The organism is Methylomonas rosea (genome assembly GCF_024505055.1).
GTDB lineage: Bacteria > Pseudomonadota > Gammaproteobacteria > Methylococcales > Methylomonadaceae > Methylomonas > Methylomonas rosea.
Genome location: NZ_JANIBL010000035.1, coordinates 1 through 49,953 on the forward strand (window position 1 = coordinate 1; position 49,953 = coordinate 49,953).

At 50.0% G+C, this 49,953-nt stretch carries 46 protein-coding genes; 31 read left to right on the forward strand and 15 right to left on the reverse strand.

All coding sequences use genetic code 11. The annotated features are described in order from the left end of the window. Both NP589_RS12175 and NP589_RS12180 read left to right on the forward strand, forming a co-directional pair. Positions 1–1,160, forward strand: a 1,160-nt coding sequence (locus tag NP589_RS12175) for an efflux RND transporter permease subunit (RefSeq protein ID WP_256607238.1), incomplete at its 5' end; no start/stop codon positions are given. 338 nt (positions 1,161–1,498) lie between these two features. Beyond that, the gene (locus NP589_RS12180; protein ID WP_256607239.1) at positions 1,499–2,224 is read left to right on the forward strand and encodes a glutathione S-transferase family protein; all 726 of its coding nucleotides are present in this window, start codon (positions 1,499–1,501) and stop codon (positions 2,222–2,224) included. On the opposite strand, the gene NP589_RS12185 is transcribed toward NP589_RS12180, so the two are convergent. Next, positions 2,185–3,141 (reverse strand): LysR family transcriptional regulator, encoded by a 957-nt coding sequence (locus NP589_RS12185; RefSeq protein ID WP_256607240.1) that lies wholly within the window; start codon positions 3,139–3,141, stop codon positions 2,185–2,187. The two genes, NP589_RS12180 and NP589_RS12185, sit on opposite strands and share 40 nt — an antisense overlap. Before the next feature lie 303 nt (positions 3,142–3,444). On the opposite strand from NP589_RS12185, the gene NP589_RS12190 reads away from it, so the two are divergent. Continuing rightward, a complete protein-coding gene (locus NP589_RS12190) occupies positions 3,445–3,924 on the forward strand; it encodes a tautomerase family protein (protein WP_256607241.1) in 480 nt (159 codons plus the stop codon). 131 nt (positions 3,925–4,055) lie between these two features. Next, positions 4,056–5,462, forward strand: coding sequence for an NAD-dependent succinate-semialdehyde dehydrogenase (locus tag NP589_RS12195; RefSeq protein WP_256607242.1), 1,407 nt, complete (start codon positions 4,056–4,058; stop codon positions 5,460–5,462). A gap of 308 nt (positions 5,463–5,770) precedes the next feature. Here NP589_RS12195 and NP589_RS12200 read toward each other — a convergent pair whose 3' ends face one another. From NP589_RS12200 to NP589_RS12210, 3 genes are all read right to left on the reverse strand, one after another. Continuing rightward, on the reverse strand, positions 5,771–6,391 hold the full coding sequence (locus tag NP589_RS12200) for a hypothetical protein (RefSeq protein WP_256607243.1): 621 nt from the start codon (positions 6,389–6,391) through the stop codon (positions 5,771–5,773). A 54-nt stretch (positions 6,392–6,445) separates the two neighbouring features. After that, positions 6,446–7,906 carry a tetratricopeptide repeat protein gene (locus NP589_RS12205; protein WP_256607244.1) on the reverse strand — a complete coding sequence of 487 codons (1,461 nt, stop codon included), beginning with the start codon at positions 7,904–7,906 and terminating at the stop codon, positions 6,446–6,448. 704 nt (positions 7,907–8,610) lie between these two features. After that, positions 8,611–9,531 carry an NAD(P)-dependent methylenetetrahydromethanopterin dehydrogenase gene (locus NP589_RS12210; RefSeq protein WP_256607245.1) on the reverse strand — a complete coding sequence of 307 codons (921 nt, stop codon included), beginning with the start codon at positions 9,529–9,531 and terminating at the stop codon, positions 8,611–8,613. Between the two features lie 258 nt (positions 9,532–9,789). Between NP589_RS12210 and NP589_RS12215 the strand changes: the two genes are divergently transcribed. Then, positions 9,790–10,272: a cupin domain-containing protein gene (locus NP589_RS12215; RefSeq protein WP_256607246.1), complete on the forward strand. Its 483-nt coding sequence runs from the start codon at positions 9,790–9,792 to the stop codon at positions 10,270–10,272. A gap of 105 nt (positions 10,273–10,377) precedes the next feature. On the opposite strand, the gene NP589_RS12220 is transcribed toward NP589_RS12215, so the two are convergent. Together NP589_RS12220 and NP589_RS12225 are read right to left on the reverse strand one after the other, a co-directional pair. Beyond that, positions 10,378–12,099: a DUF885 domain-containing protein gene (locus NP589_RS12220; RefSeq protein ID WP_256607247.1), complete on the reverse strand. Its 1,722-nt coding sequence runs from the start codon at positions 12,097–12,099 to the stop codon at positions 10,378–10,380. Between the two features lie 279 nt (positions 12,100–12,378). Then, on the reverse strand, positions 12,379–12,588 hold the full coding sequence (locus tag NP589_RS12225; protein ID WP_256607248.1) for a hypothetical protein: 210 nt from the start codon (positions 12,586–12,588) through the stop codon (positions 12,379–12,381). 111 nt (positions 12,589–12,699) lie between these two features. Between NP589_RS12225 and NP589_RS12230 the strand changes: the two genes are divergently transcribed. From NP589_RS12230 to NP589_RS12285, 12 genes are all read left to right on the forward strand, one after another. After that, positions 12,700–13,356 carry a thiopurine S-methyltransferase gene (locus NP589_RS12230; RefSeq protein WP_256607249.1) on the forward strand — a complete coding sequence of 219 codons (657 nt, stop codon included), beginning with the start codon at positions 12,700–12,702 and terminating at the stop codon, positions 13,354–13,356. Between the two features lie 344 nt (positions 13,357–13,700). Next, positions 13,701–14,264 carry a cytochrome oxidase putative small subunit CydP gene (gene cydP, locus NP589_RS12235; RefSeq protein ID WP_256607250.1) on the forward strand — a complete coding sequence of 188 codons (564 nt, stop codon included), beginning with the start codon at positions 13,701–13,703 and terminating at the stop codon, positions 14,262–14,264. After that, positions 14,254–15,810: a cytochrome ubiquinol oxidase subunit I gene (locus tag NP589_RS12240; protein WP_256607251.1), complete on the forward strand. Its 1,557-nt coding sequence runs from the start codon at positions 14,254–14,256 to the stop codon at positions 15,808–15,810. Before cydP ends, NP589_RS12240 begins: the two co-directional genes overlap by 11 nt. A 24-nt stretch (positions 15,811–15,834) precedes the next feature. Continuing rightward, positions 15,835–16,974: a cytochrome d ubiquinol oxidase subunit II gene (cydB, locus tag NP589_RS12245; protein ID WP_256607252.1), complete on the forward strand. Its 1,140-nt coding sequence runs from the start codon at positions 15,835–15,837 to the stop codon at positions 16,972–16,974. 11 nt (positions 16,975–16,985) lie between these two features. Further along, entirely contained in the window at positions 16,986–17,141 is a 156-nt protein-coding gene (cydX, locus tag NP589_RS21760) for a cytochrome bd-I oxidase subunit CydX (RefSeq protein WP_020481307.1), read from the forward strand. Beyond that, the gene (locus NP589_RS12255; RefSeq protein WP_256607253.1) at positions 17,138–17,350 is read left to right on the forward strand and encodes a YgaP family membrane protein; all 213 of its coding nucleotides are present in this window, start codon (positions 17,138–17,140) and stop codon (positions 17,348–17,350) included. The genes cydX and NP589_RS12255 overlap by 4 nt, the downstream gene beginning before the upstream one ends. 41 nt (positions 17,351–17,391) lie before the next feature. Next, the gene (locus NP589_RS12260; protein WP_256607254.1) at positions 17,392–18,663 is read left to right on the forward strand and encodes an NAD(P)/FAD-dependent oxidoreductase; all 1,272 of its coding nucleotides are present in this window, start codon (positions 17,392–17,394) and stop codon (positions 18,661–18,663) included. Between the two features lie 122 nt (positions 18,664–18,785). Beyond that, complete coding sequence (locus NP589_RS12265) at positions 18,786–20,123, forward strand: TolC family protein (RefSeq protein ID WP_256607255.1); 1,338 nt, start codon at positions 18,786–18,788, stop codon at positions 20,121–20,123. 10 nt (positions 20,124–20,133) lie between these two features. Beyond that, the gene (locus tag NP589_RS12270) at positions 20,134–21,231 is read left to right on the forward strand and encodes an efflux RND transporter periplasmic adaptor subunit (protein ID WP_256607256.1); all 1,098 of its coding nucleotides are present in this window, start codon (positions 20,134–20,136) and stop codon (positions 21,229–21,231) included. Continuing rightward, positions 21,228–24,503, forward strand: coding sequence for an efflux RND transporter permease subunit (locus tag NP589_RS12275; protein WP_256607257.1), 3,276 nt, complete (start codon positions 21,228–21,230; stop codon positions 24,501–24,503). Before NP589_RS12270 ends, NP589_RS12275 begins: the two co-directional genes overlap by 4 nt. 92 nt (positions 24,504–24,595) lie before the next feature. Next, on the forward strand, positions 24,596–24,994 hold the full coding sequence (locus NP589_RS12280) for a cupin domain-containing protein (protein WP_256607258.1): 399 nt from the start codon (positions 24,596–24,598) through the stop codon (positions 24,992–24,994). 61 nt (positions 24,995–25,055) lie between these two features. Beyond that, the gene (locus NP589_RS12285; protein ID WP_256607259.1) at positions 25,056–25,724 is read left to right on the forward strand and encodes a Crp/Fnr family transcriptional regulator; all 669 of its coding nucleotides are present in this window, start codon (positions 25,056–25,058) and stop codon (positions 25,722–25,724) included. On the opposite strand, the gene NP589_RS12290 is transcribed toward NP589_RS12285, so the two are convergent. Then, positions 25,721–25,900 (reverse strand): hypothetical protein, encoded by a 180-nt coding sequence (locus NP589_RS12290; RefSeq protein WP_256607260.1) that lies wholly within the window; start codon positions 25,898–25,900, stop codon positions 25,721–25,723. The two genes, NP589_RS12285 and NP589_RS12290, sit on opposite strands and share 4 nt — an antisense overlap. A gap of 398 nt (positions 25,901–26,298) precedes the next feature. Continuing rightward, a complete protein-coding gene (locus NP589_RS12295) occupies positions 26,299–27,579 on the reverse strand; it encodes an NAD(P)/FAD-dependent oxidoreductase (protein WP_256607261.1) in 1,281 nt (426 codons plus the stop codon). 121 nt (positions 27,580–27,700) lie between these two features. On the opposite strand from NP589_RS12295, the gene NP589_RS12300 reads away from it, so the two are divergent. Beyond that, entirely contained in the window at positions 27,701–28,900 is a 1,200-nt protein-coding gene (locus NP589_RS12300; RefSeq protein WP_256607262.1) for a cation:proton antiporter, read from the forward strand. Between the two features lie 147 nt (positions 28,901–29,047). On the opposite strand, the gene NP589_RS12305 is transcribed toward NP589_RS12300, so the two are convergent. From NP589_RS12305 to NP589_RS12335, 7 genes are all read right to left on the reverse strand, one after another. Beyond that, on the reverse strand, positions 29,048–30,601 hold the full coding sequence (locus NP589_RS12305; protein ID WP_256607263.1) for a phytoene desaturase family protein: 1,554 nt from the start codon (positions 30,599–30,601) through the stop codon (positions 29,048–29,050). 269 nt (positions 30,602–30,870) lie between these two features. Continuing rightward, entirely contained in the window at positions 30,871–31,344 is a 474-nt protein-coding gene (locus NP589_RS12310) for a permease prefix domain 2-containing transporter (protein WP_256607264.1), read from the reverse strand. 1 nt (position 31,345) lies between these two features. Then, entirely contained in the window at positions 31,346–31,687 is a 342-nt protein-coding gene (locus NP589_RS12315; protein ID WP_256607265.1) for a PadR family transcriptional regulator, read from the reverse strand. Between the two features lie 452 nt (positions 31,688–32,139). Then, a complete protein-coding gene (locus NP589_RS12320) occupies positions 32,140–32,529 on the reverse strand; it encodes a type II toxin-antitoxin system PemK/MazF family toxin (protein ID WP_256607266.1) in 390 nt (129 codons plus the stop codon). Continuing rightward, entirely contained in the window at positions 32,523–32,777 is a 255-nt protein-coding gene (locus NP589_RS12325) for an AbrB/MazE/SpoVT family DNA-binding domain-containing protein (RefSeq protein ID WP_256607267.1), read from the reverse strand. The genes NP589_RS12320 and NP589_RS12325 overlap by 7 nt, the downstream gene beginning before the upstream one ends. Positions 32,778–32,957: 180 nt before the next feature. Beyond that, positions 32,958–34,235, reverse strand: a complete 1,278-nt coding sequence (locus tag NP589_RS12330) for a DUF2130 domain-containing protein (RefSeq protein ID WP_256607268.1) — start codon at positions 34,233–34,235, stop codon at positions 32,958–32,960. Positions 34,236–34,357: 122 nt separating this feature from the next. Then, a complete protein-coding gene (locus tag NP589_RS12335) occupies positions 34,358–35,950 on the reverse strand; it encodes a SulP family inorganic anion transporter (protein WP_256607269.1) in 1,593 nt (530 codons plus the stop codon). A 340-nt stretch (positions 35,951–36,290) separates the two neighbouring features. Between NP589_RS12335 and pgaB the strand changes: the two genes are divergently transcribed. From pgaB to NP589_RS12400, 13 genes are all read left to right on the forward strand, one after another. Next, positions 36,291–38,210 (forward strand): poly-beta-1,6-N-acetyl-D-glucosamine N-deacetylase PgaB, encoded by a 1,920-nt coding sequence (pgaB, locus tag NP589_RS12340; protein ID WP_256607270.1) that lies wholly within the window; start codon positions 36,291–36,293, stop codon positions 38,208–38,210. Between the two features lie 7 nt (positions 38,211–38,217). After that, a complete protein-coding gene (gene pgaC / locus NP589_RS12345; RefSeq protein WP_256607271.1) occupies positions 38,218–39,564 on the forward strand; it encodes a poly-beta-1,6-N-acetyl-D-glucosamine synthase in 1,347 nt (448 codons plus the stop codon). Further along, the gene (gene pgaD / locus NP589_RS12350; protein WP_256607272.1) at positions 39,561–39,998 is read left to right on the forward strand and encodes a poly-beta-1,6-N-acetyl-D-glucosamine biosynthesis protein PgaD; all 438 of its coding nucleotides are present in this window, start codon (positions 39,561–39,563) and stop codon (positions 39,996–39,998) included. The genes pgaC and pgaD overlap by 4 nt, the downstream gene beginning before the upstream one ends. 78 nt (positions 39,999–40,076) lie before the next feature. Next, positions 40,077–40,601 (forward strand): glycine cleavage system transcriptional repressor, encoded by a 525-nt coding sequence (locus NP589_RS12355; RefSeq protein WP_064038330.1) that lies wholly within the window; start codon positions 40,077–40,079, stop codon positions 40,599–40,601. 4 nt (positions 40,602–40,605) lie between these two features. Beyond that, positions 40,606–41,076, forward strand: coding sequence for a peroxiredoxin (locus NP589_RS12360; protein ID WP_256607273.1), 471 nt, complete (start codon positions 40,606–40,608; stop codon positions 41,074–41,076). A 190-nt stretch (positions 41,077–41,266) separates the two neighbouring features. Then, the gene (locus NP589_RS12365; RefSeq protein ID WP_256607274.1) at positions 41,267–41,506 is read left to right on the forward strand and encodes an OadG family protein; all 240 of its coding nucleotides are present in this window, start codon (positions 41,267–41,269) and stop codon (positions 41,504–41,506) included. A 53-nt stretch (positions 41,507–41,559) separates the two neighbouring features. After that, positions 41,560–43,365: a sodium-extruding oxaloacetate decarboxylase subunit alpha gene (gene oadA / locus NP589_RS12370; protein ID WP_256607275.1), complete on the forward strand. Its 1,806-nt coding sequence runs from the start codon at positions 41,560–41,562 to the stop codon at positions 43,363–43,365. A 143-nt stretch (positions 43,366–43,508) separates the two neighbouring features. Continuing rightward, positions 43,509–44,636 carry a sodium ion-translocating decarboxylase subunit beta gene (locus NP589_RS12375; RefSeq protein WP_064007527.1) on the forward strand — a complete coding sequence of 376 codons (1,128 nt, stop codon included), beginning with the start codon at positions 43,509–43,511 and terminating at the stop codon, positions 44,634–44,636. A 14-nt stretch (positions 44,637–44,650) separates the two neighbouring features. Then, on the forward strand, positions 44,651–45,892 hold the full coding sequence (locus NP589_RS12380) for a glycosyltransferase (protein WP_256607276.1): 1,242 nt from the start codon (positions 44,651–44,653) through the stop codon (positions 45,890–45,892). 29 nt (positions 45,893–45,921) lie between these two features. Further along, on the forward strand, positions 45,922–46,992 hold the full coding sequence (locus tag NP589_RS12385; protein WP_256607277.1) for a glycosyltransferase: 1,071 nt from the start codon (positions 45,922–45,924) through the stop codon (positions 46,990–46,992). Beyond that, positions 46,992–47,867: a glycosyltransferase family 2 protein gene (locus tag NP589_RS12390; RefSeq protein WP_256607278.1), complete on the forward strand. Its 876-nt coding sequence runs from the start codon at positions 46,992–46,994 to the stop codon at positions 47,865–47,867. Before NP589_RS12385 ends, NP589_RS12390 begins: the two co-directional genes overlap by 1 nt. 76 nt (positions 47,868–47,943) lie before the next feature. Then, positions 47,944–49,233 carry a lipopolysaccharide biosynthesis protein gene (locus tag NP589_RS12395; protein WP_256607279.1) on the forward strand — a complete coding sequence of 430 codons (1,290 nt, stop codon included), beginning with the start codon at positions 47,944–47,946 and terminating at the stop codon, positions 49,231–49,233. Then, positions 49,220–49,951 (forward strand): hypothetical protein, encoded by a 732-nt coding sequence (locus NP589_RS12400; protein WP_256607280.1) that lies wholly within the window; start codon positions 49,220–49,222, stop codon positions 49,949–49,951. Before NP589_RS12395 ends, NP589_RS12400 begins: the two co-directional genes overlap by 14 nt. Positions 49,952–49,953 lie beyond the last annotated feature (2 nt).

Below are 49,953 nucleotides of genomic sequence, written 5' to 3' on the forward strand. Positions count from 1 at the left end.
GTGCCGGCGGCAGCGGCGAGAAATTGCAACTGACCCTGGCGAGCGACGATCCGCAAGCCTTGCGCCGGGCCGCCGATGCGGTCGAGCTCGAGTTGCGCCAACTGCGCGGTCTCGGGAACATTACCTCCAGCGCCAGCCTGCAACGTCCGGAGATTCAGATCACCCCGGATTTCGGCAAGGCCGCTGAGTTGGGTGTTACGGTCGAGGCTTTGGCCGACGTGGTGAGGGTCGCCAGCTACGGCGATTACTCCAACGTCATGGCCAAGCTGAATCTGCCGCAACGGCAAATTCCCATTCGAGTCCGGCTGGCCGAATCCGTGCGCCACAGCTTGGACGAAATCGGCCAACTGCGGGTGACCGGACGCGGCGGCAGCGTCAGTTTGGCCACCCTCGCCGACATTCGCCTGGCCGGCGGCTTGCAGCAGATCGACCGGTTGGACCGGATGCGCAATACCACCTTCGACATCGAGTTGGGCGAGCGGGCGGTCGGCGACGTGTTGGCCGAGGCCATGCAATTACCGACCCTGCAAAACTTGCCGGCCGGCGTGCGCACGATAGAATCGGGCGATGCGCAACGGATGAACGAGTTGTTCGGCAGTTTCGGCGGGGCGATGGCGATTGGGGTGTTGTGCATTTACCTGGTGTTGGTGCTGTTGTTCGGCGATTTCAGCCAGCCGGTGACCATCCTCGGCGCGCTGCCCTTGTCGCTGGGCGGGGCCTTTCTGGCCTTGCTGATGACCGGCGGCAGTTTCGCGATGCCCAGCGTAATCGGGTTATTGATGTTGATGGGCGTAGTCACCAAAAACTCGATACTGCTGGTCGAGTACGCGATGATCGCCCGCCACGAGCGGGGCCTGAGCCGGCTGGACGCGGTGATCGACAGTTGCCGCAAGCGGGTGCAACCGATCTTGATGACGACCATCGCGATGGGTGCCGGCATGCTGCCGATTGCGATGGGGCTAGGCGCCGATCCGAGTTTCCGGGCTCCGATGGCGATTACGGTGATTGGCGGCTTGCTGACTTCGACCGCGCTGAGCCTGGTGGTGATTCCGGTGGCCTACACCGCTATCGACGACATTTTGAGTCTTGGCCGTCGTATCGTTGCTTGGGCTCGGCTTGGAAACAGCGGCGGCGCGTGGCAACACAGCCTGGGGGAATAGAGCCATCTCGGTGCGATGAAAGCCGGCAGTCTGGGTGGATGCGCACAGGCTTATCCACCCCGATCACCATTGCCGAATAGATACAAAAAATCTATGAAACAATTCTTGCGTTTGTTTAAACTCGCCCCACGAAGATGGACGAGGATATTTTGAACAAACTAAGGGGGCGGGAATAGGTTTGTCGTTGTCATGGTCAAATCTTGTTGCAAATCAGGCCCAGCAATTTAACGAGAAGTTTTTGCCATCTAGCGCTTGTGATCCTTGTTTGTGTTTCGAAAGAATGCTTTGATTCAAACATCCAAAATGCGGCACAAACTTGGCGATAGACGACATACCAGATGATTACCTTGCACCAATTTCCCAGAGCCTGGAATATTCCTAATCCCAGTCAATTTTGCGCAAAGCTGGAAACCTATCTGCGCATGGCCGGCATCGAATACCGGATTGCCGAAACGTTGCCTCTATACGCACCCTTCGGCAAGCTACCTTTCATAGAAGACAACGGCCAAAAGCTTGCCGATAGCCGGATGATTATTTGTTATTTGCAACAGCATTACGGCGATAGCCTGGATGGGCATCTGTCGGCTGAGCAAAGTGCGCAAGCGCTGGCCTGGCAACGCTTATTGGAAGAACATTTGTACTGGGTGTGCATGTACAGCCGCTGGCAATACGGACCGGAAAATTGGCAAATCAATAAGCAGGCGATCTTCCAAGGTTTACAGCAACCCTGGGCGGATCTGGTGGCCGCACTCTATTGGCTGCGGGTTCGGGGGCAACTGCGCGGCCAGGGCATTGGCCGGCTACCTGCCGCACATATTTTCGAATTGGGTCGACATGATGTGGCGGCTGTATCCGCCGCACTTCAGGACAAGATGTTTTTACTGGGTGATCGGCCCAGTAGCGTCGATGCCTCAGCCTTCGGCGTATTGATCAATCTATTGGCCTGCCCGGTCAGTTCGCCGGTCAAGGATTATGCCTTAACCCAATCCGCCTTAGTCGATTATTGTCGGCGCATTCAAGAACGCTATTTTCCCGAACTGGGCGAACCGAAGTTTGGCGATTGATGGTCCAGCGTGGCGCAAGCAGCGCGGATTTCTTCTCGCAGCCAGCGATTGGCAAACTCCTGGTCTTGCAGCGGATGCCAGACCATGACTGTGTCGTAATGCGGTAAATCCAGCGGCAAGGGCACCAATTGTAAAGGCAAGGTCTGAGCGAATTGCTCGGCCGTGCGTTTTGGAGAAGCCATGACCATGTCCGTTTGCGCCACAATCATCGACGCGGACAAAAAATGCGACACGGTCAGCGCCACGCGCCGCTCGCGGCCGTGTTCCGCCAACCAGTTGTCGACCTGCCCGGTACTGGCGCCGGTTCTGGACACCAGAATATGCGGCAGCTCTATATAGTCTTCCAGCGTCAATCTCGCATTCACCAGCGGGTGGCCGATGCGCGCCACACAGACAAAAAAATCGTCGAACAGGCGTTCGCAATGTAGATGCTTGGGGGGACTTAACATCACTTCAAAACCCAGTACCAGGTCTATCTCGCCTTGCTCCAGCGCATGCGAAGGAAAGTGGCTGCTGGTACGTTTGAAATGAATATCCACGCCCGGTGCCTGTTGGGCAATACGCGGCGCCAATATCGGCAGGAGCAGAGCTTCCACATAATCTGTCGCCGCAATGGTAAAAGAGCGCCGACAAGTGGCGGGATCGAACGGCGCCGGCGCCCGAATCAAACCTTCCACATCTTTGAGTACCGCCGCTACCGGAGCCACCAGGGACAACGCGCGTAACGTCGGCGTCATGCCCGCCGGGGTTTTCACCAGCAACGGATCTTCCAGTTGTTGCCGCAAGCGTTGCAGCACGTGGCTCATTGCCGACTGGCTAATGAACATTTTGTCCGCCGCCCGCGACACGTTGCGTTCCTTCATCAGCAGATCGAAAGCGATCAATAGATTCAAATCAAATGTTCTCAAGTTGGCCATAGCTGGGTTTCCGAAATATAAGCGCGGGCTATGTTACCGAAATGCCAGCGGCATTTAGCATCAATTATTTTCATAGGCGCATGAATACAAAGCATTTTACCGTCTGCCGTCTCGGGCATACATTTATCCCCGACGCAGCCGCCGACGCTTAGTTCCCCCCAAGGAATTTGCAGCTTAGCGCGGTGGGGCGTCACCTCACTCTCAATCATGCATCAAGCCTCAGTTTTTGGCGAAGAGCTGATTGAGTAAAACAAGGTGATTAATAGGATCATCAAAACATACTCATATATCAGGAGAATCATCATGCCTTTGTGGAAAGTCTATCATCCCAGCGGAGCCTTCAGCGGGGAAGACAAACAGGAACTGGCCGAACAAATCACTAACGTTTATGCGGGCGTACCCATCCCAAGATTTTACGCCGTCGTCATTTTTGAAGAAGTGTCCAAAGGTAATTGCTTCGTCGGTGGCGTGCGTAACGACAAATTTATTCGCTTCAAGGTCGAACAAATCGCCCGGACATTGCCGGGGCCTATCATACGAGAATGGTGGATGCGAACGCTTGACGAAGTCATTGCGCCTTTTGTGAAAGAACGCGGATTCGATTGGGAAATATCAATTGACGAAACCCCATTCGATCTTTGGTCGCTACAGGGCGAGTTGCCGCCACCCTTCGAATCGATAGCCGAAAAACGTTGGGTTGCGGAAAACAAGGCAAGTCCTTACACCTACCAAGAAAAACTACCCGCAGGCCACTTTTTACTGTCTCCAGGCGTTACGGGTTAATTCATACGAGTGACCGGTTCATTGTGACCCGGTCACTTTTTCCACAATCGTCGATACACGTTTCTGATCGCGCTATCGGTCTGGCTTTATGCCTCTTAGCAAGGCGATATCGACTAAAACGAGATAGAAATATGGCTTATCAATCCATCAATCCCTCATCCGGCGAATTACTAGCAGCTTATCCTGAACTATCCGATTCGGATCTTGAGCTTGCCATTGCGAAAGCCGATCAAGCCTATCGGCAGGCGTGGCGCCATTATTCCGTCGATGAACGCGCTAAGGTTATGACGAAAGCAGCATCGATCCTGCTGGAAAGGAAAGAAGAGTACGCGCAATATTTGACGTTAGAAATGGGTAAGCTCATTGGCGAAGCATACGCAGAAGTAGACATTACCGCAGGCATACTCCAGTACTACGCCAAAAATGCCAAAGAATATCTTGCACCGAAAGCCTTGCCTGAAGCACCGACCGCTCAAGTATCGATAGAACCGATAGGGGTGATTCTGGGCATAGAACCCTGGAATTTCCCTTATTACCAAGTTGCGCGTGTTGCTGGCCCGCAATTGATGGCCGGCAATGTATTATTGCTGAAACATGCGGAAAACGTCCCGCAGTCGGCACTGGCCTTAGCCAAGCTATTCGAAGACGCCGGCGCGCCGGCCGGTGTGTACACTAATCTATTCGCGACTATCGAACAAATCGGCCGCGTCATCGACGATCCGCGGGTGCGCGGCGTCACGATTACGGGTAGCGAAACGGCCGGTGCCGCGGTGGCGGGACGCGCCGGGCGAGCATTGAAAAAAGTTGTGGCGGAAATGGGCGGGAGCGACCCGCTGTTGGTATTGGAAGATGCTCCGCTAGAGTCCACTCTGGATAGCGCCTTGTTCGGGCGCATGTTCAACTGTGGCCAATGTTGCGTCGGCTCGAAACGCCTTATTGTGGTGGGGCAAGCGCGCGGCAAGGCGTTTCTGGAAGGTTTTGTCGAACGCATGTCGTCTTTGCGCGCCGGCGATCCGCTGAATCCGGCAACGACTTTGGCACCGCTATCTTCAGAAAAAGCGCTGAAGCTGCTGCTCGATCAGATTGCTCAAGCCCAGGCAGGCGGTGCCAACGTCGTACTCGGCGGCCAAAGAATCGAGCGGCCAGGCTATTTTCTTGAACCTACTGTCATCACCGAAATAGACGCAAATAATCCGATCTATCAACAAGAACTGTTTGGCCCGGTCGCCGCCATTTACGTCGTTGATAGCGAAGCGCAAGCCATTGCATTGGCCAACGCAACCTCGTTTGGACTCGGTGCATCCATTTTTACCGCCGATGTCGAACGCGGCCGTGACGTCGCGCCCCAAATTGAAAGCGGCATGGTTTTCATAAACCAGCCCGCCTGGACTGCCCCGGAACTGCCGTTTGGCGGCATCAAAAACTCGGGTTTTGGTCGTGAATTATCTGAGCGTGGCTTTTACGAGTTTGTAAACGAAAAATTAATTAATATTGCACCGCCCGGCGCGGCGCCCTGGGGCCCGGTCGCTCTCGGTTAGGGAAAAAGCGGCCGCGCTTGGTTCGGTGCGTAATTGCATTCACTTGCACACTCTTGTTGGTAATATGTACGTGTTCCGAAACAAACCCAACCAATTTGCGTGTGCCTGGATTCGGCCAAAAGCGGTCTGACGAAACCAAAAGACGAACGGCCAAAGCCCAGCCAAAAGCAGTCACAAGTGCTAGTGAGTTTAAGAAACGCACTTTTTCGCGAACGATGCGGTGCACGTTGTTTGTCGCATACTACTGCACTGATTTTTAACAAAAAAGACTAACTGCATTTCGCAAAAAATTGTCATATATCCGTAAATCAAAGTTTAATTAACCACCAATATATTCTAACATCAATGTTAAACTTTTTTCCTGCATCAATTACATCACAAATAAAATTTTTATCAAGAGTACTGCAATGTTGATCAATTATATTTTTAGCATCTTGTGAATAATCCACTCCTGATGCATTAAAAAAACGGTTTATATACCCAGAATACTTTATTATCTTATCAAAAGGCTGAATTATTACAGACTGAATATTGGGGTGTGTCGCCAAAAGTAATAAATATCTTTCAACGGCATTTTTGCTCTCAAATCCCTCTAACTTTTCCTTATCATAATTAAGTACATCTTTAAAAGACGTTTTTCGCTTCAAAAATGCCTCTAAGGTGTAAATCGCTTTAATTTCAATCAGAGAAGTTTCTTTCCCTTCACTATCAACAACTGCAATGTCTATCAACTTTTTCTTACTATTCAATATAAAACGCCATTCTCGTGCCACTATTGAAAAAGTTAAATTTTCTTGAAGATGAAAAGCAATTTTGTCTCTTATTGCATGCTCAATTTTTGAGGTCAACGCTAAATACGCTAATTCATTTTGTCTAAACCCTAATGAAATTGTCAGTAATGATTGTTCAATATTTGAGAGAATAGTCATATTATCTAATTTTTAATAAATATGAACAAATATTGACATTTTAATATAAATTATTTAATCGCATCCAAATTCTCTTGCGTGCCTTAAACCCTCCGATATGTCAGTGTTAAACTGTGCACTACTTGCGTAATTTGAATTCATGGAGGCCTGTCCTTCTAAAATTCTTAATACTTGTGCCATATGTCGGCAAGCAGGAGATGGATTATTTGATAGTTTTTGGATATACATCTGTAATGGGCTTGATGAGCTACGTATTGAGCTACTACGTATTGAGCCGCTGCGTACAGATTGATTTGTACTAGATTCTTCCTGAACTATTTCAGTGAAAAATTTAGATTGTGAAATATCCATTCTCATATTGCTAAGCGTAGATGAATCATTATCTATGAAACTATCAAAGTCCCCATTGCATATATACTGGAACAGAACTTTCTCGTTTCCATCGTGGTCGCGTACGTTTTTATTTGTACTAGAATCCTTTCTAAACATATATTTAAATTTGTCGTCAGAATAAAATTCTTGAACATTTTGATTTCCGGACTGACACTCCATTCTAACCCCCCATCCATTAAAGCTGGTTGCGCCATTATAAGGGCCGTTAAATGCCATTCCGGGATCGTTATTTCCGTAAAAAAACACGTAATTAATATTTCCATTACTATCTATTAATTTTTGTATTTTATCAGTATTTAAAAATAGAGAAGTTTCATCTGTGAATGCAGGTGATAGCAATTTGTTCGCTTTGATCCAAATATCTGCTCTAGCATCCTTAATTGACATGGCATTATCAAAGGCCAGCGATGGTAACGAATTGTTAATTTGGTTATTAATATTTAATAATTCCTTCGCTTGCGAAGTTTTTTCAATAGTGTTAGTTTCAGATGCCTTAATCAAATAGTCAGTATCGGATATTTTTTCTATTGTAATTGGTTTTATTCCCTCGTTTTTAATGGCTTGGTTTGTCGCCGAAACTAATATTTTATTTTCTTTATTATCTGTCAGAAGCTTTTGAAAATATAATTTTGTCTTGTCTTTATTTGTTGACAGTAAATATGCAATATTTAAAACTGCTGTAGCAGATTTAAGATCTCCTTTGTCAGCATATACTTCGCTCAAATTGGCCCATGCAGCAGCACGGTTTGGATTTAGCATAATTGAAGCACGAAAAGGAACTTCGGCTTGGCTTTTTTTTCCCGCTTTAACCATAGCATATCCAAGATTTGAAGCTATCTCTGTATCAGAACGATCTGTTTCAAATGCTGTGGTAAGTAAGGCGATTGCTGTATCATAATTACCAGAATTTATTTCCGCTAAACCCTTATCATTTAAATTACGTGCAACTGTTCTATTTCCCTTAGCGGGCTTCTGTAAAGATTCAATGCCAGACTTTGCTTCAAGAACTTTTGCTTCATTGCCAGCAATTGATGATGCAATCATTGCATCAATCTGGGAAGTGGGCTCCGCCTTCAAGTCTGTTAAAAATAAAACTGCTGTTATAAGAGCTATTTTTTTCATTATAAGGGCCTCTTAATTTTGTAAACTACAATATATTCTATATTTTCAACATTTCAACCAAGCAGAGCAGTCAGAATAAAAACATAGTTGAACTTTTTCCCCACACAAGCGCTCAGCAACTACACGCTTACTCAGGCAATAATCGCTATAAAGAGTTATGCCCTACAGTGCAGCCTTTAATACTTGTTCGATAGCATCACAACCCTATAGACGTAAGCCCAGAAGGTGTATAACTTGCTGCTGTTTATAGAAAATCTGTACCTGTTTTTGCAATACAACTCCGTTATCGTCATCGATAGGAACTTTAAGAGCAGACTGCTCGTATTTGTCGAGATTGATACAGGTAAACTGCCCTTTTTCGCCAAACGCCGATTAATGATGGATTGGTGCATTCGCCCGGATTTTGTCTGTAATAACTTCATTAGCAGCCAGATTAACGGGCGATTATGTGGCCGTTAAGGGTCGGTTTTTGCCGGACAACCACCATCATTTTACTCATGGTCTGCTTCTGTTTTTGGTAATTTCAATGAATATGAAAATCAGTGATTTCGTTGCGCAAAAAGAAAAACAATTAGTGCGTAATCCAAACAGTCCCAGGTGTGCAAGTGGCATGCTATTCCGCAGTTTGGCGGTATTTTGCACAGCTTTGCGACCGGCGAAGTTCTGCCGGTCAGGGTGAGCCGCCAAATAGTTGAACTGACGATTTAAATCGATTTTTCCGGCTTGATCGCTTGCTGTTTCAATACCGACAGCGCAAATTCATACGCTTCGGGAAAATCGATTAACGCCGCGGTACTGCTTTTTTGGATCTGCTCATACAAGCCAAATTGGGTTTTATATTTCAAATTACCGATAGCCATGGGGCCTATGCTCAAAAAACGGGCGCCGGATACCTCCGCGACAACGCCAAGGTCGTTAAGCCCGATGCCGGCTACACCGCTAGGTGGCACGGCATTGGTATCGGCGGCCAGGATCAGGTTGGCGGCATGCGCCAAGGAGTTCTCTAAAATGCGCACCCCGGCTCTGGCGGCGCTGATAATGATTTCGGCTTCCCGCACCACTAGTTCTTTTTCGTCATTAGTCTGTGCGGATACCCACTCGACTTGAGCGTTGTAACGCTCGCAAAAGCGTTGGGCCGATCTTTCGTCATCGTCGGCAACCAGTTGGCACAGCTTTACTGTTGCCCCCTGCTGCGTAGCCAATATAGCTGTGCATAGACCGACGGGCCCGGTGCCGAATATGGCTACTTTCTTTCCGGATAAGCCATTGCCTGTCTTGTCGTTCAGAACCTGTTCGATCAAGGCGACAATACTTGCGGACGTGGTATAAGCGCCATTCGGATCGGCGAATACGCCAACCTTGAAAGGTCCGACCATGGCATTTTTGGCATTCTGAAACATGTCGGTCGCCATATGCACATCGCGTCCGCCGATGAAAATGCCGGTGTCGTTAAAGCGGTTGGGTGGGCGACAAAAAATGGCGTCTTGAACCATAGCCGATACTTGTTTAGGTTCGACTTTGGTAAACGGCACCACCATGTCGAAGCCGGCATCAGCAGCAATGGTGACATCGAATGGGCTGATGTTGTCGCTTGGCGTTAAAAAGTACAGGATTCTTTTGGTCATGGTCGATTGGTCCGGGTTGAATTTAAGGGCCGTTTTAATATAGTAGATACCGGACTATTTACTGCGGGTTCTTAAAAACTTGTTCTTCGGAGCAAGTAAGGCGGACTCCTCCGCCAACCAAATCAGGGCCACGAGTGGATAAGCGAAGTGTCATCCGCTGGGACCGGCGTTTCGATAATTGATGCTATCGCTTATGCGCCGAGGATTGCGAATAGTCCATCATATCGACACACTAACGGCACAGAACACGGAGCCCAGATGAGAATTTATTTGATAGCTTTAATAATTGTTTCTTTCGCAAATTCTGTATTGGCTCAGGATAAAATCGATCGTATGCGTGCCGAGGCGATGGAGGAGTTTACGCCGGATACGGTTAAGTGGGCTGACGAGCCGATACTTCCCAAGGGTGCTCAAAGCGTAGTTCTGGTGGGTGACCCGAATAAAGCGGGAGTGTTTATCGCTTGGTTGAAATTTCCAGCTAATTATCCAATTCCACCACATGTACATCCTTTTACAGAAGTCATTACCGTCCTGCGTGGCAAGCTAGGAAACGGTATGGGCGAGAGCTTGGATACGAAGAAGGGAAAGATGTTTAAAACAGGTTCCAGCTTCGTGTTACCCGCCGGCCACACTCATTATGTCTGGACAACCGACGAGGAAACAATCGTCGAGCTCATTGCCACCGGACCATGGGGTATCACTTATACCAATCCCACCGATGACCCACGCAGGCAGAAATAGCGCTTGAGTAAATTGGCGAGGTAATTAATATTGCTAGCGCGATTATCGGCTGTTTTTATCCAAAAACGCCAGCATCGCGCTCCTTCCGCCGCTCTCGATAGCTTATTAAAGATCAGACCCTCTATCGTCTCCCAACATAGCCTTCCGAATCAACGGAATCGGCGGCGCGCCGTAAGACAGAAAGCCATCGTGGAAGGATTTCCACGCCGCCCGGCCGCCATGGCTGGCGCTCCAGTCCTCGCGCAGTTTGCGGATCATTAGTTTACCCAAGGTGTAATTCAGATAACCGGGATCGAAGGTACCGCGCGCGGCTTGTTGCTTGGCCGTACCTGGGTCGCGAAAGGCCTGTTCCCGGAACATTTTTTCCGACGCTTCCACGGTCATGCCTTGGGTGTGTAAGCCCAGCGCGGACAAAAACCGCACATTGCGGAGCAAGGCATTCAATAATTGGCCGATATGGGTTTGCGCATCGCCCGCGTTCAAGCCGGCTTCCCACATCAATTCCTCTGAGTAATGCGCCCAGCCTTCGGAGAACGCGTAACTGCTGAATAATTGTCCGAGCTTCGATGCCGTGCGGTCGGCATGCAAATGTTGCAGAAAATGGCCGGGCCAGACTTCGTGCGCGGAGATAAATAGCAGATTGGCCTTGCTGGGCACATAGGCGGCTTGCTCGGCGGCACTCCAGGCCGGATCGGGCGGTGCCACGTAGTAGATGGAGGGTAGGGCATGTTCAAAAGGGCCGGGGATGTCGATGTAAGCCGAATTCCAGCGTTTAAACGGCGGCGATTCGGCGACGGTTGCGTCCTCCTGGCTGGGAATCGACAGCAGGTTTTTTTCGGTTAAAAATGCCTTCAATTGCACCAGTTGCCGGTGTGCCTCGGCGACCGCGCCATCGGCAGGCTTTTGCGCTTCGACTTTGGCGACGCACTCCGGCACCGATGCACTCGGGGCATACTGTTTACATTCCTCTGTCAGCGCGGCGAGATTTCGTTCCAGATCGGCGCGGCCCATCTTCTCAAGTAATTCCAGCGGCACATCAACCCCTTCGCTGGCCTTCAGCATAGCCCGGAAGCGGCTTGCACCCAACGCAAAGTCGTCGTTGGCACTGCCGCGCTGTTGTTCCAACCAGTCGGCCAGTTCCCGCATCGCTTTGGCTGCGGCCGGCACCGCAGTATCGAACTGCCGCTGCAATTCCGGGTTGTCCACTACGGCACAGGTGGTCTTGGCATCGGTTTCATAGAAAGTCGCCAGGCCGGTGAATATAGTCTTGCCGACCTCGATATAGCTGCGCGGCAACGGCGGTTTTAGATTGGCGCGGATTTGCGCGGCGGCTTTGGGGATGTTGGTAGCGTAATTGATGAAGGCGTGCAGGCGCTGGTCGAGCGGCGCATACGGGCGGGTCACGTAGAAGTTAGGATCTAAGGCCTGCGAATAGAACAGCGGGTTTTTCGCGGGCGACTTGGCCGATTGCAGCCAGAACAATTCCTCATCGATTACCGTCAGTAAATGCTTTTGTTCGAAGCGTGCGCTTGGTTTAAGTGATGCATCGGGATATTGGGTGGCTAATTCGCGCTGCGCTGTCAGCCATTGGTTTTGCCTGGCCAACCCTTCCGGGCTCCAATCCGGTAATTTGCCGTCGAATTCATGCCGGCCGGCATTAGCGGCAAAAGCAGGATGGAGCTGGAAGTAATGTTCAATAAATTCACCGACAAACGCCTCCCAGTTTGGGGCTGATTTGCTGGCGGCAAGCGGTTGCCCGCCGAACAGCAGTAGCGCCAGGATGGCGACAATGGCGCGCGAGCCTTGGAAATTGATGGTGCGTAACATGGTAGCCCCCGTTTTCCGCATGATGACGGGCCATCATATAGCAAGGCAAGGGTCAGTCAACCAGTTTAAACCCGGATCTTGAGTTCATTGTGGCTGAGGTGTTATAGCAAATCCCCTGTGACAACCGGCGCCTGCCGGCGACGGAGCGGCGGTATTTGGGTCAGGGTCAATGGTGTCCAAGTAAGCGTTGTGCACGCTAAAACCGCTCGTCGGTGCCGCAAACTCCTGTGTCGGTAAAACCAAATCATTTGGCGGTGCCGCCGAGACGTTCAGCGGTGTTCACCAAGGTTTACAGCGTGCCGCCGAGCTACAGGTGAGTGCCGCCAAAGCAATGCCGGGCGCAGCTAAACCATACGGCGCAGCCGCTGCATGTTTGGCAGGCGTATACGCGTGGCTTGGGAATATCGCCAGGCAGTTTTTCGCACCGGTCTGAGCTTGAGTTGATGGGGCTAGTAAAATCGTCGGCACACCCGCAAGCGAGTAACTCATGACCAATAACCTCAATCACCTGCTCTAATTCTGTTGCTAACAATGCCGAGCAGTAAACCGACAAGTCAAATAGAATGGCTATTCGTTCAAAATCAAAAGAGAGGGCAGGCTATGGATCATGATTTCTGGCATCAGCGTTGGCAGCAGAACCAAATCGGTTTTCATAAGCATGAGTTCAATCCGATTTTACAAACCCATTGGCCGCGCTTGTCTATCCCCCAAAAAGCCCGGGTGTTTGTACCGCTGTGCGGGAAGAGTAAGGACTTGCTCTGGCTGTTGGCCATGGGCTATCAAGTGGTGGGTGTGGAATTAAGTCCGCTGGCTGTAGAGTCGTTTTTTGCGGATAACAATTTGCAGCCAACCGTGCGGCGCCAGGGCGATTTTTGGGTCAGCGAAGTGGAGGGCTTGCAGATTTTCTGCGGCGATTTTTTTGCATTACAAACTGCCGACGTCGGCGAGTTTGATGCGGTTTACGATAGGGCGGCGTTGGTGGCTTTGCCGCCGGATATGCGCATCGATTACGTGATGAAACTATCCTCTCTGTTGCCGACCAATGTGCAAATGTTGTTGATAGCATTCGATTATCCCCAGCACGAAATGCCGGGGCCGCCGTTTAGCGTGCAAGCCGACGAAGTTGAGCGTTTATATAGCCACTGGTGTGAAGTGGAATTACTAACCAGCGACGATGCCTTGGCGACCGAACTGCATTTTAAAGAGCGCGGCTTAACCAAAATGGTGGAGCAAACCTATAAACTTTTGGTTCGATAATCGACGAAGCAGACAGTTGCCAGTCGCTTATTAACCCGGCCCTTAAATTTCCTGGATTCGTCATTCCCGCGAAAGTTAAAGTCCTTAGACCGCGCAGCGAAGCGATTTAAGCGGCTGGGCTCTCGCCTTCATGGGAACAGGGACATGTAAGGGCCGGGTTAATATTCCGGGAGACTGTTGCGCAATCGGCGCGACATGTTTCACCTATGTTTCAAATTGCCTAATACTGTTTCAATGTTTCATTATGAAACGTCTTTTGCGCCGGCCGATAGTTGACCGGTCCTTGTCTACCTTGATTAATCGGAGAAATTACGCTTGGCACGCAAATTGATATAAAAATATTATTGATTAATTATATTTGTGAAGCGAGCATGTTTTCCGGTCAACTGTCAGAAAATAACACCCCGAGATACAAGCACTCGCCGCGAGGCGGTCGCCGCCAAGATACGAGGGCGATCACAAGCGGCGGCCCAGCGCATTTGACTTATATCTCGTTAGCGCGCGTATCGGATTCAAAACCAAACTACACTACAAAGAAAGCTGGGTTGCCGGGCGCTGTTAACCCTTATATCCGAGCTATCCAGCAGACACTGTTCCCTCGAAATAAGCCGCAGAAGGCCTATTTACCCGCAAGCATTTCCAACACTCTAAAGAAGGAGGCGGCTATGGCAGAGACTGCTGATCATTCGGTTCCAGCAAAATCCAGCTTGCTGCGATGGGAAATTGCCGTAGCGCTGTTGATAAAAGTCATCTTGCTCACCGGTCTCTGGTTTCTGATCTTCCGCTGGCAAGATCGCCCCGCGGTTAAACCGGACATCGCCGCTCACTTTGCCTTGCCTGCCGCGCCAGTCAAAATTAATCCCGATTTTTCTTCACAATCCACCCAGGAGTCTCGCCATGTTCGGTGACGATATAGTCATGCTGTCACGCATGCAGTTCGGGCTAACCGCGCTGTATCACTTTCTATTTGTGCCCTTGACCCTGGGCATGACTTTTATCCTCGGCATCATGGAGTCGGTCTACGTGATGACCGGCAAAGAGGTTTACAAGGACATGGTCAAGTTTTGGGGAAAATTGTTTGGGATCAACTTTGCCATGGGCGTCACCACCGGTTTGACGCTAGAGTTTCAGTTCGGCACCAACTGGGCTTACTACTCGCATTACGTCGGCGACATCTTCGGGCCTTTGCTGGCCGCGGAAGGCTGGATGGCATTCTTTCTGGAATCGACTTTTGTCGGTTTGTTCTTTTTCGGTTGGGATAGACTCAGCAGAGTCCAGCATCTTACTGTGACCTGGCTGCTGGCAGTCGGGACCAGTTTATCGGCTTTGTGGATCCTGATAGCCAACGGCTGGATGCAGTATCCCGTGGGCGCCGAATTTAACTACGAAACCCTGCGCATGGAGATGACCAGCTTTGCTGACGTGTTCTTCAATCCGGTGGCTCAGGTTAAGTTCGTGCATACCGTCGCAGCCGGTTATGTCACGGGTTCCATGTTCGTGCTCGGGATCAGTTCCTGGTACTTACTGAATAAGCGCGACATTGGTTTCGCCAGACGCTCGTTTTCCATCGCCTCGGCTTTTGGCTTGGCCTCCATCTTATCGGTCATCGTGTTGGGCGACGAAAGCGGCTATACCTCTGGTGAAACTCAAAAAATGAAGTTGGCTGCCATTGAAGCGGAATGGGATACCCACCCGGCGCCTGCTGGTTTCACCGTGTTTGGTTTGCCCGATCAGGACAATCAGAAAACCGACATGGCACTTAAAATCCCATACGTATTGGGCCTGATCGCCACCCGCTCCATAGACGAAGACGTCAAAGGTCTTAAAGACTTGCGCGAAGACAGCGTAGTGCGTATCGAAAGCGGCATGGTGGCCTACGACAATCTGCAAAAACTGCGCGCCGGCGACAATAGCCTCAGCGTCAAACAGCACTTTGCGGAGCACAAGGCCGACCTGGGTTACGGCTTATTATTGAAAAAATATACTGATAAGGTCATTGATGCCGACGCCGCGACCATCCAAAAAGCCGCCAATGACACCATTCCCAAAGTCGCACCGTTGTTCTGGACCTTCCGCATCATGGTGGCCTGCGGTTTCATCATGCTGTTCATATTTGCGATGACTTTCTACTACTGCGCCACCCGCGTTGCCGATCAAAAACGTTGGTTACTGCGCATGGCGGTATGGTGCATCCCACTGCCCTGGATAGCCGCCGAGACCGGTTGGTTCGTCGCCGAAGTCGGTCGCCAGCCCTGGACCATCTCCGGTGTATTGCCCACTCACATGAGCGTATCCAGCCTCAGTGCCGGGCAACTGTGGTTCAGCATCGGCGGCTTTGCTTTGTTCTACACGATATTGCTGATCATCGAGATGTATCTGATGTTGAAGTACGTCCGCCTCGGGCCCAGCAGCTTACATACCGGGCGCTATTGTCTCGAACAGCAACCCGCCTAAACCCTTTGTCAACAGGAGTTCATTATGTTTGATTATGAAACTATCCGCCTGATTTGGTGGGTCTTTATCGGTGTCGTCGGCATTGCATTCGCATTGACCGAAGGCTTTGATTTCGGGGTTGGCACCTTGCTGCCGTTTATCGGCAAAACCGACGTGGAGCGCCGGGTGATTATCAACACCGTCGGCGCCACCTGGGAAGGCAATCAGGTTTGGCTGGTGCTGTTGGGCGGCGCGATATTCGCGATTTGGCCGGCAGTGTATGCCACGCTGTTTTCCGGGCTGTATGCGGCGATGCTATTGGTGTTGTTTTCCCTGTTCTTTCGCCCGGCCGCTTTTGATTATCGCAGCAAGATCGAAGACCCGCGCTGGCGCAACAGTTGGGATTGGAGTCTGTTCATCGGCAGCAGCTTGCCGCCGGTTCTACTCGGCGTATTGGTGGGCAATTTGATTCTGGGCCTGCCGTTTCATTTCGACCAAGATCTGCGCTCGTTTTACGACGGTTCCTTCTGGGGTTTGCTTAGTCCGTTTGCCTTGCTATGCGGCGTGACCGGGCTGTTGCTCACGACCTTTCACGGCGCATTGTTTCTGAAATGGCGGAGTGAAGGTGTAATTCATGACCGCGCCGTGAATACCGTTAATGCCCTTGGGCCGATGTTGTTAGTCGCGTTAACATTGGCAACGCTCTGGGTATTCCTTGGTATCGATCGCCCGGAAATTACGCAGATGGCGGCTACCGATGCGCCGTCCAACCCGCTGCATAAAACCGTGATAGCCCAAGGCGCAAGCTGGTTGCAACATTTCATGACTTATCCCTGGATGTGGCTGGCACCGCTGACTGGGTTTGTCGGTATCGGGCTGGCTTGGTTGTTAGGTAGGGGCGAGTCCAGGATGGGGGCCTTCGTACTTAGTAGTCTGGGTGTAGTCGGTGTAGCGCTGACCGTGGGTTTTGGTTTGTTTCCTTTCCTGCTGATTTCCTCAACCGCTCCCGGCTCCAGTCTGACTTTGTGGGACGGTACCTCCAGCCACAACACCTTATTGCTGGGCTTTTGGATCACTATCATATTTTTGCCCATCGTGCTGCTCTACACCCGTTTTGTGTACCGGGTGATGTGGGGCAGCGTGACCGAAGCCGCTGTTCTTAAAGACAGCCACACACTTTACTAAGGAGACACATCATGTGGTATTTCGCTTGGATACTCGGCGTCGGTTTCGCGGCGTCCTTCGCCATCATCAACGCCATGTGGCTGGAATCGGTGTGCGACATCGATCATCACGGCATCGATCAATCTTGCGAAAGTTTGGCGCAACGCAGCAAGGAGAGATTGTCATGACCACAGACCGTATTGTGCGCATCGTCGCCGGCTTATTTGTGCTGCTGTCGCTGAGTCTGGGCGTTGAAGGCAGTCCTTTATTTCAATCAAGCAACTGGCTTTGGTTTACCGCGTTCGTCGGGGCCAATTTGTTTCAAAGCGGTTTTACCCGATTCTGCCCGCTGGAAATGATTCTTAAAAAATTGGGCGTTAAAGAAAGCTGCCAATAACAGCGGCAAAAAATAATTATCTTTCAATTAGGAGTAGTCTCATGGCAAAAATTGTAATCGTAGGCGCGGGCATCGGCGGCATCCCGATGGCATTGGAAATGAAAGAAAACGCCCGGAAGGAAGACGAGGTGGTGGTGATCGCCGATACGCCGACCTTTCACTTTGTACCGTCCAATCCTTGGGTGGCGGTTAACTGGCGCAAGCCGGAAGACATCAAGGTGGAGTTGGCACCCATGTTCAAAAAAAAGAAGATCGGTTTTATCCAACAAAAAGTCACGCGTTTCCACCCGGAAAACAATCAAGTGGAATTGGCCGATGGCTCTCAGGTCGATTACGATTTCTTAGTGATCGCCACCGGCCCAAAACTGGCATTTGACGAAGTACCGGGTTTGGGCCCCAACGGCCATACCCAATCGGTGTGCCATGTCGATCATGCCGGCGAATCCGGTGAATTTTGGGACAAGTTTGTCGAAGATCCCGGTCCGATTATCGTCGGCGCCGCCCAAGGTGCGTCCTGCTTTGGCCCTGCGTATGAATATATGTTCATCGCCGAAACCGACCTGCGCCAGCGTAAAATCCGCGATAAAGTCAAAATGACTTATGTCACCTCAGAGCCTTATGTCGGCCATTTGGGTTTGGGTGGCGTGGGTGATACCAAAGGCATGCTCGAAGCGGAGATGCGTAGCAAGCACATCAACTGGATCTGCAATGCCAAAATCGACAAGATCGAAGCCGGCATGATGTATGTCACTGAAGTCGATGAAAACGGCCAGGAGAAAAAGAAACACGAGTTGCCGTTTAAGCACAGTATGATTCTGCCGGCCTTTAAAGGTGTCGATGCCTTGAGTGGCATTGATAAGCTGGTGAATCCAAGGGGTTTTGTCATTGTTGACGAGAATCAACGCAACCCCACCTTTAAAAATGTCTATTCAATCGGCGTCTGCATCGCCATTCCGCCGCTGGAACAAACCCCGGTGCCTACCGGTACGCCAAAAACCGGTTACATGATCGAGTCTATGGTCACCGCCACCGCGCATAATATCCGTGCGGAACTGGATGGCAAGCAGCCTAAAGAAAAGGGCACCTGGAATGCATTGTGTCTGGCGGATTTTGGCGATTCGGGCGTCGCGTTCCTGGCCATGCCGCAAATTCCGCCCCGCAACGTGCAGTGGGCTTCTAGTGGTAAATGGGTGCATTTAGCTAAAATTGGTTATGAAAAGTACTTTATGCGTAAAGTTCGCAAGGGTATCAGCGAGCCTTACTATGAAAAACTGACCTTAAAAATGTTTGGCATTATGCGTCTGAAAGGCTGACACTGGTTTATGCCGTGCTGGTATGGAATGACGAACACGACTGTGCCCTTGGTTTACCAATGGAACCGGGCGTCTAAGCTTCCATACCACCCCATTTGCCCTAACTGAATGCAGATTAATCAATGACACATCGATATTTTTGGCGGCTGGCCTTCGCACTGATACTGGTTACGGATACGGCTTTGGCCGATGCTGAACCCAGTCAATACAACCTGGAGCAAGCCATTGAAACCGCATTGGCGAACAATCCCGAGCTTGGCATGATGCAAGCCCGTATCGAACAGGCCAATGCACAGTTGGGCGAATCCTTGGCCAGTTTTTACCCGCAAATCAAAGCCAGCTTGTCGTATCAGCATAGCGATAATCCGGCGCAGGCCTTTGCGATGATCATTGCCCAGCGCCGGCTCAGCTTTGCCGGCAACGACTTTAATCATCCCGGCGGCGTGGATAACTATCGGCCACAAGTGACGGCGACGTACGCGTTGTTTCGTGGTGGTCAGGATTACTACCGTAAACAGGCCGCGGAACTGGGTATCGAAACCTCGGAACTGGAAAAGGCCGCGACCCGTAATCAATTAGTCAATAATGTCACGGCAGCTTATTACGGCGAATTGGCAGCAATGGAAGCACACGAGATTAGTCAGCGTTCCATTACAGCAGTGCAAAGCGAGCTGGATCAGTCACGGATTCGCTTCGATGCCGGCACCGTCTTGAAATCCGACGTGTTGTCCCTGGAAGTGCAACTGGCTGAAGCCAAGGATGCTGAAATCCAGGCCGCTAACGCTATTGAGTTGGCGCAAAGCATGTTGAAAACCTTGCTGGGATTGCCGACCAACGCCCCCTTTGCCATTAACTCGACGCAGCAAGCCGCATTACCGGCCAACCCTGCGGTTTTCGACGAATTACTCAATCAGGCGCTAAGCAGTCACCCTGAGTTGCAAGCTGCCCAGAAGCGCGTGGCGATGGCCGAACGTCAGCTGGATGTGGCGCAAGCAGCCCACTTACCCCGCGCCGACGCTTTTGTCAGCTATGGTTCTGACAGCAAAGATCTGGCCTTTAGCAGCAATCGCGATAACGTCACGGCGGGCGTGATGGTGGAAGTGGATGTGTTTTCCGGTTTTGCCACACAAGAAAAAATCAAGAAAGCCGAGCACGAATTAACCGCCGCCCAAGAGGCCGCCAGGCAGACCCGCTTACGCATTGAACATCAGCTGAAATCGGCGCAAGTCAAACTACAAGACGCCCTGAGTAGAGCGGAAGTTAGCGCCGTAGCGGTAAAAGCCGCAGAGGAAGCCTTGCGCTTAGTCAATGAACAGCGCCAAGCCGGTGTGGTGACGGTGACTCGTTATATTGAAGCCGAGGTCGCGCGCGATAAGGCCCATACCCGACAAATCACCGCGCGTTTCGATGCCTTGCGGGCCGAAGCGGAACTGAAGCAAGCCACCGGTTACTGGCAATAAAGGAGTCACGATGACCGAACAATTTTCTGAATCACATTCGCCGAGATGGCTTATCCCCGCGGCTGCAATCACGGCGCTGTTGCTGGTGATTTTATTTGCGCTGGGTATCTTGGGCGGCGAGAAAAAGACCGAATCCGGCAACACTGCTTTGCCTGAGAGTAGCTTGCCCGCTGGTGCCCAGACTTTAAAAGTGGGCACACAGACGGCGGAGAACAATTTGTCCTGGCAAGGCGTCGTAAGATCGCGTTTGGCCGCCAAGATTGCCCCTAAATTAAATGCGCGCATTCTGGAAGTAGCCGTCAATCCGGGCGACAAAGTCAAACAAGGCCAAGTCATCGCTCGTTTAGACGACCGTGATTTACGGGCGGCTTACAACGCCGCTAGCGCGGGACAGGCGGCGGCCCAGGCTCAAGCGGCCCAGGCCAATGCCGAAGAAAAACGCATCATTGATCTATACAATAAGCAAGCGGCCACCCGGCAAAACTACGAAGCCGTGCTGGCGCAAGCGCAAAGCGCCAGAGCCATGGCCAATCAAGCTGCCAGTTCCGCGCAACAGAGTAAAGTGATGCTAGGTGAAAATGTGCTCTACGCGCCTTTCGAAGGGGTAGTGGGTGAGCGTTTGCAAGAGCCGGGCGACATGGGCTTGCCCAATCAAGCCATCGTCACCTTGCACAAACCCGATGACTTACGTCTGGAAGCTTCGATTGCCAGCCACTGTGCCGCAGCCATTAAGTTGGGTATGGAAGTAAAAGTGCGCTTCGATACGCCGCAGCAAACGCTGTCGGCGACGGTCGACGAAATTGCGCCGGAAATTGATCCGCAAACCCGCACCCTGGCGGTAAAAGTTAAATTGCCGAATCTGCCTGGTTTGCAGCATGGCCAATTCGCTTGGCTGGAACTGGCGTGCGCCAGCGCGCAGCAAGCGGTGATGATCCCTTCGGCGGCTATTTTGCATTACGGGCAACTGCAAGCCGTCAAAGTGCTGGATGGGCAACGGCTGCTTACCCGGCATATTCGCACCGGTAAGCAGTATGGCGACCAAGTCGAAATACTATCCGGACTGCGCGCAGGTGAAACTATCTTGAGTAACGCTGGGTTGGGGCAATGAGCGAAGTGAACAAAACCATGGAAGCGAAAAAGGACAGCCTGACGGTTGCCATCGTTCGTTTATTCACCACCTCGCATTTATCGCTGCTGTTTTTATTGATTTCGCTGTTAGCAGGTGCGGCGGCGCTGACTTTGACGCCACGCGAGGAAGACCCGCAAATCATCGTGCCGGTGATGGATGTGTTTGTACATTATCCGGGCGCCAGCAGCGAAGAAGTGGAAAAACGCGTGACCACGCCGCTGGAAGTATTATTGAAGCAAATTCAGGGCGTGGAATATGTCTATTCCGCCTCTCGACCCGGCGAAGCGCTGGTGACGGTGCGCTATCGGGTGGGCGAGAGTATCGAAGACAGCTTGATCAAAACCCGCGATAAACTGCAAGCCAACCTCGACATCATCCCGCCCGGCGTCAGCGATTGGGTGGTCAAGCCGGTGGAAATTGATGACGTGCCGATCTTGCTGCTGAGTCTGTCCATGCCCAAGGCGCATGAAGACATCATGGCGGTGCGGCGGATCGCCGAAGAGCTGATTGAGCGTTTGCGCGCCATCGACGACGTGGGCAAAAGTTGGGTCATCGGCGCGGCGCCACGGCAAATCTCGGTATATCCCGACCCCGCCAAGTTGCAAGCCAGCGGCTTAAGTCTGCCGGAAATACAGCAAGCTTTGGCGCAGAGCAACGTCAATCTGCCAGCCGGACGTTTGAATCAGAATAATAGCGAAATTCTGCTGGAAGCCGGGCCGCATTACGAAACCCCGGAGCAGATCGGGGCGACGGTCTTAAAAAACGTCGCAGGCCGCTTGGTGTATTTGCGCGATGTGGCGCAAATCGTCGATGGTCCGCAAGACACGGACTATTACACGCGCATCGGCTTCGGTCCCGGCGTTGAGCAAATGAAAACGGTAGGGCATAAGGACGGTTCTTTACCAGTAGCGGGCGAAGAGCGACAAATGGCTACTATCGCCATCGCCAAACGCCGCGGTAGCAACGCGGTCGGTGTGGCCGAGCAAGTGCTGGCCTTAACCGAAGAACTACATGGCACGCTGATTCCGGATGAAGTGCTGGTCACGGTCACCCGCAACTACGGCGAAACCGCCGATCACAAGGTCAATGAATTGGTGATGCATCTGAGCATCGCGATTCTGACCATCATTGTCCTGCTGGCGCTGGCCTTGGGTTTTAAGGAATCGCTGATCGTGTCCTTGGCAGTGCCGATGACCTTTGCGATTACCTTGCTGTGCGACTTGATCTTTGGTTACACCATCAACCGGGTGACGCTGTTCGCGTTGATTTTGTCCTTGGGTTTGCTGGTCGATGACCCGATTGTCGACGTCGAGAACATTCATCGTCATTACAAACTGCGCAAAGAGCCGCCGTTACAGGCTTTACTGACGGCGGTAGACGAAATTCGTCCGCCAACCATCTTGGCAACCTTCGCGGTGATCATGTCCTTCGTACCGATGTTTTTTATTACCGGGATGATGGGGCCGTATATGGCGCCCATGGCCTTTAACGTGCCGATTGCGATGTTAATGTCCTTGCTGATCGCCTTTACGGTGACGCCCTGGGCCAGCTATAAGTTGTTAAAAGGCGATTACGGTAAAGATCACGGCCCGGCGTTTCGTCTCCAGGAAACCCGTGGTTTCAAGGTTTATCAAGCGATCATGGCTCCGCTGTTGAGCCATAAATCCAAAGCCTTGTGGTTTTTACTGGCGGTGTTTGTGGCATTTGTCTTGTCCACGCTGATGGCCGTGACCCGAGTGGTGCCATTGAAATTGCTGCCGTTTGACAATAAAAACGAGCTGCAATTGGTGATCGACATGCCGCGCGGCTCGTCTTTGGAAGCTACCAATGAAGTCGCGTCGGCCTTGGGGCAATATCTGGCCACGGTGAACGAAGTCAGCAGCTATCAGACTTATGTCGGTTTGGCATCGCCTATGGATTTTAATGGCTTGGTTCGGCATTACTATTTACGCCAGGGTGCTTATGTCGGCGATCTGCGTATTATTCTGGTGGATAAATTCCGCCGCGCGCAACAATCCCACGCCATTGCCTTAAGGATGCGTCCGGATATAGAACGGATCGGCCAAAAATACGGGGCCAATCTCAAAATTGTGGAAATGCCGCCGGGGCCGCCGGTGTTGTCCAGCGTGGTCGCGGAAATCTACGGGCCGCCGGAAGCCGGTTATCAGGATTTGGTGAGCGTATCCAAACAAGTTCGTCAACATTTGCAGGTCACCGACGGCGTGGTGGATGTGGACGACTATGTGCAAGCGCCGCAAGACCAATGGCAATTTGTGTTGAATCAGGACAAAGCGGCGCTGTTGGGGATTACCAATCAACAGGTGGCCAGCAGTTTGAAACTGGCGGTGGAAGGCGGCGTTGCCGGTACTTTGCATATCGCCAGCGAAAGGCAACCTTTGTTGATCACGCTGCAATACCCCAGAGCCGCGCGTTCCTCGGAAGCCGATTTGTTAAACCTGTCGGTTAAGTCGGCGAAAGGTGATTTAATCCGCTTAAGCGAAATCGGTCGATTCAGTCATGAACTTGCCGATCAAACCATCTACCACAAAAACTTGCGCCAGGTGTCGTATGTGCTGGGCGAAATGGCCGGCCGCAGCCCTGTGGAAGCGGTGTGGGATCTGCAGGATGCCTTGGAACAGCAACCTCTGCCGCCCGGTTACAGCGCGGAAATGGCCGGGGAGGGCGAATGGAAAATCACCGTCGATGTATTCCGCGACCTGGGTCTGGCGTTCGCGGCAGCGATGGTGATGATCTATATCCTGTTGGTGGGGCAGACCGGGTCTTTGGGTGTGCCGCTGATCATGATGATCGCCATTCCCCTGACGGTGATCGGCATCATGCCGGGCTTTTGGTTTATCAACCTGTTTGCGGCGGATGTGGGTCAATATGCCGATCCGGTGTATTTCACCGCCACGGCCATGATAGGCATGATTGCCTTGGCTGGGATCGTGGTGCGCAATTCGATCATCCTGATCGATTTTATCGAGAACATCTATCGCGGTAATCCCGACATTAGTTTGGCCGAGGCCATAATCGAAGCCGGCGCCACCCGCTTGAATCCGATCTTTTTAACAGCGGCTTCTGCGGTGCTGGGTTCGGTGATGATAGTCCTCGACCCCATCTTCTCGGGCTTGGCTTGGAGCTTTATCTTCGGGATTATCGCCTCCACCTTATTTTCGCTGGTGGTGATTCCACTGGTATATTTCCTGATTAACCGCGAAATGCCTAAGGAAGTAATTCTCGAGGAATAGTGTTGTCGCTCATGGTGTGAGTGCCGGGTTTCTGTATTCCTGTAGCTCATAAGCCGGTTAAACTAATCCCAAACCCTATCGGATCAAAACTTATGAATCATTCAAACCGCGTTTTTTATTTAACTTCCGCATTGGCGTTACTGGTAGCTGTATCGCCGCTCGTCAGCGCAGACGAGTCATCAAGTAAATTTTCGCGTGAGCTATTGCTGAAGAAACCCATATCGCTAACCAGCAAGGAAGTGGAGAGCCATGTGTTACGCGTGCTGTTTCCAAAAGGCTATAAAACGCCGTTACACACCCACGAAGGACCGGGACCGCGCTATGTGGTTAGGGGTAAACTCCAGGTCGAGGATGACGGCCAAACCAAAGTCTATAGCCAAGGCGAAGTATTTTGGGAAACCGGGGCTGAAATGACCGTGGAAAATGTCGGCAAAGGCGAGGCGGAAATTATTATATTCGAACTGGCTCCGGCAAAATCAGGCGCGAACTAAACGCCCGTAACAAAATTTAATTTCGCTTGCCGATAGCTGGCATTTATAAAGGCAGCTTAATATGCACGAGACATTATGGAAGTTGCATTTTCCGGAGTTTATTGCTAGTAACGATAAAGTTATCAAGCAATTAATGGATGCAGCAATTATGGTTACTTTGCCGGCTCGCCAACAAGTGTTTTATCCAGGCAAAATTTGTGATAATTACTTATTGATATTATCCGGCAGTGTCAAAGCACAAATCATGTCAACCGATGGCCGCGAAATATTGCTTTATCATGTGCTTGCCGGCGACTCTTGCGTACTAACGACCTCTTGTTTATTGGGTAATAATAATTATCCCGCCGAAGGCTATACCGAAACCGAAGTGAGCGCCTTTGCGATTCCGGCGCATATTTTTCATCGCTGTTTAGAACAATCTACCTTTTTTCGCGAATTCGTATTTCGTAATTTCTCCCAACGCTTGGCCGATGTTATCAAGCGGATGGAAAGCATTTCTTTTGGCAGTGTCGAGCAAAAACTCGCCAAAGCGTTACTGGCAAGCGGCGAAAAAACCTTGCACAAAACCCATAACGAGCTGGCCTTGGAGTTAGGTTCAGCTCGTGAAGTGGTATCCCGCCATCTGAAGCGTTTTGAAAGTTATGGTTGGCTAAGCTTGAGCAGAGGTGCTATTTCGAATATTAATTTTGATGCATTGCATAAAATCTCCCATTTTAACGATCAGAGTTAGTTTTCTTGCTTGGCATCCTCTTTTTGTTCATTGCCAATGAATCTCAAAATAATAAATCCTAATATAAACCCTAGTACCGCCGCAAATACCAACGGTAAAGCAAACGGTATGTCATGGTGATCTCTAAGGTTCATTTGTAAAATACTCGAAGCAAACTTTAACATTAAATCTAACATGGAATTCCTACCTTATTATTTAATTATCTGAAAGATGCCTTAATCGGCCTCTGGGATCAATACCACCAGATGCATTACTAGGCGATTTCAATATAAGGCGGAATCTAATATTTATCAGTGACAAAGTCACATACAAGTAAAAATATTATTTCCTGGTAAGATTACTTCAGTTTGCTATTACAATTGAGTGTTTACTTTCTGTAAAAAATGATCGTAGGCCGGGTAGAGCAACGCGAAACCCAGCAAGTACTTTGAAATAATAGAATTTCTTTACGTTCCCACGGTTATTTGAAGTATAAAACTTATCAGCTGACATGCCGGGTTTCATTGTTATTCAACGCAGCCTACGCAATTATCGGGAGTTTTAAATTTGTAGCCAGAACTGCTGAGAGTCAGTATTACGAAATCAAATAAGTCGAATCAGGCTCATCCGCCGCTTCCAGTATCTGCTGCATGCTGACTTTATCGTAGCCACCGGAGAGCAGGACGATAAACCGTTCCCGCAGCATGGGGCTTTGGCGGGAGCGGAGGATGATGTTGTTGGCGTCTTTTTGTTCCAGGATCCGGTACCAGTTGTAAATCATCTGGAATATCCGCCCCATCGGTTCGCGGATGCGGGCTTCGTATAGACTGAAGCGCGCGGCACTAAAATCGTCGCCGTTGGCAAAACCGTCGAGCACCGCATCAGCGGCGTAAACGCCGCTGCGCATTGCCAGCGTAACGCCGGCGGAGAAGACCGGATCGACAAACATCGAGGCATCGCCGACCAGCAAAAAGCCGTCGCCGTGAAAGCGTTCGTTCATATAGCCAATGGACGATATGGTTTTGATGTCCATGGCTTGCTCCGCGCCTACCAGCCATTCGCGCACGCACTCGCAGCTTTGAATGGCTGTCTCGAAGCGTTGTTGCGGTGAATCGCCGAGGCTCTTCGCGAAGCGGGTGTCCAACACCGCACCGACGCTGGTGATATTGTCTCGTAACGGAATGTACCAAACCCAGCCGCCGTCGATGGTGTGGATGTCGGTGGTCACCGAGCCGTCCATCACCTCGCCAAAATTGATAAACCCGTGCGGGTCGCGGCGAAAGCCGCCTTTGAAATGGGCGAAATGGGCAATTTTGTTCAGTTCGGGCAAAGGCCGCCGCCAGTTTAATTTGCGGGCGATTAGCGACTCGCGCCCGGAGGCGTCGATGACCACTGACGCATGAATCGGCGCAGGGTCAGCGCCATTCTTGCCGGCGCTGACGCCAATTGCCCGTTCGCCGTCGAATAACACGTCGGCCACCGACCATTCCCGCCGCACCTCCACACCGCATTCGGCCGCATGCTCCAGCAAAATTTCATCGAAGCGGGCGCGTTCCACGTGATAGGTATAGGGTCTTTCGAAATAACCTGGATATTCCGCCGTCAGCAGCAACACATCCGGTTTTTGATTAAACATGCCAAAGTTTGCGCCTTGCTTGACCGTAAAGCCTTCGGCTTCGATTTTTTCGGTGACGCCCAATCGCCGCCAGATTTCCCAGCAAGCCGGCAATAAAGATTCGCCGATTTGAAAGCGCGGAAAGCGCGAGCGTTCGAACAGCACTACGCGTTTGCCCGCTCTGGCCAACATGATCGCCGCGCTGGTGCCAGCCGGGCCGCCACCGATGACGGCGGCATCGAAGCATTCAGAGTGCGACATGCGGTTTCACCTGTAATAAAGAAAACGGGATTAGTTTCATCGTGGATTTCATGCATCGGTTGACGGACGGTAATTTTGCAATAATACCCGCCTAACGCGACTGACTCCAAACGATTGGCCGATGAACACCACTGAAATATTTCTGATTGCCCTAACCATCATCTACAGCCTGCCGTATCTGATTTGGCGAATCGGCAGAACCGATTATTTCGCGCCCTTGGTGGTGGTGCAGATCATTACCGGGATTTTGCTGGGGCCGGGCATTTTGGGCGCGGCATTTCCTGACTGTTACGCCTTTGTGTTTAACAAACAGGTGATACAAGCGCTGAACGGCATTGCTTGGTGGTCTGTGATGTTGTTTGTCTGGGTGGCGGGTATTGAATTGGATCTACGCCAAGCCTGGCAGCACCGGCTGGAAACCAGTATTACCGCAGGTTTGGCGCTAAGTATGCCTTTGGGGTTGGGTTGCCTTGCCGCGTTGGGAATGCTGATGTTCGAGGGCTGGATGGGTGCCAAGGCCATGCCCTGGCAATTTGTGCTGGGGATAGGCATGTCCTGCGCGGTAACGGCGCTGCCGATTTTGATTTTATTGATGGAAAAACTGGAAGTTCTGCGGCAGCCTATTGGCCAACGCATCTTGCGTTACGCCAGCATGGACGATATTGCGATTTGGGCGGTGCTGGCCTTGATCCTATTGGATTGGGAGCGGGTCGGCCGGCAGGGCGCTTTTCTGTTGGGTTTTGCGATTAGCGCGTACGGGATTCGGAAATTAATGGCCTGGCTGCCGGAGCGTGACCGTTGGTATGTCGGCATTATCGCATTGGCCGCCACCGGTTTTACTGCCGATTGGGCCGGGTTGCATTTCATGGTAGGGGCGTTTTTGGCCGGTGCGATCTTGGATGGTTGCTGGTTTAATCAAACCCAGATGGACTTGTTGCGCCACCACCTGTTGCTGACGGTGATGCCGGTGTATTTCATCAGTGCCGGCTTAAAAACCAATTGGGCGATGGGCGGCGCGGCGGTGCTGATTGTCGCCGGGCTATTGTTATTGGTCTCGGTGTTTGGAAAGTTGCTGGGTATCCATCTGGCCGGAAAAATTCTGAAATGGCAGCGCGGCGAGGCGTCGTTAATCGGTTGGTTGCTGCAAACCAAAGCCTTGATCATGATTATCTTTGCCAATGTCTTGCTGGATAAAGAAATCATTAGCAGCGAAACCTTCACAGCGCTGTTGTTGATGGCCGTGCTTAGTACCATGCTGACTGTGCCGGTGGTGTCGCCGAAGTTGGCGCGGATGAAGTCGATTGTCTTCCGGTCCAAATAATGGCTGAAAACGGCAGTCGTAAAAGCCCCTCTCCTCGCGGGAGAGGGTTGGGGTGAGGGGTATCAATAACTATTGTTTTATATGTCCTAATCCTAAGCCCCTTCAATGTGCCCGGCGAGAAGGTGGGCTTTAATTTTTTAAGACCACTTAATCGTCCAACCCTAAAATCTTCCAAAAATCCTCTTGCTTGGCGATACCCAGTACCGCTTGCGCGGCGAGTAAGGCGGAGACACTCACGCCAGCCACGCCACCGCCTGGTCGGGTCCAATGGCCGGTGTGAAACAAGCCGGGCAGGGCGCCGACCACACTGGGCCGATTCGGGCCGATTTGATCCGGACTGGGTGCAAAACCATAGGCTGCGCCATGGCGGTTAAGGGTGTAGCGTTCCATGGTACGCGGCGAACCGGACTCTACCATCAACAAATGGTCGGTTAGACCGGGAAAATACTGCTCGGCTTTTTCCAGCAAGCGTTGCTGAAAGCCGCTCTTGGCTATGCGCCAGGATTCACCCACGTCAAACGGACACAGCGTGGTCAGCATCATGATGCTTTGTCCTGGCGGCGCCAGTGAGGGATCGGCGAAAGAAGGTAGGGTTGCAGAAAACCAGTTGCTCTGGCCGGTTTGGCTGAGCGTATAACTGGCTTCGTGGTCGAACGATTCGTAGAAAAAGCCTTCATGAGCATGGTCTTGCTCAGAGAGAGGCAGGTCGGTCGCAATATAGCTGGCGAAGATCGACAAAGACGGCGACAGCTTTGCCAAGCCTTCGCAATAGCCGTTCGGCAAATGCTCCAGGCCGATTAACAACTCGGCGGTGTGCTGGATGTCGATATTGGACACCACTGTTGCTGTTCGAATCACCTGGCCGTTTTCCAAGACGACGCCACTGGCTTTGCCTTGCTCGACTAAAATGCGCCGCACGCTGGCATTTAGCAAGACTTCGCCGCCTTGATTTTCGATAGCGGCGGCCAGTTGATTGGCGAAAATCTGGAAACTGCCGCGACAATAATAACCGCCTTCGTAGGTGTAACCGGCCATCATCGAGGCCCAATACAAAAACGACAGTTGCGACGGCGGCAGCCCCAAGTAAGGCCAGAGCATCGCGCAAGCGCTTTTCAGGCTGGCATCGACCAAAAATTCGTCCAGCGCCTCGGCCAACGTGGTGCGGCGATAGCGGAACAAATTGCCCAGCATCTGCATGGGTGAAACCCGCGTTACCTTGCTTTGGGACAACACTTCCTCGGCCAGCATCGCTTCTTCCGCCAATACTTTGCAAAGCCGGATCAGCGCCAGCAAGCGGTCTTTTTCTTGCGGAAAACGTTCGCTCAAGCCTTCCACAAACGCCGCCTCGCCGGCCCGCAAAGGAATTTCAAAATCAGGAAACACCGCGCGGGCATAAGCTGGAACTGAAATGAAAAGCGCCTCCAGATCGATGCCCACCGCCCGGCAGATTTTATTAATGGTGCTGCCGTTGCCGTAACCTTCTGGGCTGCAACCGCTGACTAGATGCACGCCGGAGTCGAAATGGAAATTGCGCCGCTTAAAGCCGTGAGCATAACCGCCCGGCCTGTCGTGCCTTTCCACCAGCAACACCGACTTGCCGGTTTTCGCCAGCAATGCGGCGGTACTGAGCCCTCCAATGCCTGCGCCAATGACGACGACGTCGTAAACTTCTTTTTCCGATTCCGTATGAACGCCGCGCATTGAGTGTCTTCTATGAGGATAAATAGCGGGCTAGCTTAGGAACAAACTTAACGGAAAACAAGTGCTTGGTTTTTATCTTGAAAAAATAGAGAATGTGCAAGTTTAGATAACGGCAAAAAGTGAGATTGTACAAACCTGATATTCAATTCATCAGGGTGATGCGATATTGATAATTATCGACTGAAGGATGAAGTATTAAAAATTTGGCTAACTCGTCAGGAATCCTAGTTCCCACACGTTAAGTGAGAACTAGGAGAAGACGGCATATATTACTTTCCAACAGAAAGCTTAGTAATTATTCCGTTGTATAGCAGCTTTGTTAATTTTAGAATACCAGCAGAGATAAAAGGCCAAATTGATATGATTAATTGCCACCAGTAGAAAAATTGAGCCTTTTTAAGGCCGAACTTTTTATAGACTTCGCGATAATCTTCTTCTAAATCACCTAAAATCGCATTTCTATTGGCTTTTGGAATAAACAGATACAATATGTATTCGGCAATTTTTGGCGGCTTCGCGAAACTCTCACTGTTTTTGCGAAAAACCACTAAATTTAACAATAGATACAACTTTTGAAGTTGCATACGGTTTTTGACTCTTAATGCCTCAAGCTCTATACGTTGTTTATTTAAACGATAAACCAATTCATCATTGGTTTCTTCTATAAAAACGGCAAGCGACTCAAGCTTACCTATTTGATTTACTTCATACTTTTTGTTGCATTTTTCAACTTTATTAAACATATCAAATTGCGATTGGATTGACGTTAGCCATTAAAGAAATCTCACGAAGAGATTGATTTAAGGAGTTATGTCCCAACGCTGAAACTTGAAAATACTTTTTTGCTCGCCCGCCGCGATCATCGGTCGCTTCCCCTTCTCTAGATTTAATTAGACCTTTTGTTTCTAGCCTATCTAAAGTCGTATATAAAGCACCAACAGAGACGTCCTTACCAATTTTTTCCTTTATATCCTGGCGTATCTCAACCCCATAACTGTTGTTACGATTGTTAAGGATTGCAAGTAAAATAAATCTTTCAAGATCACCCATTGAAACGGTCTTAGACTCTTTTTCAGTAGTTTTCATTTTTATTGCTAGTTGGTTTATTAGATCATGTGGGTTTCTTCAGTTAGTTGAATTTATTTATATGACTAATTTTGTTTTCTTCATTGAGTTTTGAGTTTTGAGTTTTGAGTTATGCTTGTCTGACAGTTGGATACTACATTGTAGAGTCTACAATGTAAAGCTGTTTTTTGGAATAAATTATGTTGAGAGCGCTACGTTAAGGTCATAGGCCGGGTAGAGCAAAGCGAAACTCAGCGAAAGCCTACGTTAAAACAAGCCTTCGTAGACCTTAAATGATCAGGTTCGAAGCAGGGTTTCATTATCATTCAACCCAGCCAGTATATTGAACACATCGCCTTTTTATCCGCATCCTGACTGGACGCTGGAGCTTCCAAGGCAAGGGCTCCCAAGACGGAGATTGGGAGCCAGAGCACGCCCGCATTTAGCTCGGCTCGACCATGCTCATCGGTAGATCACCCCACTCCAATCTGAATAATCTGATTCAACCGCTCGCAAACCTGTGCGAACAAATTGTCCGGCAAGGACTTGAGCGGATGGGGTTTGGCTTTGCGCAAGCGCCAGTCGAAGGATTTGGGTTGATGGCAGAGCACATAGCTGGTTTGTTCGGCTTTGCGGCCGCCGGCTTTACCGACGGCGACTGCAAACGGATTGTCGGCGTTATAGGCGGCGGTTGTCATTGGCAGGCCGATCACCAGCGAGGTTTTTTCGTTGAAGATGCGTGGCGAAAGCACTAAAAATGGATGGATGTCGCGCATTTCCTGACCGACTTGCGGATTGCAATCAATCCAGATGATGTCTTGCCTTTCTGGTACCCAAGCCGCTGTTTGCTTGTGGCTTACCAACGTTCGGCACCGATTTCTTCCGCAGTTGCCGTTGCTTCGCCACCATGCCGCTCGGGATCGAAACGGGCCAAACGTTGTTCCAGCGTTAAAACTTCGTCGGCTAACGGGGTGATAATCACCTTGTCGTCTTCAACGGACACCCGTACTCGTTGATGGTTGTGCAAATGGGCTGCTTTGGCAATCGCTGCCGGCAGGCGAACGCCCAGGTTATTACCCCATTGTTTGATGTCGAGTATGGCTTCGGTCATGATGATCTCCGGGATGTTTAAACTCGAGTATAAACATGATTTTATATATGGGTCAATTTATTGAATTTTACTGTGACCTCAGAACCAGTAAAACGTGCGCGTCGAGTTCCCTGGTTCCCAAACTCCGGTTTGGGAACCAGGGCGACCAGAGCGATCAGTCTGGAGTAGACAAACATTCGATCAATCATCATCCATCCCCAAAGCCCGCATTTCCAAACCCTCGATCTCCTGCAAAGACTTGCCGGCGATGCCTTGCAAGTCGCCGTACATGCCGACCGTGGCGTTCATCACCCGCTCGATCTGCGCTTCGCGTTTGGCCCATTGTTTGAGGATGGCTTTGCGCTCCTTGTCGAGGTCTTCCTGCATGGTAGAGAAGGCTTCGACGATGGCTTCCACCCGGTGGCGAAAGCGCGGGCCGGTCAGGTATTGGTAGACCATCTCGGTCTTGCCGTGCTGGCCTTCGGCGGCGAGGCGGGCCATACCGACTTCCAGCAGTGTGTGGCGCAACACGGTGGCGACCGGCAGGGCTGCGCGCGGGGCGGTGACCCAGATGCCGTCGACCACTTCAAAGCTTTCAACGCCTTTGGGTAGGGCGTGGCTGACCAGTACGGCGATGTCGGCTTTGGCGTTGCGTTGGTCTTCGCGCAGTTTCACCAGCCAGCCGTCGCTCCAGTTTTTGGTGCGCTTGGCTTCCCAGAGGATACTGCCGGCGGACTGGCCGGAGCCGCCGACTACGTGTTGCAATAGGTCGCCGCCGAATTCTCCCTTGGCGACCGGTTCGATAGTGTCGAACGGAAACTTGGCGCGCAGCAGGTTTTCCAGTTCCAGTTCCTGCACTTCGCCTTGAAGTTGCTGCGAGCCTTGTTCGGCTTTTTGTTTCAGTTCTTCGATTTTTTTCTGCATGGCGGCGATGGTCTGGTCTTTTTCCATCACCCGCAGTTTCAGACCTTCCTCGGCTTCGCGTTTGGCTTGGTTGCGCACTTCGTTGAGATTGGTCTGCACGCGTTTTTCGATGGTCAGTTCCAGCTCGCGCTTGGCGTCGTCCAGTTCGCGTTGTTTCTTGATCAACTCGGCTTGGGCTTGTTGAGCTTCGGCGAGTTTAGCATCGCGGACTTTCAATACTTCGTTCAGTTCGGCCAACTCCCGGCTTTTGTGCGCCAGTTCGGCGGCGGCAGCCTGTTTGGCTTTGCGGGTTTCTTCCTCGATGACGCGCTGGCGTTCGGCTTGCAGTTGTTTGGCGACTTGCTGCGCGACTTGATCGTCCAGGCCGCGTTTGGCCTCGGCCAATTGTTTTTCCTGGTCCTTGATGCCTTGTTCGCGCAGGGCGATGGCCTGGTCTTTTTGCTGTAACTGCTGCTCGAATTGTTTGCGGGTGGCGGCGAGTAACGGCGCGGCTAGCGATTCGGTCAACGGTACTTGCGTGCTGCAATTGGGGCAGATGATGGTGGCTTCGGTCATGTTGGGTGGTTTTTAGATATTAAAGATGGGTAGGTATTTGCTTTAGACGCGCTCTTGCCACGCTAATCCCGGCAATTTGTGCCGGGATTAGGTTTTGATATTACTGTAACGTAAGCCTTTTGTTATCTGCGCTGTCTAGCGGCTAAAGCATGGTCGCCCAGGGCTTCCAGATCGGCCAAACCCTGGATTTCGCAACGGCCGCCGCGAGCGATGTAGTCTTCCTGGTAATGGGCGATAAACTCCATCACGGTGTGGTCGATCAAGTCGGCGGCGCTTAAATCGAAGATCACGGTTTGGCCGTCGGCCAAGCTGGCGACCTGGCTTTTTAATGCCAGAAAGTTGGAGAACAAAGCCGCGCCACTGACTTTGATTATCCAACTGTTCGGGCCGTTGGCTTGTAGTTTATAAGAAATGGATAGCAAGTTGCCCAGGGATACGCCGCGACCGATATGCAGCAGCAGTTTTGCGGCGATGCCGATCAGCACGCCGATCAACAAATTGCTGGCCAGTATCGCCAAGATGGTAATCACGAACAAAGCCAGCTGTTCCTTGCCCAAGTCCATGCTTTTGGCAAAGGCTTGCGGCGAGGCCAGTCTAAAGCCGGTATAAACCAGTAGCGCGGCCAGCGAGGCCAGCGGTATCGTCGAGATCAAATCCGGAAACAGCACCACAAACAGCAAGACGAAGCCGCCGTGAAAGAAATTGGCCCAGCTGCTGCGGCCGCCGGCGTCGATGTTGGCCGAGCTGCGGACGATTTCTGCAATCATCGGCAAGCCGCCTATCATGCCGGACACCACGTTGCCGATGCCGACCGCGCGCAGTTCCTTATTCAAATCGGAGTAGCGTTTTTTTGGATCGAGTTTATCGACAGCGGCGGCGCTGAGCAGGCTCTCCAGACTACCGACCAGGCAGATCGACACCACGCTTTCCCAAAAAGCAAACGTGGTCAGTTTGCCGAAATCCGGCAGATAAAAACTAGCCAGCAGGCTGTCCGGGAACGTCACTAGAAAGTGCGGGGCAAACAGGATGTCCTTGGGGACGATGAATGCTTCGCCCGGTTGCAATCGATCCAGCTGGAATAGATGGCCGAGCAGGATGCCGGAGGCGATGACGATAATCGGCGCCGGAATCTTGCGCAGTAAGGGCTGTTGAATCTGCGGCCAGCCGATCAGAACCACGATGCCGGCCAGTGCGATCAAGCCGATTTGCGGCATAAAGTAAATCAGGCTGTGTGGTAAAGCCGAGATACCGGACAGGATGCTGGTGCCTTGACTTTGTACCCCGGCCATCACCGGCAACTGTTTGCTGATGATGATAATGCCAATCGCCGCCAGCATGCCGTGTACTACGGAGGCTGGGAAAAATGCCGCCAGCCGGCCGGCTTTGAAATAACCCAGCACGGTTTGCAAGGCGCCGGCCATGACGATTGCCGCCAAAGTATAGCGATAACCGGCCAGCGCATCGCCTTCGCCCAAGGTTTGCACCGAGGTCAAAATCACCACTATCAAACCGGCTGCCGGGCCGGTGATGGTCAGTTGCGCGCCGCCGATGCGCGACACCAGCAAGCCGCCGACGATGGCGGAAATGATGCCGGCCATGGGCGGAAATCCCGAGGCTACAGCGATCCCCAGGCACAGAGGCAAGGCAATCAGGAATACCAAAAAGCCGGCAGTCAGGTCTTGCCGCCAATGATTTGCTAACGAGAGTTTTTGCATGAATTCTCCAGGGAATTTGTGCTGGCCCGCCATATGCCGAATCAATCGGTTGGCGGATTGGATAAGGTTTTTTACTCAATCATAACCAGTTTTTTCCGAACATTATGAAGTTTGTGGGGCGGATGCCGTTCGAGCTTTTTGTTATGGGCATGGCTAAACTGGAGTTGACGGCCTTTGTCGCAGGCTGAGTTTTAAAGTTTGAATATGCCTGCGACAGTGCGTCGCACGGACAAATAAAACGGGCCAAGCCTTATGATTCGGGTAAAATGCGCCGTCCAATTCTGGTCTTTTTTAACACTGAGAACCAGCTGTTTCCAGTCTATTTTCCCGCTTTAAATTAATGAATATGCACATTGTTGCTCGTGTAATTTTTGTCTTTTTCTGTCTGTTTACCGGGCCCTTGCTGGCTGCCGATTCGGGTAACTCCAGCTTTCTGGTATTGAATTATCACGACATTCTGGAAGAAGAAGAGCGGGTGCCGCCATTTGATCGAATCGCGGTCAACAAAGATCATCTTGCCGATCATTTCGCCTGGTTGAAGCAGAACAACTATCACGTTATCAGCGTCCAGGATTTGCTGGATTGCATGAAGGGCGACAAAGTATTACCCACCAAGGCCGTGATGTTGACCTTTGATGACGGTTACCTGAGTTTTTATACCCGGGCCATGCCCTTGCTGAAAAAGTACAAGTATCCGGCCACTTTGGCGGTAGTCGGTTCGTGGCTCGAGCAGCAAAATGTTCCGGGCGTAAAACCGTTAATGACTCCTGCACAGATTCGTGAAGTGGCGGAAACCGGTCTGGTCGAGATTGCGTCGCACACCTATGATTTACATCATGGCATCGTCGCCAATCCGCAAGGCAATCAGCAAAGCGCGGTGACTTCGCGTTTATACAGCAACGAATACGACGAATACGAGAAAGACGAGGACTATCGCAAACGGATTTTCCAGGAAGTGGATAAAAGCTCCGAGCGTTTGTTTCAGATTTTGGGCAAGCGGCCGCGGGTTATGGTGTGGCCTTACGGCGAATTTAACGCCATTGCGCTGGAAGCGACCAAATTAGCTGGCATGCGTCTGACCATGGGGCTGAATGACGGCGCCAATACGTTGGCTGATGCGTATGTGATGAAGCGGATGATGATCACTGATGATGTCAATGCCAAACAATTCGGCGAGATCGTCAAAAATCAGCGGGTCGGTCAAGAGTTGCGAGTCGCGCATGTGGATATGGATTACATCTACGACGATGACGAGGAGCAGACCGAGAAGAATTTGGCCCTGGTGGTAGAGCGAATTAAAGCCAGTGGCGCCAATACCGTCTATTTGCAAGCGTATTCCGATCCGGACGGCGACGGCAACGCCGACAAGCTGTATTTCCCCAATCGGCATCTGCCGGTGCGCCGCGACATGTTCAATCATGTGACCTTGCAATTGCGCACGCGGGCAGGGGTCAGAGTGTATGCCTGGATGCCAATCATGGCTTACAAGGCCGATGTGCCGCTGAAGTGGTATGTAAAGGAATGGCGCGGCGGCGAGCCGCAGCTATCCAGACACATCTATACCCGCTTGTCGCCGTTTAACCCGGAAGCACGACAGTTTGTCGGCGAGATATACGAAGACCTGGCCAAACATTGCGACTTTAACGGTATTCTGTTTCACGACGACGGGATTTTGTCGGATTACGAGGACGTCTCGCCGCTGGCGATGGAGTTTAGCCGCAATGTCTGGGGCATGCCGGCCGAGTTCGACACCATTCATGCGTCCAGTGAATTACGCATGCGCTGGGCGCAGCATAAAACCGAGTTGATCGGTCAGTTCACCGATTATTTGGCCGACAAGGTCCGGTTCTATCGGCCTTATATCAAAACGGCCCGTAATTTTTACTCCTTGCCGCTGTTAAAGCCGTATAGCGAAGAGTGGTATGCGCAGTCTTTCCCGGCGTTTTTAAAGCATTACGACTATGTGGCGGTGGAGGCGATGCCTTTCATGGAAGAGGCTGAAAATCCCAAGCAATGGCTGATCGAGCTAGTGGAAAAGACTGCGCAATATCCTGACGGTCTGGACAAGATGGTGTTTGAATTGCAGGCGGTTAATTGGAAAACCAAGCAGGATATTCCTATGCCTGTGTTTATCGAGCAATTCGAGTTATTGAAAAAGCACGGCGCCAAGCATATCGGCTATTACCCTGATAATGTTTTTAACGACCAGCCGAAGTTGGCGGAGCTGAAAAAATTCTTTCCGGTTTCCAAAAAGGATTAGTCAATAAATGGAGAACTTGATAGACCAAGCTTGGGTACAGCAATTTATCGACTGGTGGTTGATTACCCAGGAAAATTTGCAGGAAGTGCCATGGTGGCAATTCAACGAATGGCTTTCACGCTTCGTGTTCTATTACCCTCTGCTCATGGCCTATGTCTGGATGCTCGGCGGCATGATTTACTATATCCGTTGGGAACGCAATCGCGGCAATGTCTTGTCCGATCTGCCGGCGTTAGCCGAATATCCACCCGTGTCTATCCTGATCCCTTGTTATAACGAGGGTGAGAATGTCCGGGAAACCATCGAATACTTGTTGCATCAGCAATATCCCAATTTCGAAATCATCGCGATTAATGACGGTAGCAAGGACAACACGCTGGAGATACTGCACGAGTTGGCCGACCAGCACCCGCAAATTCGGGTGGTCAATTTGGCCAGCAATCAAGGCAAGGCGGTGGGATTACGCACCGCAGCATTGTTAGCCAATAGCGAGATATTGATAGGTATCGACGGCGACGCCTTGCTGGCGCCGAATGCCACGGCCTGGATTGTCCGGCATTTTCTGGAAGATCCGCATGTCGGCGCGGTAACAGGCAATCCGCGTATCCGCAACCGTTCTACCTTGTTGGGCAAAATTCAGGTGGGGGAGTTTTCCGCCATCGTCGGCATGATCAAGCGTGCGCAGCGTTCATACGGCCATGTGTTTACTATTTCCGGGGTCATCGCTGGCTTCAGGAAAACCGCCTTGCACGATGTCGGCTACTGGAGTCCGGATATGGTCACCGAGGACATCGACATCAGCTGGAAGTTGCAGCTGGCCGGCTGGGCGATTCGGTTTGAGCCGAATGCCTTGTGCTGGGTATTGATGCCGGAGACGCTCAATGGTTTGTGGAAACAGCGCAGCCGCTGGGCGCAGGGCGGTGTCGAGGTCTTGCTACGTTATTTCCGGCCACTGTTTAGCTGGCGTTCCCGTGGCATGTGGCCGCTCTATCTGGAATGCTGCATCAGTTTAGCCTGGGCGTTTTTGGTGGTGGCGATGCTGGCTATGGTGCCGTTCGAGTGGTTTAGCAACGAACCTAGGGAGGCTCTGGAGGATTTGTCGCCGCATTGGACCAGCATGTTGTTATGCGTCACCTGTTTGATTCAATTCGCGGTCAGTTTGACCATCGATTCCAGTTACGAACGCAAGAGCGGCGGCTCTGCCCAGCATTATTACTGGATGATCTGGTATCCGATTATCTACTGGCTGATCAACGTCGGCACTACGATTAACGGCTGCATCAAGGCTTTGCGTAAAAAGCGCGGTCAGCGCGCGGTGTGGGTGACTTTAGACCGAGGCTTGAGGCAAAAATGAAAGACATCATCATCAACCAGCCGCATCTACAAAGTTTCCAGCAAAAATGCGGTTCGGCGTTTATGTCGGTATTAAGTTGGGTGCTTTGGCTGTACTTTTTATGGCCCTTGTTTACGCTCGGTGCCTGGCTGATGGGCTTGAAAAACTTGTCCGACGAGATTCGCTGGTTCGGCGGTTATAAAACGCTGTTGGAGTTGTTGCAGTTGTACGGTGAGATCGTGGTGATCATTGCCGGCATTTGGTTGTTTTGGACTTTGTATTTGTCCTGGCTACATTCCAGCGTTGCCCCGAAGCGTACCGCGCCCGTGACGGATCAGCAGTTGGCTGTGGCGTTTAAAGTCGATGAGACCCTGGTATCGGCGGCGCGAGCCAGAAAGAAAATAACAGTTCATTTCGATAATCACGCGGTGATTACCGATATAGAATCGCAATAGTCCGGATTGCTTGGTCGCGGTTCTGCTTTTCGCAGTGTTGGTGTTACACTGCGCTAGGCGTATTCAAGGACTTATTTTATGCAACTTGCAATCACAGTGTTGGGCAACAAGTCCAACGGTTTTATCGCGGAAATCCTGTCGGCGCTGAGTGCCTGTCAATGCAGTGTAGTGGAGCTGCGCACGTCCAATCTGACTCAAATCACTGCGGCTTACGTGCTGATCGCCGGCAATTGGAATCATATTGCCAAGCTGGAAGGCATGCTGGAAGCGATAAAAATTCGCTTTGAAATTCAGATGAGTTTTTTACGGCCGGATGAAATGCCGCCGGTATTGGAGGGGGTTCCTTATACTTTGGAAACCATTTCCATGGATAAGAACGACGTGTTGTTCGCGGTCACATCGTTTTTGTTGGACAGAGGCATTTGTATCGAAGAAGTCACGGCCAGCCGCCATCAAGCGGCATTTTTTAACACACCGGTGTTTTCCACAAAATATGTATTGCTGGTGCCGCCGGAAGTACGAATTTTATCGCTGCGTGAAGAGTTTCTGGATTTTTGCGACAGCTTGAATATCGACGCTATTCTCGAACCCATCAAAAGGTGATCTGATGACTTTAGCCACTCTCGGCTCCGCCGTTCCCGATTTCGAAATTGCCGCTACCGGTGAAAAAACCGTCAAACTGAGCGACTATCGCGGCAAAAAAGTCGTTTTATATTTTTACCCCAAGGACAACACCCCCGGCTGTACCCAGGAAGGTCAAGGCTTTAGGGATAATATCGAACAGTTCAATCAATTAAATGCCGTTATTCTCGGCGTATCGCGTGACAGTGTGAAAATGCACGAAGGCTTTAAATGCAAACAGGAATTTCCGTTCGATTTGTTATCCGACCAGGACGAGAGTCTTTGTAATCTATTCGATGTCATTAAAATGAAAAACATGTACGGCAAGCAAGTACGGGGCATAGAGCGCAGCACTTTCGTCATTGACGAAGACGGCGTGTTGGTCAAGGAATGGCGCAAGGTCCAAGTCAAAACGCACATCGCCGAGGTGTTGGGCTATCTGCAGTCGGCTGCTTAATAAACCGACGCTAGTCCATCTCGATTGGGATTTCTCTTCGCATAGCACAAGCGGCGCAAAACGGCGCTCTAAGAAAGCTGTTTTGCCCTACGCCCGCTAAGGCAATTAAACCCTTCGCCGCGCTCAGGATTGTTTAATCCGGCGGTTTTGGCGATAATGAACTCAGTTTTTAATCATTTGGACGAAACACATGAACGAAATGCTGTCCTCAGGGATTGAGCTGATGTTAATAGGCATGGGTATGGTCTACGCATTTTTAGCCATGTTGATTGTGGCAATCAATGTGATGTCCCAGCTGGTGCGCCGCTATTTTCCGGAAATGCCTGCCAAGTTTTCGGATCAACATGTCGTGGCAGGCAACGATAAAGCGGTGATAGCCGCTATTACCGCCGCAGTACATCAATACCGCAAAAAACATAAGCTCGGATAAGCACACCCACAAGGTAGCAGTACTCGACCCAAAAACGTCATTAGGAGAAAAGAGTGGAAAAGGTAAATAAGCCCCTAGGAATTACTGAGGTGGTATTACGTGACGCCCATCAGTCAATTCTGGCGACCCGGCTACGTATCGAAGACATGCTGCCGATTTGCGGGCAGCTTGATCAAATCGGTTACTGGTCCATCGAGTCATGGGGAGGCGCCACCTTTGATGCCTGCATTCGCTATTTGGGCGAAGATCCTTGGGAACGTTTGCGTCTGTTGAAAAAAGCCATGCCCAACACACCGCAGCAAATGCTGTTCCGGGGGCAAAATATTTTGGGCTACCGGCATTATGCCGACGATGTGGTCGATAAATTTGTCGAGCGTTGCGTGGTCAACGGTATAGACGTATTTCGGATTTTTGATGCGATGAACGATATGCGCAATATCGAACGTGCGATTAAAGCCGTGCTACATACCGATGCCCATGCTCAAGGCACTATTTCTTATACTACCAGCCCGGTGCACACCATCAAGAAATGGGTCGAGCAAGGCAAGCAAATTGAAGACATGGGGGCGCACTCCATCTGCATCAAAGACATGGCTGGACTGTTGACGCCATACGATGCTTATGAACTGATCAGCAAGCTGAAAAAAGCTGTGGCGATTCCGATTCATATGCAATGCCATGCCACTACCGGTTTGAGTGTGGGTACGTATATTAAGGCCATCGAAGCGGGTGTCGATAATCTCGATACCGCCATCTCGTCGCTGAGTATGACCTACGGTCACAGTCCCACCGAAACCATTGTGGCGGCCATGGCCGGCCAAAAGCGCGAAACCGGTCTGGATTTAATCAAGCTGGAAAAAATCGCAGCTTATTTCCGGGAGGTGCGTAAAAAATATGCGCAATTCGAAGGCAGCCTGAAAGGCGTCGATGGCCGGATTTTGGTATCGCAAGTGCCGGGCGGCATGCTCACCAATATGGAAAGCCAGTTAAGAGAGCAGGGCGCTGCTGATCGTTTCGATGCGGTGATGCAGGAAATTCCTTTGGTGCGTAAAGACCTGGGATATATCCCACTGGTCACGCCCACTTCGCAAATTGTCGGCACCCAGGCCGTTTTGAACGTGCTAGCCGGAGAGCGTTACAAAACCATCAGCAAGGAAACGGCAGGCGTATTGAAAGGCGAATACGGCGCTACACCGGCCCCTGTCGATAAGGAATTGCAGGCCCGCGTTCTGAATGGTGCCGAGCCGATTAGTTGCCGGCCTGCGGATTTGCTGGAAGCCGAAATGGACAAACTGGTTGCCGAAGTAAAAGCCAAAGCGGCCGTAGAAGGCGTGAAGCTGGCTGACAGTGTCGAAGAAGATGCGCTTATCGATGGCTTGTTTGCGCAAATAGGCTGGAAATTTATTCAAAACCGCGGTAACCCAGCGGCTTTTGAACCTGTGCCGGGGACTGAGAGTGCGGTAGCGCCTGTGCCCACAGCTGCCCAAAAAACTGGTGTCGCTGAGACTTATACCGTTAATGTCGATGGTAAAAACTATCACGTAGCCGTGGCGCCGGGCGGTGCCGACTTGGTCGTTAAACCGGTTACAGTGCAGTCCGTTTTGGATAGTGGTCCAATGTTGGCAGCGACCGCGCCTATCGTTAGCGGCAGTGGCTTTGTGGAATCGCCGCTGGCCGGTGTGGTGCTTAAAGTCAATGTCAATGTCGGCTCCCACCTCTCCGAAGGCGATGTGGTTTTGATTATGGAAGCGATGAAAATGGAAACCGAGATCCGCGCCAAAGTCGCCGGCATCGTCAGCGCGGTAAACGTCCGTCAGGGCGATTCTGTCGCGGTCGGCGACGTATTAGTCACCTTGTAATAATTCTTATCGTTAAAATGTAGTCTCGGTCTTATAGCTTGGGGCCGAGATCTAAGTAATCCTCTGATCAGCTATTCGCGCCACGCTGCTGGCGGGCGCGGGTATCAGTGATTCTGATCAAACAACCGATTAATACGTACTCCATGGAAAATCTTAGACTGTTGTGGGAAAGCACGGGTATTTATAACGTTACCGGGCCGCAAGTGATTATGATGGCGGTCGGTTTTTTATTGCTGTATCTCGCCATCAAGAAAGGCTTTGAGCCCTTACTGCTATTGCCGATCGGTTTTGGCGCAGTGCTGAGTAATATACCGGTGGCTGGCATGATAGACGAGGGCGGGATCCTCTATTACCTGTATGGCGGTATCAAGGCCGGTATATTTCCGCTATTGATTTTCATGGGCGTCGGCGCGATGACCGATTTCGGACCGATGCTCGCCAATCCCAAAACCTTGTTTCTGGGCGCGGCCGCGCAATTCGGTATTTTTGCGACCCTATTCGGCGCACTGGCCTTGAATGCCGTTCCGGGCATGGATTTTACGCTGAAACAGGCGGCGGCCATTGCCATTATCGGCGGTGCCGACGGTCCGACAGCGATCTATGTGGCGTCCAAATTGGCCCCTGAATTGTTAGGCGCAATTGCTGTGGCGGCATACTCCTACATGGCATTGGTGCCATTGATCCAGCCGCCCATTATGCGTGCATTGACCAGTGAACAAGAGCGCAGAATTGAAATGCAACAGCTCAGAGTAGTCAGCAAGGCGGAAAAAATCGTGTTCCCGCTAATGTTACTGGTTTTAACCGCCATGCTGCTGCCGTCGGCGGCACCGCTGGTCGGCATGTTTTGCTTGGGAAATCTGATGAATGCCAGCGGCGTGGTGGACAGGCTAAGCAAAACCGCGCAAAACGAATTGATTAATATCGTCACCATCTTCCTGGGCTTGTCGGTTGGCTCCAAACTGAGTGCCGAGGCGTTTTTGAAAATGGAAACGCTGGGTATTTTGGGTTTGGGTGCCGTGGCGTTTTCTATTGGTACGGCTAGTGGCGTAATCATGGCAAAAATTATGAATCGTTTTAGCAGTACGCCGATCAATCCTTTGATTGGTGCCGCTGGTGTTTCCGCTGTGCCTATGGCAGCCAGGGTAGCCAATAAAATCGGTTTGGAAAGCAACCCGCATAACTTCCTGTTAATGCATGCGATGGGACCGAACGTAGCCGGTGTGATCGGCTCGGCAGTCGCGGCGGGCGTGTTGTTGAGTTTGGTGCGTTAATACCAAGACCCATTATGAGTGCTCAGTCAGCCAAGGATACGCCGATCAAGGTGCTTTGGCTGACGTCAAGTTATCCTCGCAGTAAAGACGACAGCGCTTCGGTTTTCTTGCGCTATTTAGCGGAAGCACTGGTAAATCAGAAAGTTAGTCTTTGTATACTTTCTCCGGATCATCCGGAAGTCCAGGCAACTAAGCAACCTGACGGTATAGTCTGTCGCCATTTTCGCTATTTTTGGCCGCGTAAGCTACAAATCTTGGCTTACGGTTCAGGGATTTTGCCCAACTTGCGGGCCGCGCCGTGGCTGTTATTCCAGGTGCCTTTTTTCATTCTGTCTATGTTTATTGCTGCGGCCTGGACTATGGTTGTCCAGCGGCCGTCATTGATACACGCACATTGGATTTTTCCGCAAGGTACGATAGCGGTATTGCTAGGCAAGCTGCTCAGAGTCCCTGTGTTGGTGACCGCCCATGGCGGTGACGCCTTTGCGTTACGAGGTAGCTTTTTAGGGGCTATCAAGCGCTGGACCATAAAGCATTGCGCAGCTTGGACCAGTAACACCAATGCCACTGCCGATGCCGTAGGCCCGGATTTGCCCAAGCCGCATATCATTCCGATGGGCATAGACTATGAAAAATTTGCTGCCGGCAATGCTGAAGCCGTTCTCAAGCCAAACAATCAGCAAAAAACAATTCTATTATTTGTCGGGCGCTTGGTTGAAAAAAAAGGCGTAGCCGATCTGATAGCGGCTGTATCTGGTTTGCCTAACGATCTACTTGGCAGAGTGGAGTTATGGATTATTGGTGATGGAGCCTTACGTAATAAGCTGCGAGCGCTGGCGGTTGAATATAAAATTGACGAACAAGTAGTTTTTTACGGTAAGTTACCAAACATTAGTTTGCCTGATTATTATGCAGCCGCCGACATTTTTATTGCCCCTTCTATTGTCGACGCACAGGGAGATACGGAAGGGCAGGGCGTGATTTTACTGGAAGCGATGGCTAGTGGTTCTGCTGTGATAAGTACCCGTACGGGTGGGATTGCCGAAATAATAGAGCATGGAAAAACTGGTTTATTGGTTGAACCTAAACAAGTAAAGTCGCTTTCAGATGCTATCAAGCAGTTATTATTGGATGAGTCATTAAGGCAAGGACAGTGTGCATTGGGTAAGCTGGCGGCAGAATCTTATGATTGGAAAGAGATTGCTAGGAAGTTTATAGATATTTATAACCGACAATCGTGCAGTACTATGCGGTAGGTAATTCGCCCACTTAATCGTTTGATGTAATGAACATCTACTTTCTGTGTAAGCGCTATTACACTAACAAAGATCTTATCAATGATCGCTTTGGACGGCTTTACCATTTGCCGGCGCAATTGATGACTCATGGTGACAATATTGTTGTTGATGCCATCGACTATCGAAATCGCACAGAAATAAACGTTGACGAAGCAGGTGTTTCTTTTCATACCATCCCCGTAACGCCAACTAAAATACCTCTATTCCTATGGGATGCTTACCGTAATGCTTGTATTGCCAAACCTGATGTTCTCATCGCTAGTGGCGACATTTACATCGGCTATTTAGGGCTTTGGATAGCTAGAAGACTGGGAGTGCGGTTTGTCTACGATGTGTATGATTATTACCCAGCTTTCCGGATTAATCGGTTTAAGGGACTAGCGTGGCTGTTTGATCATACGGTTAAGAACGCCGATTTAGTTTTATGTGCCAGCCAGCCTCTATTACAAAAAGTTCTTACCGGACTTAACCAAAATGCTTTATTAATTGAAAACGGAGTTGATACGGCCTTATTCAATAAAGGCGATCGCTATCTGTCCAGAAAAGATATTAAGCTACCGGCTGATATTCCATTGGTTGGTTATTTCGGTTCAATCACGCCATCCCGAGGACCGCTGTTGATCGAAGCCTGTCGAAGGGTCAGATTGGCTGTGCCGAATTTGCGTCTTGTATTGGCCGGACGAATAACGGATGTCTACCTTAACGAGCCGTGGATAGACTATTTTGGTGAGTTGGAGCAATCTGACATACCAAAACTTATTCAAGCTTGTGATGTGGTATGCGTGCCATATGCCGATGACACATTTAATAGTCTGTCCGGTGCATGCAAAATCGCGGAATACCTTGCTTGCGGAAAACCGGTTGTAGCTACACGGGTTTCCAGTCACGAACGGATATTTATTGACGCGCCGTCATCCATCTGCGACCTCAAGCCAGCCAGTATGGCTAAAGCAATTCTCTCGCAGCTTCAGCATCCGGAAATAGTCTCGTTTCCGGAAGAATTGGCTTGGCAAGCAATTGGTCAAAAACTTTATGAAGCTTTGACTAAGCTTGTCTGATGAAAAATCTTTTTATCGTCATTACTGACTTTAACGGTTACGCGCAAACTCAACGTTGTCTGCAGGCATTAGCGGCGAGCCAGTATCGTACGTTCACTGTTTTGTTAGTCGATCACGGCACCACCGACATCACGCGTATTGGTCTGGCTAGGGATTTTCCGGATGTGATTTGCCTCGAAGGTTCATCCGAGCTTTGGTGGACTGGCGCAACTAATTTGGGGATTCGTGCGGCTATAGAGCATGGCGCGGACTATGTCATGTTGCTAAACAACGATTGTTATGTGGCCCCGGATACTGCGGGTCACCTGGTCCAATTGACTGAAGCATACCCCAAAGCCATTATCGCTCCGGTGCAGCGCGATTGGCAAACAGGACAAATAACTTCCATCAGTCCCAGTACTTGCTTTTTGTTGGGGTTTTCTACGATAGCCGGCCCAAAACAATTTAGCGCCGACATGCTTACTAGAGATATTCTCCCTGTCAAGCTAATCGTGGGTGGCAGGGGAACGCTAATTCCGGTTGCAGTGTTTAACAAAATAGGCTTGTTAGATGAAAAACGCTTGCCGCATTATGGTGCCGATCATGATTTTTATTTGCGTGCCGGAAAACAGAAAATTTCCCTTAATGTAGCGCCTCATGTATTCGTGAATATTGATGCTCATAGAACCAGTCAGGCTAGTAATCCAGCTAGGCTTAGTTTATTAGGATTTATGCAATCTTTGACCAGTGTTAGTTCCCATCGCAATATAAGAGATGTTGTTACCTTGTTCGAGATTCACTACCCTTTTTCAGGGTTATACAAACTAGGGGTGGCGCTATATTTTATGCGCTATTTTATTGTATATTTATTTAATAGAGCGCGATGTGTTATTTGATAATTAAAACATTAACTATCATTCGCTATAATTTATTCTTGCGTAAACCGGTGTTAAAGTAATAGCTGGTGCCAAATTGAGAATTATTAAGAAATTTTTATTTGAGTATAAAGAAAGCATTGTTCTAAGGCGCTTTATAAAGTTATTTAGTGTGGATAGCTTTGTTAAAGCTTCAGGAATAATTTTTCTGCCGGTATATCTTCATTTGATGACGCAAGAAGAATATGCTGTATTCAATTATATGTTGTCAGTTATAGGTACTTTTGGACTGGTTCTTAATTTTGGGTTATATGTTTCTCAAATAAAGCTATATCATAGTTTGCGTGGTGAAGAAAGGGCGTCTTTATTGTATACAATTAATGTTGTTTTAATTGTTTTTTTAATAATATTTCTTGCTCCGTTATACTTTTTTGGTTGGGATGATGTTCTTGTTAATAGTTTATTTTCTAAATCTATTGCTTATCATGATTATAGATGGCTAATATTGATTGGCATGATAAGTTCAGTTTACTCATGCATGTTGTTGTATTTTTTTATGGCAGAGGAGCTCGTTGCCGAGCAACAATTATATAACCTATTTCGATTTATAATAGGCACTGGGGTTGGAATCTCTGCAATGTACTGGCTAGCGGGTGATAAGGCTGATATACGTGCAAAAGCATATTTATTCAGTGAAATATTCGCGCTTACATTTTTTTTTCGTTTTTATATTAATGTTGTACGTCCTAAGATGGATGTGGATTTGGCAATAAAAGCTTTAAAAATAGGGTTTCCAATAATGTGTTCGGCTATATTGGGTATTATTGTCAATTTTTCTGATAAATATTTTATTGAAAAATATTGCTCATTGGCTGATTTGTCGATTTACTATTTGTCATTCACTTTAGCAAATATAGTTACTATTATTTTTTCGGCATTCCAAAATGTTTGGCTTCCTTTGTTTTTAAAAGAAAAAGATGTATACCTGAATCTGGCTAAAACGAAAAAAACATTTCTAATCTTAGGTGCGGTATTTGTTATTGTGGCGCTTTTTATATGGTTTGGTTTGTTTGTGGCTATATCCTTTGAAATAATAGATGAAAAATACTCAGGTGTCCTACGGATTTTACCTTATACAATGATTACATGTATTATTTCTGGACTTACCGGGTTATTAATTAATTATGTTATCTACTGGAATGTGACTTTTCTGACTATTTTGTTCGGTGTGCTTGTTGCGTGCATTAGTTTGCCTCTAAATTATTTTGGGTCAAAGTTCTATGGTATTCTAGGAGTTTCGGTTGTTGGGGTGCTTGTAAGCGCAGTGCAGTTTAATTTATATTGTATTTTTATTCTGATCAAGAAGAAACATTATGCGAATATTTAAATATTCGGCTTCGTATTTTCGGTTTGCTTGTTTTTTTTTTATAACGGAAGGTGACTTAAAAATATTATGGTACGCTCTTCGTTATTTTTATCGTTGTTTAAAGTTATACAATAATCCAGCTCATAATTGTATTCTCGATGAAAAGCCTTGGATGTCATTTCCGGTCATTAAATTTTTGGAGAAAATAATAAATAATGACTTTAGGGTATTTGAATACGGATCCGGGGGGAGTACGCTATTTTTTTCTCAAAGAGTAAAGGAGTTGGTGTCTGTTGAGCATGATAGAAATTGGTATCAAGTTGTAAAAGAAATGCTTGCCAATAGAGGTTGTATAAATATTAACTACAAATTAGTTATTCCGACATATACCGATCATTATGATCATGCCTTGGTGTCTATTCCAGATGCTTATATTTCAGCCGATGATAATTCGGTTGGAATGTCTTATGAAGACTATTCTAAAACTATATTAGCATATCCAGATAATTATTTCGATCTGGTTGTTGTTGACGGGCGCTGTAGACCTTCTTGCATGTTTCATTCTCTAAATAAAGTAAAAGTAAACGGTTTTTTATTGTTAGATCAATCGGAGAGAAAATACTATTTAGAGAAAATGGAATCTTATTTTAAAGAAAGTGACTGGTCGAAAGTATCTATTTCTGGACCATTACCATATAGCTTGCATTTTACAAAGGCAACTTTTTTTAAGAAAAAATAAAC

What these genes read in the sequence shown, in the direction of transcription:
- NP589_RS12180 (WP_256607239.1), top strand. Translation starts at nt 1,499, where the DNA reads ATGATTACCTTGCACCAATTTCCCAGAGCCTGGAATATTCCTAATCCC.
- NP589_RS12185 (WP_256607240.1), bottom strand. Translation starts at nt 3,141, where the DNA reads ATGGCCAACTTGAGAACATTTGATTTGAATCTATTGATCGCTTTCGAT.
- NP589_RS12190 (WP_256607241.1), top strand. Translation starts at nt 3,445, where the DNA reads ATGCCTTTGTGGAAAGTCTATCATCCCAGCGGAGCCTTCAGCGGGGAA.
- NP589_RS12195 (WP_256607242.1), top strand. Translation starts at nt 4,056, where the DNA reads ATGGCTTATCAATCCATCAATCCCTCATCCGGCGAATTACTAGCAGCT.
- NP589_RS12200 (WP_256607243.1), bottom strand. Translation starts at nt 6,391, where the DNA reads ATGACTATTCTCTCAAATATTGAACAATCATTACTGACAATTTCATTA.
- NP589_RS12205 (WP_256607244.1), bottom strand. Translation starts at nt 7,906, where the DNA reads ATGAAAAAAATAGCTCTTATAACAGCAGTTTTATTTTTAACAGACTTG.
- NP589_RS12210 (WP_256607245.1), bottom strand. Translation starts at nt 9,531, where the DNA reads ATGACCAAAAGAATCCTGTACTTTTTAACGCCAAGCGACAACATCAGC.
- NP589_RS12215 (WP_256607246.1), top strand. Translation starts at nt 9,790, where the DNA reads ATGAGAATTTATTTGATAGCTTTAATAATTGTTTCTTTCGCAAATTCT.
- NP589_RS12220 (WP_256607247.1), bottom strand. Translation starts at nt 12,099, where the DNA reads ATGTTACGCACCATCAATTTCCAAGGCTCGCGCGCCATTGTCGCCATC.
- NP589_RS12225 (WP_256607248.1), bottom strand. Translation starts at nt 12,588, where the DNA reads ATGAGTTACTCGCTTGCGGGTGTGCCGACGATTTTACTAGCCCCATCA.
- NP589_RS12230 (WP_256607249.1), top strand. Translation starts at nt 12,700, where the DNA reads ATGGATCATGATTTCTGGCATCAGCGTTGGCAGCAGAACCAAATCGGT.
- NP589_RS12240 (WP_256607251.1), top strand. Translation starts at nt 14,254, where the DNA reads ATGTTCGGTGACGATATAGTCATGCTGTCACGCATGCAGTTCGGGCTA.
- cydB (WP_256607252.1), top strand. Translation starts at nt 15,835, where the DNA reads ATGTTTGATTATGAAACTATCCGCCTGATTTGGTGGGTCTTTATCGGT.
- cydX (WP_020481307.1), top strand. Translation starts at nt 16,986, where the DNA reads ATGTGGTATTTCGCTTGGATACTCGGCGTCGGTTTCGCGGCGTCCTTC.
- NP589_RS12255 (WP_256607253.1), top strand. Translation starts at nt 17,138, where the DNA reads ATGACCACAGACCGTATTGTGCGCATCGTCGCCGGCTTATTTGTGCTG.
- NP589_RS12260 (WP_256607254.1), top strand. Translation starts at nt 17,392, where the DNA reads ATGGCAAAAATTGTAATCGTAGGCGCGGGCATCGGCGGCATCCCGATG.
- NP589_RS12265 (WP_256607255.1), top strand. Translation starts at nt 18,786, where the DNA reads ATGACACATCGATATTTTTGGCGGCTGGCCTTCGCACTGATACTGGTT.
- NP589_RS12270 (WP_256607256.1), top strand. Translation starts at nt 20,134, where the DNA reads ATGACCGAACAATTTTCTGAATCACATTCGCCGAGATGGCTTATCCCC.
- NP589_RS12275 (WP_256607257.1), top strand. Translation starts at nt 21,228, where the DNA reads ATGAGCGAAGTGAACAAAACCATGGAAGCGAAAAAGGACAGCCTGACG.
- NP589_RS12280 (WP_256607258.1), top strand. Translation starts at nt 24,596, where the DNA reads ATGAATCATTCAAACCGCGTTTTTTATTTAACTTCCGCATTGGCGTTA.
- NP589_RS12285 (WP_256607259.1), top strand. Translation starts at nt 25,056, where the DNA reads ATGCACGAGACATTATGGAAGTTGCATTTTCCGGAGTTTATTGCTAGT.
- NP589_RS12290 (WP_256607260.1), bottom strand. Translation starts at nt 25,900, where the DNA reads ATGTTAGATTTAATGTTAAAGTTTGCTTCGAGTATTTTACAAATGAAC.
- NP589_RS12295 (WP_256607261.1), bottom strand. Translation starts at nt 27,579, where the DNA reads ATGTCGCACTCTGAATGCTTCGATGCCGCCGTCATCGGTGGCGGCCCG.
- NP589_RS12300 (WP_256607262.1), top strand. Translation starts at nt 27,701, where the DNA reads ATGAACACCACTGAAATATTTCTGATTGCCCTAACCATCATCTACAGC.
- NP589_RS12305 (WP_256607263.1), bottom strand. Translation starts at nt 30,601, where the DNA reads ATGCGCGGCGTTCATACGGAATCGGAAAAAGAAGTTTACGACGTCGTC.
- NP589_RS12310 (WP_256607264.1), bottom strand. Translation starts at nt 31,344, where the DNA reads ATGTTTAATAAAGTTGAAAAATGCAACAAAAAGTATGAAGTAAATCAA.
- NP589_RS12315 (WP_256607265.1), bottom strand. Translation starts at nt 31,687, where the DNA reads ATGAAAACTACTGAAAAAGAGTCTAAGACCGTTTCAATGGGTGATCTT.
- NP589_RS12325 (WP_256607267.1), bottom strand. Translation starts at nt 32,777, where the DNA reads ATGACCGAAGCCATACTCGACATCAAACAATGGGGTAATAACCTGGGC.
- NP589_RS12330 (WP_256607268.1), bottom strand. Translation starts at nt 34,235, where the DNA reads ATGACCGAAGCCACCATCATCTGCCCCAATTGCAGCACGCAAGTACCG.
- NP589_RS12335 (WP_256607269.1), bottom strand. Translation starts at nt 35,950, where the DNA reads ATGCAAAAACTCTCGTTAGCAAATCATTGGCGGCAAGACCTGACTGCC.
- pgaB (WP_256607270.1), top strand. Translation starts at nt 36,291, where the DNA reads ATGAATATGCACATTGTTGCTCGTGTAATTTTTGTCTTTTTCTGTCTG.
- pgaC (WP_256607271.1), top strand. Translation starts at nt 38,218, where the DNA reads ATGGAGAACTTGATAGACCAAGCTTGGGTACAGCAATTTATCGACTGG.
- pgaD (WP_256607272.1), top strand. Translation starts at nt 39,561, where the DNA reads ATGAAAGACATCATCATCAACCAGCCGCATCTACAAAGTTTCCAGCAA.
- NP589_RS12355 (WP_064038330.1), top strand. Translation starts at nt 40,077, where the DNA reads ATGCAACTTGCAATCACAGTGTTGGGCAACAAGTCCAACGGTTTTATC.
- NP589_RS12360 (WP_256607273.1), top strand. Translation starts at nt 40,606, where the DNA reads ATGACTTTAGCCACTCTCGGCTCCGCCGTTCCCGATTTCGAAATTGCC.
- NP589_RS12365 (WP_256607274.1), top strand. Translation starts at nt 41,267, where the DNA reads ATGAACGAAATGCTGTCCTCAGGGATTGAGCTGATGTTAATAGGCATG.
- NP589_RS12375 (WP_064007527.1), top strand. Translation starts at nt 43,509, where the DNA reads ATGGAAAATCTTAGACTGTTGTGGGAAAGCACGGGTATTTATAACGTT.
- NP589_RS12380 (WP_256607276.1), top strand. Translation starts at nt 44,651, where the DNA reads ATGAGTGCTCAGTCAGCCAAGGATACGCCGATCAAGGTGCTTTGGCTG.
- NP589_RS12385 (WP_256607277.1), top strand. Translation starts at nt 45,922, where the DNA reads ATGAACATCTACTTTCTGTGTAAGCGCTATTACACTAACAAAGATCTT.
- NP589_RS12390 (WP_256607278.1), top strand. Translation starts at nt 46,992, where the DNA reads ATGAAAAATCTTTTTATCGTCATTACTGACTTTAACGGTTACGCGCAA.
- NP589_RS12400 (WP_256607280.1), top strand. Translation starts at nt 49,220, where the DNA reads ATGCGAATATTTAAATATTCGGCTTCGTATTTTCGGTTTGCTTGTTTT.